At 63.8% G+C, this 57,671-nt stretch carries 47 protein-coding genes (2 of these 47 only partly in view); 20 read left to right on the top strand and 27 right to left on the bottom strand.

What is annotated here, in order from left to right:
* Together BM052_RS08190 and BM052_RS08185 are read right to left on the bottom strand one after the other, a co-directional pair.
* Positions 1 to 150, bottom strand: the start of a protein-coding gene (locus BM052_RS08190) for an amidohydrolase family protein (protein WP_091145377.1). 1,242 nt of this gene lie to the left of the window's left edge; 150 of the gene's 1,392 nt are visible here — the first part of the coding sequence; it begins with the start codon at positions 148 to 150; its stop codon lies off the left edge, out of view.
* A gap of 165 nt (positions 151 to 315) precedes the next feature.
* Positions 316 to 984 (bottom strand): TetR/AcrR family transcriptional regulator, encoded by a 669-nt coding sequence (locus tag BM052_RS08185; protein WP_091145374.1) that lies wholly within the window; start codon positions 982 to 984, stop codon positions 316 to 318.
* Positions 985 to 1,452: 468 nt separating this feature from the next.
* Between BM052_RS08185 and BM052_RS08180 the strand changes: the two genes are divergently transcribed.
* Entirely contained in the window at positions 1,453 to 2,031 is a 579-nt protein-coding gene (locus BM052_RS08180) for a TetR/AcrR family transcriptional regulator (protein ID WP_177198391.1), read from the top strand.
* Between the two features lie 141 nt (positions 2,032 to 2,172).
* On the opposite strand, the gene BM052_RS08175 is transcribed toward BM052_RS08180, so the two are convergent.
* The 6 genes from BM052_RS08175 to BM052_RS08150 all read right to left on the bottom strand — a co-directional run bounded on the left by BM052_RS08175 (position 2,173) and on the right by BM052_RS08150 (position 9,960).
* Entirely contained in the window at positions 2,173 to 3,969 is a 1,797-nt protein-coding gene (locus BM052_RS08175) for a flavin-containing monooxygenase (protein ID WP_091145370.1), read from the bottom strand.
* A 133-nt stretch (positions 3,970 to 4,102) separates the two neighbouring features.
* Positions 4,103 to 4,735: a TetR family transcriptional regulator gene (locus BM052_RS08170; protein WP_177198390.1), complete on the bottom strand. Its 633-nt coding sequence runs from the start codon at positions 4,733 to 4,735 to the stop codon at positions 4,103 to 4,105.
* Between the two features lie 124 nt (positions 4,736 to 4,859).
* Complete coding sequence (locus tag BM052_RS08165) at positions 4,860 to 6,500, bottom strand: FAD-binding protein (protein WP_091145365.1); 1,641 nt, start codon at positions 6,498 to 6,500, stop codon at positions 4,860 to 4,862.
* Positions 6,501 to 6,656: 156 nt separating this feature from the next.
* Positions 6,657 to 8,024, bottom strand: a complete 1,368-nt coding sequence (locus BM052_RS08160; protein ID WP_091145362.1) for an aromatic ring-hydroxylating oxygenase subunit alpha — start codon at positions 8,022 to 8,024, stop codon at positions 6,657 to 6,659.
* A 90-nt stretch (positions 8,025 to 8,114) separates the two neighbouring features.
* On the bottom strand, positions 8,115 to 8,558 hold the full coding sequence (locus BM052_RS08155; RefSeq protein WP_177198389.1) for a CoA transferase family protein: 444 nt from the start codon (positions 8,556 to 8,558) through the stop codon (positions 8,115 to 8,117).
* A gap of 19 nt (positions 8,559 to 8,577) precedes the next feature.
* Positions 8,578 to 9,960 (bottom strand): amidohydrolase family protein, encoded by a 1,383-nt coding sequence (locus tag BM052_RS08150; RefSeq protein ID WP_177198388.1) that lies wholly within the window; start codon positions 9,958 to 9,960, stop codon positions 8,578 to 8,580.
* 383 nt (positions 9,961 to 10,343) lie between these two features.
* Here BM052_RS08150 and BM052_RS08145 point away from each other — a divergent pair, with 383 nt between their 5' ends.
* Both BM052_RS08145 and BM052_RS08140 read left to right on the top strand, forming a co-directional pair.
* Positions 10,344 to 11,102: an SDR family NAD(P)-dependent oxidoreductase gene (locus tag BM052_RS08145; protein WP_177198387.1), complete on the top strand. Its 759-nt coding sequence runs from the start codon at positions 10,344 to 10,346 to the stop codon at positions 11,100 to 11,102.
* A gap of 206 nt (positions 11,103 to 11,308) precedes the next feature.
* Positions 11,309 to 12,535, top strand: a complete 1,227-nt coding sequence (locus tag BM052_RS08140; protein ID WP_091145352.1) for a cytochrome P450 — start codon at positions 11,309 to 11,311, stop codon at positions 12,533 to 12,535.
* 214 nt (positions 12,536 to 12,749) lie between these two features.
* Here the strand turns inward: BM052_RS08140 and BM052_RS08135 are convergent, their stop codons facing one another.
* From BM052_RS08135 to BM052_RS08125, 3 genes are all read right to left on the bottom strand, one after another.
* Positions 12,750 to 13,592: a TauD/TfdA dioxygenase family protein gene (locus BM052_RS08135; protein WP_177198386.1), complete on the bottom strand. Its 843-nt coding sequence runs from the start codon at positions 13,590 to 13,592 to the stop codon at positions 12,750 to 12,752.
* 118 nt (positions 13,593 to 13,710) lie between these two features.
* Positions 13,711 to 14,673: an SDR family NAD(P)-dependent oxidoreductase gene (locus BM052_RS08130; protein ID WP_091145348.1), complete on the bottom strand. Its 963-nt coding sequence runs from the start codon at positions 14,671 to 14,673 to the stop codon at positions 13,711 to 13,713.
* 122 nt (positions 14,674 to 14,795) lie between these two features.
* Positions 14,796 to 15,551, bottom strand: a complete 756-nt coding sequence (locus BM052_RS08125; RefSeq protein WP_177198385.1) for an SDR family NAD(P)-dependent oxidoreductase — start codon at positions 15,549 to 15,551, stop codon at positions 14,796 to 14,798.
* A gap of 200 nt (positions 15,552 to 15,751) precedes the next feature.
* Between BM052_RS08125 and BM052_RS08120 the strand changes: the two genes are divergently transcribed.
* Entirely contained in the window at positions 15,752 to 15,973 is a 222-nt protein-coding gene (locus BM052_RS08120; protein WP_143084780.1) for an SMP-30/gluconolactonase/LRE family protein, read from the top strand.
* A 140-nt stretch (positions 15,974 to 16,113) separates the two neighbouring features.
* On the opposite strand, the gene BM052_RS08115 is transcribed toward BM052_RS08120, so the two are convergent.
* On the bottom strand, positions 16,114 to 16,992 hold the full coding sequence (locus tag BM052_RS08115; protein ID WP_143084779.1) for an SDR family NAD(P)-dependent oxidoreductase: 879 nt from the start codon (positions 16,990 to 16,992) through the stop codon (positions 16,114 to 16,116).
* 828 nt (positions 16,993 to 17,820) lie between these two features.
* Here BM052_RS08115 and BM052_RS08110 point away from each other — a divergent pair.
* Positions 17,821 to 20,379 carry a TonB-dependent receptor gene (locus tag BM052_RS08110; protein ID WP_177198384.1) on the top strand — a complete coding sequence of 853 codons (2,559 nt, stop codon included), beginning with the start codon at positions 17,821 to 17,823 and terminating at the stop codon, positions 20,377 to 20,379.
* A gap of 344 nt (positions 20,380 to 20,723) precedes the next feature.
* On the opposite strand, the gene BM052_RS08105 is transcribed toward BM052_RS08110, so the two are convergent.
* Positions 20,724 to 21,380 (bottom strand): TetR family transcriptional regulator, encoded by a 657-nt coding sequence (locus tag BM052_RS08105; protein ID WP_177198383.1) that lies wholly within the window; start codon positions 21,378 to 21,380, stop codon positions 20,724 to 20,726.
* Between the two features lie 90 nt (positions 21,381 to 21,470).
* Between BM052_RS08105 and BM052_RS08100 the strand changes: the two genes are divergently transcribed.
* Both BM052_RS08100 and BM052_RS08095 read left to right on the top strand, forming a co-directional pair.
* The gene (locus BM052_RS08100; RefSeq protein WP_091145596.1) at positions 21,471 to 22,655 is read left to right on the top strand and encodes a cytochrome P450; all 1,185 of its coding nucleotides are present in this window, start codon (positions 21,471 to 21,473) and stop codon (positions 22,653 to 22,655) included.
* A gap of 77 nt (positions 22,656 to 22,732) precedes the next feature.
* Positions 22,733 to 23,161 carry a DUF2141 domain-containing protein gene (locus BM052_RS08095; protein WP_255406029.1) on the top strand — a complete coding sequence of 143 codons (429 nt, stop codon included), beginning with the start codon at positions 22,733 to 22,735 and terminating at the stop codon, positions 23,159 to 23,161.
* Positions 23,162 to 23,410: 249 nt separating this feature from the next.
* On the opposite strand, the gene BM052_RS08090 is transcribed toward BM052_RS08095, so the two are convergent.
* Both BM052_RS08090 and BM052_RS08085 read right to left on the bottom strand, forming a co-directional pair.
* Positions 23,411 to 24,340 (bottom strand): SDR family NAD(P)-dependent oxidoreductase, encoded by a 930-nt coding sequence (locus tag BM052_RS08090; protein WP_091145333.1) that lies wholly within the window; start codon positions 24,338 to 24,340, stop codon positions 23,411 to 23,413.
* A gap of 408 nt (positions 24,341 to 24,748) precedes the next feature.
* Positions 24,749 to 26,131 carry an amidohydrolase family protein gene (locus BM052_RS08085; RefSeq protein ID WP_177198382.1) on the bottom strand — a complete coding sequence of 461 codons (1,383 nt, stop codon included), beginning with the start codon at positions 26,129 to 26,131 and terminating at the stop codon, positions 24,749 to 24,751.
* 380 nt (positions 26,132 to 26,511) lie between these two features.
* Between BM052_RS08085 and BM052_RS08080 the strand changes: the two genes are divergently transcribed.
* The 3 genes from BM052_RS08080 (at position 26,512) to BM052_RS08070 (ending at position 30,560) form a co-directional block, all read left to right on the top strand.
* Entirely contained in the window at positions 26,512 to 27,894 is a 1,383-nt protein-coding gene (locus BM052_RS08080) for an amidohydrolase family protein (protein ID WP_091145329.1), read from the top strand.
* Positions 27,895 to 28,467: 573 nt separating this feature from the next.
* A complete protein-coding gene (locus BM052_RS08075; RefSeq protein WP_218151531.1) occupies positions 28,468 to 29,817 on the top strand; it encodes an LVIVD repeat-containing protein in 1,350 nt (449 codons plus the stop codon).
* Positions 29,814 to 30,560, top strand: a complete 747-nt coding sequence (locus BM052_RS08070) for a DUF305 domain-containing protein (protein WP_143084777.1) — start codon at positions 29,814 to 29,816, stop codon at positions 30,558 to 30,560. Before BM052_RS08075 ends, BM052_RS08070 begins: the two co-directional genes overlap by 4 nt.
* 230 nt (positions 30,561 to 30,790) lie before the next feature.
* Here the strand turns inward: BM052_RS08070 and BM052_RS08065 are convergent, their stop codons facing one another.
* The 3 genes from BM052_RS08065 to BM052_RS08055 form a co-directional block, all read right to left on the bottom strand.
* Positions 30,791 to 31,555 (bottom strand): SDR family NAD(P)-dependent oxidoreductase, encoded by a 765-nt coding sequence (locus tag BM052_RS08065; protein WP_177198381.1) that lies wholly within the window; start codon positions 31,553 to 31,555, stop codon positions 30,791 to 30,793.
* Between the two features lie 128 nt (positions 31,556 to 31,683).
* The gene (locus BM052_RS08060) at positions 31,684 to 32,565 is read right to left on the bottom strand and encodes an LLM class F420-dependent oxidoreductase (RefSeq protein WP_091145320.1); all 882 of its coding nucleotides are present in this window, start codon (positions 32,563 to 32,565) and stop codon (positions 31,684 to 31,686) included.
* Between the two features lie 174 nt (positions 32,566 to 32,739).
* On the bottom strand, positions 32,740 to 34,236 hold the full coding sequence (locus tag BM052_RS08055) for an amidohydrolase family protein (RefSeq protein WP_091145317.1): 1,497 nt from the start codon (positions 34,234 to 34,236) through the stop codon (positions 32,740 to 32,742).
* A gap of 384 nt (positions 34,237 to 34,620) precedes the next feature.
* Between BM052_RS08055 and BM052_RS08050 the strand changes: the two genes are divergently transcribed.
* On the top strand, positions 34,621 to 36,978 hold the full coding sequence (locus BM052_RS08050) for a TonB-dependent receptor (protein ID WP_255406028.1): 2,358 nt from the start codon (positions 34,621 to 34,623) through the stop codon (positions 36,976 to 36,978).
* A gap of 251 nt (positions 36,979 to 37,229) precedes the next feature.
* Here BM052_RS08050 and BM052_RS08045 read toward each other — a convergent pair whose 3' ends face one another.
* Positions 37,230 to 38,519 carry a lipase family protein gene (locus tag BM052_RS08045; RefSeq protein ID WP_091145313.1) on the bottom strand — a complete coding sequence of 430 codons (1,290 nt, stop codon included), beginning with the start codon at positions 38,517 to 38,519 and terminating at the stop codon, positions 37,230 to 37,232.
* 248 nt (positions 38,520 to 38,767) lie between these two features.
* Here BM052_RS08045 and BM052_RS08040 point away from each other — a divergent pair, with 248 nt between their 5' ends.
* Positions 38,768 to 39,982, top strand: coding sequence for an MFS transporter (locus tag BM052_RS08040; RefSeq protein WP_177198380.1), 1,215 nt, complete (start codon positions 38,768 to 38,770; stop codon positions 39,980 to 39,982).
* A 15-nt stretch (positions 39,983 to 39,997) separates the two neighbouring features.
* Here the strand turns inward: BM052_RS08040 and BM052_RS08035 are convergent, their stop codons facing one another.
* The gene (locus tag BM052_RS08035) at positions 39,998 to 40,714 is read right to left on the bottom strand and encodes an SDR family NAD(P)-dependent oxidoreductase (protein ID WP_177198379.1); all 717 of its coding nucleotides are present in this window, start codon (positions 40,712 to 40,714) and stop codon (positions 39,998 to 40,000) included.
* A 132-nt stretch (positions 40,715 to 40,846) separates the two neighbouring features.
* On the opposite strand from BM052_RS08035, the gene BM052_RS08030 reads away from it, so the two are divergent.
* Genes BM052_RS08030 through BM052_RS08020 form a run of 3 tightly spaced genes read left to right on the top strand, consistent with a single transcriptional unit; the run spans position 40,847 to position 43,333 of the window.
* On the top strand, positions 40,847 to 41,662 hold the full coding sequence (locus tag BM052_RS08030) for a D-glutamate cyclase family protein (RefSeq protein ID WP_091145308.1): 816 nt from the start codon (positions 40,847 to 40,849) through the stop codon (positions 41,660 to 41,662).
* 4 nt (positions 41,663 to 41,666) lie between these two features.
* Positions 41,667 to 42,539 carry a phytanoyl-CoA dioxygenase family protein gene (locus BM052_RS08025; RefSeq protein WP_091145306.1) on the top strand — a complete coding sequence of 291 codons (873 nt, stop codon included), beginning with the start codon at positions 41,667 to 41,669 and terminating at the stop codon, positions 42,537 to 42,539.
* Positions 42,536 to 43,333: an SDR family NAD(P)-dependent oxidoreductase gene (locus BM052_RS08020; protein ID WP_091145305.1), complete on the top strand. Its 798-nt coding sequence runs from the start codon at positions 42,536 to 42,538 to the stop codon at positions 43,331 to 43,333. Before BM052_RS08025 ends, BM052_RS08020 begins: the two co-directional genes overlap by 4 nt.
* 85 nt (positions 43,334 to 43,418) lie before the next feature.
* Here the strand turns inward: BM052_RS08020 and BM052_RS08015 are convergent, their stop codons facing one another.
* Complete coding sequence (locus BM052_RS08015) at positions 43,419 to 44,858, bottom strand: glutamine synthetase family protein (RefSeq protein WP_091145302.1); 1,440 nt, start codon at positions 44,856 to 44,858, stop codon at positions 43,419 to 43,421.
* Entirely contained in the window at positions 44,855 to 46,177 is a 1,323-nt protein-coding gene (locus tag BM052_RS08010; protein ID WP_091145591.1) for an aromatic ring-hydroxylating dioxygenase subunit alpha, read from the bottom strand. The genes BM052_RS08015 and BM052_RS08010 overlap by 4 nt, the downstream gene beginning before the upstream one ends.
* A gap of 246 nt (positions 46,178 to 46,423) precedes the next feature.
* On the opposite strand from BM052_RS08010, the gene BM052_RS08005 reads away from it, so the two are divergent.
* A complete protein-coding gene (locus BM052_RS08005; protein WP_091145300.1) occupies positions 46,424 to 47,011 on the top strand; it encodes an LOG family protein in 588 nt (195 codons plus the stop codon).
* Between the two features lie 32 nt (positions 47,012 to 47,043).
* Here BM052_RS08005 and BM052_RS08000 read toward each other — a convergent pair whose 3' ends face one another.
* From BM052_RS08000 to BM052_RS07985, 4 genes are read right to left on the bottom strand one after another with little or no spacing between them, the layout of a single operon-like run.
* Entirely contained in the window at positions 47,044 to 48,507 is a 1,464-nt protein-coding gene (locus BM052_RS08000; RefSeq protein ID WP_091145298.1) for an aldehyde dehydrogenase family protein, read from the bottom strand.
* A complete protein-coding gene (locus BM052_RS07995) occupies positions 48,504 to 48,920 on the bottom strand; it encodes a DUF3830 family protein (RefSeq protein ID WP_091145296.1) in 417 nt (138 codons plus the stop codon). Before BM052_RS07995 ends, BM052_RS08000 begins: the two co-directional genes overlap by 4 nt.
* A gap of 20 nt (positions 48,921 to 48,940) precedes the next feature.
* Complete coding sequence (metC, locus tag BM052_RS07990; RefSeq protein ID WP_091145294.1) at positions 48,941 to 50,137, bottom strand: cystathionine beta-lyase; 1,197 nt, start codon at positions 50,135 to 50,137, stop codon at positions 48,941 to 48,943.
* Positions 50,138 to 50,152: 15 nt separating this feature from the next.
* Positions 50,153 to 50,938, bottom strand: a complete 786-nt coding sequence (locus tag BM052_RS07985) for an SDR family NAD(P)-dependent oxidoreductase (RefSeq protein ID WP_091145291.1) — start codon at positions 50,936 to 50,938, stop codon at positions 50,153 to 50,155.
* A 228-nt stretch (positions 50,939 to 51,166) separates the two neighbouring features.
* On the opposite strand from BM052_RS07985, the gene BM052_RS07980 reads away from it, so the two are divergent.
* From BM052_RS07980 to BM052_RS07970, 3 genes are read left to right on the top strand one after another with little or no spacing between them, the layout of a single operon-like run.
* Complete coding sequence (locus BM052_RS07980) at positions 51,167 to 52,174, top strand: isopenicillin N synthase family dioxygenase (RefSeq protein ID WP_091145289.1); 1,008 nt, start codon at positions 51,167 to 51,169, stop codon at positions 52,172 to 52,174.
* Positions 52,158 to 54,266, top strand: coding sequence for a hydantoinase/oxoprolinase family protein (locus BM052_RS07975; RefSeq protein ID WP_091145286.1), 2,109 nt, complete (start codon positions 52,158 to 52,160; stop codon positions 54,264 to 54,266). The genes BM052_RS07980 and BM052_RS07975 overlap by 17 nt, the downstream gene beginning before the upstream one ends.
* Entirely contained in the window at positions 54,263 to 55,978 is a 1,716-nt protein-coding gene (locus BM052_RS07970; protein WP_091145283.1) for a hydantoinase B/oxoprolinase family protein, read from the top strand. The genes BM052_RS07975 and BM052_RS07970 overlap by 4 nt, the downstream gene beginning before the upstream one ends.
* A 31-nt stretch (positions 55,979 to 56,009) precedes the next feature.
* Here BM052_RS07970 and BM052_RS07965 read toward each other — a convergent pair whose 3' ends face one another.
* Positions 56,010 to 56,999: a LysR family transcriptional regulator gene (locus BM052_RS07965; protein WP_255406027.1), complete on the bottom strand. Its 990-nt coding sequence runs from the start codon at positions 56,997 to 56,999 to the stop codon at positions 56,010 to 56,012.
* A 206-nt stretch (positions 57,000 to 57,205) separates the two neighbouring features.
* On the opposite strand from BM052_RS07965, the gene BM052_RS07960 reads away from it, so the two are divergent.
* Positions 57,206 to 57,671 carry the 5' portion of an SDR family NAD(P)-dependent oxidoreductase gene (locus BM052_RS07960; RefSeq protein WP_091145281.1) on the top strand. It continues 323 nt past the right edge of the window, so 466 of the gene's 789 nt are visible here — the first part of the coding sequence; its start codon is at positions 57,206 to 57,208; its stop codon lies off the right edge, out of view.

Below are 57,671 nucleotides of genomic sequence, written 5' to 3'. Positions count from 1 at the left end.
CCCAAGATGCGCCATCGAACCGGAAAACAACTCGCGGTCCTCATGCAGGCGCTGCAGATACTTGTGATATTTCTTTTCGAGATAGTCGGGCCAGAGCTGGGGCGGAACCACCGCGTGGCCGTCTGCAGACGTGATGATGACCTTTTCCATGGAAGCCGCTCCTTCTCTCCGGACGCCAAGGCGCGGACTGGCCAGCCGCGGGCACCTATTAAGTCAGCATTCTTATTTTCTTGGATCAGGTTCGTCAACGCATTTCTGAATCCGCCAGGCCCTTGCCCCGCGATCCTGGCCCATGCGCCTTCGGGCCCGTTCGTGTTACTCGGAGACCGGCGCCTGCAGGCCTGCTGTGAGAAAATTCGTCAGGTCGGTCAGAAGCCAGTTCAGGGGCCTGCCCAAAGTCTTCGCCTTTATTGCCGCCTGATACCCGGCGAGGATGTGAACGGTCGTGATCGTCATGATCTGCCAGCGGTGATTGAGCACGTCCACGTTGAGATGCGGCATCAGCTCGAGCATGATGGCGCGCAGCTTGGCGAGCTCTTCCTGCGATCCGCCCTGTCCAGGAGTGCCGCCGGTTTCAATCGCCAGGCGCGACAGGAACCGGAGATAATAATTGTCCTCATCCAGAATGGATGCCAGCGCATCGACAAAGGCGCTGACATAGTCACGCACTTGCGGTTCGCCTTTCTGCGAGGCGATCCGCTCCAGGCGCTCGGCGCGAACCTTCTCGATCAGCGCGGCACGATACTTGGTCACTTCCACGACCAGATTTTCCCGGTCGCGAAAGTGATATTGGACCGCCCCGTTGTTTTTCTGACCGGCGGCAAGGCCAATATCGCGCAGCGACACGTTGCCGATGCCGTTTTCGGCGAAAAGTCGTTCGGCCGTCAACATAATGCTTTCTCGCGTCGATTGACTTCGGGCATGACGCCCGTCCATGGTGTTCGCAGAAACCCTTCCTGTCATGGAATTTTCGTTCTTCTTCATAACTCGGCCGCCATTGTCGGCGCTATTGAAACTAGAGCCGAAGATACTACCCCCTGCCTGCCGGATAACTTGAGCTCTGGCCCGTTTTCACTGGAGCAGCGCGCAACGGCATCGGCATGTGAACGTCGCCGGCCTATGCCCCAGCGCCCACGCGCCCGCAAGCCCGCCCGATTCGATGAAACCTATTTCGCGCCCACCCCTCTGGTGAACCGACGGCATCCAGGCCGATGTCAGGCACTGCCTACGGCGGCTCGCAATCACGACAGCAAGGAGAACAAGAGTTCCGATCGATGAGATCGGGTATAAGTGCTCAACCTACCCCTGCCTTGGCACATTGAGGCGCTCGGGGGCGCGCCGCTCCCATCACGGAAGAACTTACACGCTTTGGGAATCCTGCTAATGGGACAATGATCTAGACCACTCGAATCGGATCTCATCTATTGTGCTGATTTTTCAGATCGTTTGCGCTTGAGTTTGTCAACACGCATAGTCCGCAAGGATGCCAAGGAGCGCCGCGAGCGCCTGATTACTGCGGCTGTCGATTTGTTCGGCAGGGAAGGCTTCGACGTGCCGCTGGAAAAGATCGCCTGCCTGGCGGGAGTCAGCAGGATGACGCTTTACCGCAACTTTCCAAACCGCGAGACGATCATTGCGGCCGTCCAGCAGGTCCACCTCGAACGGGTTCAAGAGCTTGTCGCGCAGTGGGCGGACCGGGACGATGCCTTTCTGCTCGCCATCAATATGATGGCCGAAAAGACGCTCAATTCCGGTGGTTTCGAGAAGCTGCTGGCAAGCAGGAACAGCACGGAAGCCCATACCGAGGTTTTCGTCAGCGGGGTTACGAGCATCCTGTCGGAACCGCTGGAGAGGGCCAAGGCGGCTGGTCTTGTCAGGAAGGATTTCGACATCAGCCTGGTCGGCATGGTCATCCTGATGCTCAGCGGCGGGGCGCTGACAAGAACGAATGGAGATCGGCCGGTGCTCGACATGGCACTGGATCTGCTCACGACAGGTCTTGCCCCCCGATCCAAGCCGGCGCGCGATTAAAAGGTCAGGCGATAAGCGGGGACAGGTTTTTCGCGCGAGACCTGCGCCAGATGTAGCCCTCGATTGCCATCTCGCGCACGAACGCCGCGCGCAGCGTGAAATGTCTCGCCTCGATACCGCTTCACCAAAGCCCGTGCAGCGTCAGGCTTCCTTTTCCGCCATCACGAGGCCGGGGAGGCCATCGGCGCGCCACTGGATAAGGATTTCCTCGAACTCGAGCGCCGAACCGCCGAAAGTACCATTGAGAATGACGCGTTCGTCCGCGCGACCTTCCTGGTTGAAGTAGCTGGGCGTGCAATCGCGCCACATGGCGAGGTTTCGCTGTGACCTCTGCCGGTGGATATTCACCCATTCCTGTTCCGCGTCAGCCGTGACTTCGACGGTATCGGCGCCACGATCCATGGCCTTGCGAATGATCGCTGCGATATGAGTCGCGACGACTTCCTGCGCGAACGGGAAATTGTTTTCCCACGAACCTTGCCGCGTGCCCGACAGCATGAAGTTGGGGAAATCGTGGACATGGATGCCGTGCAGCGTGGAGGCCCCGTGCTCCCACTTGTCTTCCAGCGTCCGGTCACCCCGACCGATCACCGGGATCGGCGTCCCCTTCTCATAGGGCGAAAGCTCGAAACCGGTAGCGAAGACCAGGCAATCGACCTTGTATTCCTGTCCATTGGCGAAAACCGCATCCTCTGAAATGCGCTCCACGCCCTTGCCGTCGGTATCGACCAGCGTGACATTGGGCTGATTGAAGACATCCAGATATTCATCGTGATAGCAGGGCCGCTTGCACAGCCAGTTGTACCATGGCTTCAGGGCCTCGGCGGTATCCCGATCCGTGATGATCGTGTCGATGCGAGCGCGGATGTCTTCCATCATCCGGAAATCGATCAGCTGCATGAGCTCCTCGATCTGCTTTTCCGCCATGTCCGGCCGGACATTCTGCATGATGAGCTTGCCGAACTTGGTCCAGCCGTCCTGAATGAGATCGACCGGAGTCATGCCTCGCACCGCCAGCACGAAGTTGCGCATCCGTTCCTGATGCCAGCCCGGCTTCAGCGAATTGTACCATTCGGGATCGGTAGGGCGATTGTCGCGCACGTCTATCGACGATGGCGTGCGCTGGAACACGAAGAGATGCTTGGCTGTTTTCGCCAGATGCGGGATGCACTGCACCGCGGTGGCGCCGGTGCCGATGATCCCGACGACCTTGTCCTTCAGCTTCTCCATCGGTTCGTAGGGGCTGCCGCCGGTATAGTCATAATCCCAGCGGCTGGTATGAAAACTGTGCTGCTTGAAGGTCTCGATCCCAGGAATGCCGGGCAGTTTCGGCTCGCGATAATGGCCCGATGCAAGGATCACGAAACGCGCGCGGATCTCGTCGCCCCGATCGCTCTTGATGATCCAGCGCGAACTGGCTTCGTCAAGGCGCGCCTCGTTGATCGAAGTATGCAGAAGCGCGCGGGAATAGAGGTCGTACTTGCGGGCAATCGCGCGGCAATGTTCCAGGATTTCCGGCGCGAAGATATATCTCGCGCTCGGCATGGTGCCGACTTCCTCGAGCAGCGGCAGATAGATGTAGGATTCCACGTCGCAGGCCGCGCCGGGATAGCGATTCCAGTACCAGGTGCCGCCGAAGTCTCCGCCCCGTTCGAAGATGCGGATATCGTCAATTCCCTGCTCGATCAGCCGTGCGGCCGCGAGCAAGCCGGCAAAGCCGCCGCCGATGATGGCAACCTCGACATCCTCGCTCCGGGCGTCGCGCTCCTGATATTCGGTATAGGGATCCTGCAGCCGACCTTCGAACTGGCTGCCGCGCATGCGAAAGAACTGCGCCTCGCCTTCCGGGCGCAGATTGAGGCGCTTGTCCCTTTCGTAATCGTATTTCTTCCTGAGCGCCGCTGAGTCAAAATTGAATGGTGTGGTGTTCTCGGCCATTCTTCCCATCTCCCGGATCGAATCTGCGGTGAAAGTGAGTGGTGCTCGACGGTGAACTTCAAGCGGCCCTTCCCGTAGCCGCCTTCATGAACCGCGACGCCATGCGTAGATGAAACCGCATCCGGTTCGCCGGCTACGAGGTCGACATCGCGGATCCGGCCGAATTTTCCGTATCTGCAAAGAGCGTGTGAAACAGGCGGAACTTTTCCCGGATCGCCTCTTCCAGGGACCCGGGGAACCTTTCGTCGCGCCAGTCCTTCACCGCAGCTTGATAGGTTGCGAACACGACCTGGGTGAATAGCCTTGTTGCGGCATCGGGCTCGTCAAGGCCCTGCTTCTTCGCCACGGCATCGGCGACTTCATCGGTGCTGATCGCAATCAATTCTGCTGCTTTCCCGCGCAGCACATGCGAATTCTCGACAATCTTGCCGTAGGCGACCACTGACTTGCGATCCATCCCTTCCGCAGCTTCGACGAGGGATTCGCAGATAGCATCAATACGCGGCAAGCTTTCGGGCTGCTGCATGTAGCTTGCGGTAACTTTCTTGGCCCACAGGCCTTGCCCCTTGAACACGACCTCATCCTTGGTCGCAAAGTAGCGGAAGAACGTTCGCACGGAGGCGCCAACATTTTCGGCTATCGCTTCCGCCGTGGTCGCCTCGTACCCGTCGGCGAGAAACATGCGCAAAGCCGCCTGTCGCAGCAAAGTTTCAGTCCGCTGCTTGTGCGCATCCCGCAGGGACAGTCCTGCGAATTGCTTTTCCACCGGGGATATCTTTACCTCAAACATCGCCACTGGAATGACCATTTGGCATTAGGGTGTCAACCCTTCGGAACCAGTGTTCGCAGCGCCATCCGGCGACGGCGATGCGTGTGGTGACGGTCCTCATTCAACTGCGGGCACCGCCGGCGTGCAGCGCCGCGCGATATCCAAAGATGAAGGATGCACCGATGCTGGCCCCTGCACCGGGGTATTTGTCGCCGGTGACCGAAGCCGTGGAATTACCTGTCGCATAGAGGCCGGGCAGCACCGAGCCATCCTCCTTGATGACCCGCCCCCATTCGTCGGTGACGATGCCACCATAAGTACCGACATCGCCGGGATAGAGAGTGACCGCATAGAAAGGTGCCTCGCTCAGCGAGCCGAGCGTTGGACTGGGCTTGCTGCGCGGATCGCCGAAATAGCGGTCGTAGGCGCGCTCGCCGCGGTGAAAGTCTTCATCGCGCCCCTGGTCGACAAAGCCATTGTACCGCGCGACTTCCGCCTCAAGCCCGTCGGGATCGATCCCCGTTTTCGCCGCCAGTTCGCGCAGCGTGCCAGCCTTCTTCATGTAGCCGCTGGAGAGCCAGTCTGGCGGCATATATCGCGGCGGGGTCATCGCCCAATTGTAGCGGGCACGATGGCGGCGATCCATGATGGCGAAACATGGGACGGCACCGGCCCGATAGATGTTCTGGCCGGTTTCCATGTAGCTGCACGCTTCATCGGTGATGCGCTTGCCGTTCTTGTCGACCACGATAAGATGCGGTTTTGCCAGTTCGTTGGCATGCATGCCCGGCCGCCCGTCCGGCTGACGCGAATACACGCACCAGATCGCCCGGTCGAGACCGTGAACGGCAATGCCCAGGTCCATGGCGCGCAGGATCATTTCACCGGTGTCGCCAGGGTTGGATACGGTCCATTCGGTAGAACTGGGCTGCGGCCCGTATTTCGAGCGCATCCCGGCATTGTGGGCGAAACCGCCGGCGTTGATAAGCACACCCTTGCCAGCCCCGATCCGCTTCTGGACGCCGCCCGCGTCGACGATCACCCCGGTTACGCGGCCGTCCTCGACAACGAAGTCCGTCACCCCATGGTTCAAGCGGATATCGACGCCATGTTTCAGCGCCACTTCGAGCATGCGGCCCTGGATCGCACCGCCATTGCTGGCATAGGCGACGCCAAGGAGGTGCTTCCTGACGATACGATATGCGACCTTCAGGCTGACCGCAAAGCCCTTCAGCGTGCGCGCGAAAAGCGCGAGCTTGTGCCCTTCTGTGCCCTGTACCGGAATGGGAAAGATGTTGCCGCGCAGCTTGTCCTTCCAGGGTCCAAGGCGGTTGCGGTCGAACAGTTCCATGCCCAGCGATCGACCGTCCGCCTTGCCGCCGGGGCGCTCGTCGTAATAGTCGGGCCAGCCCCGGCAATAGATCCACTTGATGCCCTTGGCGCTGAGCCAGTCGACCATTTCGCGCCCGGTTTCGACATAGGCGCGCTTGCGTTCGGGGGTGGAGCCGGGCTGATCGGGAACAAGGCCGGTCAGATAGCGCAAGCCCTCCTCAACCGAATCTTGCACACCGGCCTTAGCCATCAGCGAATTTGCCGGGATCCACAGGATCCCGCCCGACATGGCGGTAGAGCCGCCGGCCATGTCGGTCTTTTCGAGAATGAGCGGCCTGATGCCCATGTCGACGCAGGCCAGCGCCGCGCACATCGAGCCGCCGCCGCTGCCGACGATCACGAAATCGGCAGCTTCATCCCAATCCGCCATACGCTCATCCCCTGCCTGTCATTTTCCGCAATCCGCGAAACAGCCCCCGCTGTTCAGAGCGGCCCGCGTCAAATCTCTGGCAAGCCGCCCGCTCGCGTTATTTGCAATATTATCTATATAATATAATGACTTGTTTCCACTTTTCCGCATCATGCGCTAGTGGGTCATGTATTCGTCTATCATCCGATGCAAGTTGCGGCAGCGCGCTTCCAGATATTTGGTGAAGTGAATCGGCTGCTCACCAAGCGATTGGAGCCCTTCCTGCATCGGCCGCATGTTGGAATAGTCCTGGTCGTAGACCGGGCCCAATACGCCAAGTTCAGGGGCCTCGGCCCACTTCTGGTCTTCGTCCAGCACGCGCAGCTTTGCTTCGGCCGGCATGTCTGCATCCTTGGGTGCAAGCGTAAAGAGCATGACCTCGAAAAAGGTGGTTTCATGGTCGATAGGCCGGAACCGGTACGAAATCTTTGGCTTGAACCCACCCCAAAGATGAAATGCAGGGAAGAAGTCATAGCCAATCCCGTCAAGGATTTCGGCGTCGCAGGTGTCGCGCAGGTCGTAACCCGTCACCCCCTCCAGCATCTTGCGCAAGTTGGCGGCAGAGAAGCTGCGCGCGGTGGCGCCATCGGGCAGGTGCACCTGCTGGCCCTTTTCAAAGGCGCGGTTGCCCGCCGCCAGCATCAGTTCGACACGTTTCAGGTCGTCGATGTTCCGATCGAGGAAGGGCCCCGGCGTCAGGCCCACCGGCGAGAGGAAGCGCGTGACATGGTCCGACAGGATGTCGGTCTGCGTTGAATCATAGCCCGAGAACAGGTTGTATTCCGGATGCGTGCAGATGACGTGATGCCCCTCGATGAAAGCCTCCGCGCAGACCTTCCAGTTGGCGCGGGCAATCTTGGCGACATGGGCCGACTTATAGCAGCGATCGATCATCCAGCGTTCAAAGTGTTCCGGCATCGGGGCCATCTGCTCCAGCAACGGCGCGGCGTCCGGGTCGAAGTTGACGAAGACAAACCCCGCCCAAGTCTCGCAGCGAACCGGTAACAGGGGAATATCGCTGCCCTCCAACTGCGGGAAATCCCAGGCGAAGGGGTTTTCCTCCAGTGTGCCGTCGATCCGCCAGGTCAGGCCGTGGTAGGCGCAGCGGTAGCGGACCTTGCATCCGGCATGATCGACAAGCTTGCGGCCGCGATGGCGGCAAACATTCATGAAAGCCTTGATCGATTTGTCAGCCTGGCGAACGATGATGACCTGGCGGCCCAGCAGATTGTAGAGATGCGTATCGCCCGGCTCGGGGATTTCCCTTGCCCGGCAGGCGAACTGCCAGGTCCGCATCCACATCTTCTCGACTTCGCGTTGGAAAAAGGCCGGACTCGTGTAACGCGATGCCGAGATCGGTGCGGTGCCAAGATCGCGTGTCGCCGGAGCAAAGATTTCCGGCGCTGGCCTGCTGTCCTGTTGCAGCAGATCGCGGTAAGTGACGACAGGCGCTGCCCCGGCCTTGATTTTCGCCTCGATGTTCATGACGGCCTTCTCCTGATCCGATCGGCATCGGTCGCGCCTGGAAACAATGTCGTCGCCATTAGGGGCCTCGCGATTTGAACGTCCCCCGCTCTACCCGGGAATTGCACTCGACATTCTCGGTTGGGAGCAGTTCGCGCGGGGTTCCAGCGCTGTACCGGCCCAGGTCCGATGGCGGATAGGCAAGGCCGGCCAGATGCGGGCTTGCCGCTCGCGAATGGCGCCGACGATGGCCATGATCCCGGCGTGATGTTCAACGCGACGCGCATGCCCCGCAAAACGCTCGTCCGCGATCAACTCCTTGCCGCCCGAGATGCGGCACGGCTTGACGAAATCGGGATACTTGCCCGCCTGGATGGGGATTTCGCCGCCCTTGCAGCAAAACGGCGCCGAAGGGGGCGGGCAGTGTCCGTCGTTACTCGACGATAATCGCATCATCCCCGCCCAGACTGAAGAATCGAGGGCCATCATCGCCGGCCCCGGAACCTGCGAGCCATGCGGCACGACGATCGTGGTGGCGATGCCCTGCACCGCCACCACATCAGACCCCATATTGCTAGGCGTAAACGCGTGCCCTCCAGAGGTCTTCGCGCATCATCCCGTCGATCTCCTCCATGCGCTCGTCGCCCTCCGGCTCGGCGAGATACTGGCCGCGCTTCTGGAAGTGGGCGAGCAGCTCGCCGCTGAGCGGGGGATGATCGCCGAAGATCGCATCCATGGGCAGGCCCACGCGCTGCGCGATGGAATCGAGCTTGGCCTTGTCGAGACCGAGCACGTTGATGGCATTTCCGCCCATGATGCCGATCGCCTCATCCTTCGGAATGCCGCCCAGCGCATCCCGCAGCCATTCGACGGTGTTCGGCCAGGTGCCTTCGCCATGTGGGTAGTCGCGACCGAAGCCAAGGCGCTCGACGCCCATGTCATGGCGCATCGCGACCTCGCACTTGCGGATGAACGAGAGGCCGTTGAAGCAATTCGACCGCCAGTATTCGCTCGGCTTGCGCTTCGCGGGCAGGCTGTCCCGGTTGGCTTCGAACTGCTCGTCGAGGTACTGGAAGGTCCGGCCCATCCAGTCGCCATAGATCTCGCTGAGGACGAGCCGCAGCTTGGGGTAGCGGTCGAACACCCCGCCCATCATCAACTGCCACATCGCCCGGCGCGGCTTCACGCTCGAGAAGATCTTGCCCTGGAAGAATTCCTTGCTGAGCTTTTCGATCGCGGTCGGGACGTCGGCCTGTTCTTCCCGGATCACATTGCCGATCCGGTGGAACATCGCGCCAAGCTCGCCCTGGCGCTCGCCTTGCCCGGCGTGCATCCACAGCAGGATGCCGCGCTCTTCGCAGCGCGCCCAGAACGGGTCCCAATACTTGTCGAACAGCGGCGGCTGGCCGGGATAGGCGGTGAAGCCCGGCAGCGTGGTCGCCTTGAAGCCATGGTCGGCGATCCAGTCGAGCTCTTCGATCAACTCGTCCACGTCGCGCCACGGCGCCGAGCCAAGGATTCCGATCAGGTACAGGCGATCGGGTTCCGAACCGAATTCGTCATAAAGCCAACGATTGTACGCCTTCACCCCGGCCTGGCAGCGATCCATCGTGTGATCGCGATTGGAGGACTGGAAGAACAGGCCGATCGCCCGTGAATCCCCGCTGTGGAGGAATTCGGCGGCAATCCCTTCGCGATCCATCTCGTGGATGCGCTTTTCCAGATTCCAGACACCCTCGCCATAACCATCACGGACGGCGTTGTCGAAATCATAGATATGATAAAGATCGGCATTGTGCAGGCGATTGAAGAAATGTCCGCTGACACCCTTGAAATCGCTATTCTCGGTGTTCAGTGCCGGCAAGCAATCATGATAGCGCTTGTCGAGATATTTCGGCCATGCCTCGGGCGGCATCTGAGCATGCCCATCTAGCGAAACGATTGTCAGCTTTTCCATCTCCGCTCCCTTCGATTCAATTCCGTATCCGCGCTGCCCAGCGCAACATTCCGATGCGTTGGCCCGATGCGTTGACTTGACCGCGAATCCGTAACAGTACATCAGTGTACGCTTATGCGGATGCGCTGTCCATACATGCTTGCGCCTCACCGTGGCTGCACGGTCAGGGTTGGTATCGCATATCCGCACCATTCCCACCGGCGCGAAGGCAAGCCGACATCCGGCCGACGGCTTGGCGACGGTGATGGCGGCATCCGACTGCAAGGCCGGCATCCGACCCCATGCCCCCGGGCACGAGCGGAAACCGGCAATTCAATCGTGTGGGAGTAAAAGCACCAATTTATCATCAATTTATAATAATAATGCTTGCGGAGATGGCCATCATGGGAATCCTGGAAGGAAAAGTAATCGTTCTGGCGGGAGTCGGAGGAATTGGAGACGATCTCGCCCGTTATTATTTCAACGAAGGCGCCAAACTCGTATTTGGAGACATCGAGGGCGAACATGCTGAAAATTTGGGAAAGGAGATAGACCCTGGCGGTTCGCGTGCCGTGGGGACTTACCTGGACGGCAGCCAGGAAGCCTCAATTCAAGCCATGATCGAGTCTGCTCTCTCGCGCCACGGGCGAATTGACGGATTTCACTGCAATTTCGCGTTCGTTCCGGATGGCTTGCGGCCGGAAGGTTTGGATATCCCCATGGAAATGTTCGACAGCAGCGTCCGCGTTAATCTGCGGGGCTATTTCCTCTGTTCTCGTTTGGCGGTGCCCGCGATGATCGAGACCGGTGGAGGCGCCATGCTATATACATCGTCGTCCGCGGCCACCACCGCTTCCGGCACGCGCTTTGCCTATTCCATGTGCAAGGCGGGAGTTCAGGCACTTATGCGCAACGTTGCCTGCCGCTATGGCCCACGAGGCATAAGAGCCAACGCCATCGCGCCTGGCATTATCGCGCACTATAAATTCAGACAGGGTACGGAAAAGTTTATCGAGGCGGCTGTCCAGGACACGCTCATGAAGACGCGTCCCGGCAATCCGAATGACATCGCCGCCACCGGGGCATTCCTGCTATCCGACCAAGCGGGATTCATATCGGGCCAGACCATTGCCGTCGATGGGGGGCAGACGCACCGCCCCTGAAAATAGATCGCGGCGGGGCAAGCGGGCGTGACATGGCAGTGCCATGAACATTGACGTTGCATTTTAGGCGATGTATCTTAAATTATCATGGGGTCGCGACTGGACGGCCAAGCTGCAACGGCGTTTCGTCCAGAAAACGGTGAGCCGAACCGGTGCGGGTTCCATATTGGCCGCGGTCTTCGAACCACGGCAAACAAGGAGGGGTTATGGCCAGCGCTGCGAACACGCCCATCGACAATTCACGCGCTGTCGAACGCGACGATCGCAAGACGGCGCACCTTGTCGGCGGCGCACTGAAGCCGTTCCCCGGCTCTCGGGTTTCGAAAAGCTTCGACTTCTCGCGCGAGATCCTCCGTTCGCCCAACATGCGGCAGGCAGGCGGCAGCGCCGATTCGGTGAAAGTCGACAATCCCGATCACATCTCGTTCTTCTTCCTGGATGGCGAGGTGCACAAGCGCCGGCGGGCATCGGTGGCCGCCTACTTCACGCCCAAGGCGATCCTCACGCGGTACAATCCGCTGATGGAACGCATGATGGATGAGATGATCGCCGATTTTCGCACCAAGGGCAGCGCCACGCTCGACTTGCTCGCGCTTGAACTTGCCGGAGCCGTCACGCTCGAAATCCTTGGACTGACCGCCAGCGATCGCACGATGACCGTCAAGCTGCTCAAGAAGCTGATGGATTCGAGCGACTCGTTCGACAAGCGCCCCCTGCACCGTTTCATCAACGACAAGATCCTGGGCCCTTATCACAAGGCGCGCTTTGCCTACCTGATGAAGAAGCTGTACACCGATTGCATCGTTCCCGCCATCGAAGCCCGCAAGCGCGAGCCGCGAAACGATGTCGTCACCTACATGTTGAAAAATGAATACAGCGTCAAAGCCATGATAATCGAAGTCATGACTTACGCCGGGGCCGGCGTTTCGACCACGCGCGAGTTCATGCAGGTCGCCGCGTGGCAATTGTTCGACCACCCTGAGTTGAAGGAACGGTTCCTCACCGAAGACGAAAACGGCCAGTTCAAGATCATTCAGGAACTGCTCCGCCTCGATCCGGTTGCAGGCTATCTGTACCGCCGCACGAATGAAGAAGTTCAATCAAAAGTCGCGGGGCGACTTCCCAAGGATCAGCTGCTTGCGATCGATATCCGCGCATCCAATCAGGACGCTTCGTCCGTCGGCGAAAATCCCTACGCGATCGATCCCGACCGCGCCGAAAAGCAGAACCAGCTGCCCACATGGACGAGTTTTGGTGACGGTCCGCACCGTTGTCCCGGCGCGCAGGTCGCGGTTCATGAAACACGCATTTTTCTCAACCGCCTGTTCCGCGTGCCGGGCCTCAAGCTCGAAAAGACGCCGGACATCGGGTGGAGCATGGCGACCCAAGGATACGAAATGCGCAACATGATCGTCAGCTGCACCCGCGCCTGACTTTCACCCGGGCAGGCGCAGGCCGCAAGCGGGCTGGTCCGAACCACCTGGCGATGGCCCCACGCCAACCGTCAGCAGTGATCGTGGCTGAGGTTCGCGCATCGGGCGAACTTGCCGAAACTTCCGCGGCAACGCCATAGGTTGCGGTGACCGCCAGCCGTGTTCCACGCAAGGCCCCCTGAAAAGCAAGCTTGGGCGAGCCGTCTCGTCAAGGTCAGCTTTTGTAGACGGGTGTCTCGGCCTTCATCTTGCCCATCGGTGCAATCGCCTTGCGCAAGACGCGGGTCGGCCCGTCCTTTTCGACGTTCTCGCGCGAATGCTGCATGCGGATATTGTCGAAGACCAGCAGGTCATGCTCGCGCCAGTCGTGCACATAGACAATGTCGTCGTCATAAAGGTGGTCGAACAACTGCATCAGCAGCGCTTCGCTCTCATCCCGCTCCATGCCGACAAAATAGTGCGTCATCTGCTGGCTGACGAAAAGCAGCTCCTCCCCGGTGTCAGGGTGGATCAAGGGCACCGGCTTGATACAGGAATATTCCTTGGTCCGTTGCGGCCGGGCCAGATCGGCGCCGCCGCGGTGGTAGACCTGGCCGCTTTCGTGCCAGGCCTGCTTGCCGCGCAACCGTTCGCGCATTTCCTCGGGCAGGCTCTTCCAGGCATGCGCGCTGTCCGTCAGCATGGTGCGGCCGGCACCTGCCTCGACCATCTCGCCGTAGAGCGAGACGATGCGATGCTGTTCGGGGTGCCACATCGCATCGGCGTGATACAACAGCCTGCCATTGGGCGCGAGCGCGTCTTCGTCCCCCCGGTTCGAAACCCGCCGTTCATGCAGTTTCGACGGATCGGTGGGACTTTCATCGCCCACCAGCATACGGCAAATTCGATCCTGCCCGGCAAAGTCGATGTCCAGATCGCGGAAGACGAAGGCCCCCCGTTCGTCGAACGCGCGGCGGAGCCGGGCCCGCCCTTCCTCGGTCCAGTCCCGGCCCATGTCGAAACCGATCACCTCCGCGCCGAAAGGCCCCGGCAGATTGCGAATTTCAAAGTCGTCCACTTGCGCCATCCTCGCCTTGTTGGTTTGTCGCTTCAACGATGTATAACACGGAATCGGAGCGCGAGACCTGCGCCAGATCAAACGCGGCGCGCGCTCCGATCGGCTGGTGCCGCGCCGATCAGGCCTTTGCCGCGGCCTGTGCCCGCAATGCCTTCTGTTCGTGCAATTCGCCAACGAACGGCGCCTTGCCGGTGATACCCACGCCCATGTGCTTGATGTCCGGCATGGCCATGATCGCGCCGATATTCGCGGCGACCTCTTCGACCGAGTGCGCCTCGGCGTGGCCGCCTTCCATGATCGCCCAGCGCAAGGCCGTGTTGCCGCCGCTCGACAGCAGCACGCCATTCAGTTCGCACGAACCGTGCGCGAGATAGACAGCGGCGAAAGATGACAGCTCCGGCGGGTACACCCCCTCCATGCTCTTGAAATTCTCGGCCGGGCGGCCGAACGCCTTCTCCATGATTTCCGGCGATGAAAGCCGGGTCCGCACACGCGGCGAAAAGCCGTTGACCCGGATGTTGTGGAGCGGACCCTCGGCCGCCAGGCACAAGGTCAGCCCGGCGATCGCGCCCTTGGCGCTGCCATATGCGGTCGATGTGGGGCTGAGGCCGACCACGCCCTCGGAAACGGTGTTGACGATCCGCCCGCCGCCGCTCTTCAGGAAATGTTTCCATGCATTCTGGCACACGTTGAGCGTACCGAAGTAGTGCACCTCCATCATCCGCCGGAAATCATCGAGCTCGTAGTCCTCGAACATCTCGGGGAAATGGATTCCGGCATTGTTGATGACGGCGTCCAGCCGGCCAAAGCTGTCGAGCGCCACCTCGACCATCGCCTTCGCGCCGGCGGGATCCGCCACCGATTCACCGCAGGCCACGGCCTCGCCGCCGGCATCGCGGATTTCCTTGACGACCTCGTCGGCGGGGCCGTTCGACCGCCCGGAGCCATCAAGCGCCGTGCCGAGATCGGCAACCACCACTTTAGCCCCGCGGGAAGCCAGCGAAAGCGCGTGTTCACGCCCGACCCCGCGCCCAGCGCCGGTCACCAGGACCGCCTCTCCATCGAACCGCAATTCCGTCATCCCATCGATCCTTTCCAGGCTTCTCTCAGGGTCCTCAAACCATACTGACAGTCAAATGCCAAGATGCATCTTGGCGCGCACATTGTCGAAGTTCACATCGAGCAATGTCCCCCCTCCTGCGCTCAACGCGCCATGAAGCCGCCGTCCACGATGATCGGCTGGCCGGTGATGAACGAAGCCCCGTTGGACGCGAGGAAGGCAACAACGGAACCGATCTCATGAGGATCGCCCCAACGCCCCATCGGCACACGCAAGTTTTCGGTCACATGCTTGATCCCGCCGTCGGGCGTGTCGTGAAGGCTGCGGGTCATATCCGTCTTGAAATAGCCGGGGCAGACCGCATTCACGCGGATATTGTCCTTGGCATGCGCCAGTGCCATCGTCCGTGTCAGGCCGATCACGGCATGCTTCGCGCAAGTATAGCCACTGTCCTCGATCTGGGTGGCAAGGCCGCCCGTCACGCCCGAAATCGACCCCACATTGATGATCGAGCCCCCGCCGCGCACCAGCATTGCCCTGATCGCGTGCTTGCAGGCGTAATACGTGCTCTTGAGGTAGAGGTCGATCGAGCTGTGCCACGCATCGTCTCCGCTACCATGCCACCCCCCGATGCTGGTGACCAGGATGTCCAGGCCACCGTACTGCGCAACGGCAGCATCGATCGCGGCCTTGACCTCATCGTCAACCATGCCGTCGGTCTTGACGAACATCGCCTGGCCGCCGGCGGCTTCCAGGTCCGCAGCCGTCTGCTTGCCGGCGGTGTCGTTGATGTCGGCAATCACGATAGTGGCGCCGTCCTCGGCACAGGCCTGCGCCGAGGCGCGCCCCAATCCGGTCGATCCGCCAAGGACCAGGGCAACTTTTCCCGAAAGCTTCATTCCGCCATCCTCTCTCTTGCTTTGTGGTTGTTCATCGGCCGGACAATCGCGACAGTTCATCGTCACATCAGGCGTGGTCATATCAGGCGTGCGCAAGCCATGCTGGACCGCGCTATTACTAACCCATGTGAAAGGCACATGGCATATTCAGCACCTTCTCGCCATAGGCCGCGATGAGAATTTGGATGGGAGAAGAAGCAATGGCTCAGTTCGAAGTACGCCACATGCTCGACATCAAGGCCGATCTTGGCGAAGCGCCCTTGTGGTCTGTCGAACAAGGGACGCTCTATTGGTTGGATATCTATCGTAGGCTGCTGCTGGGCCCCACGATGACCAGCTTTGGCGGCAAGGACATGTCGACCCTGTTCATCACATCGTGCAGGCTTGAGACGGTGATGGGCCCTCTACGCCGTAGCGGATGACATCCTCATGGCGGCAGGACTTGAACCAACCTGCATTGTTAAGAACTCATACCCCACCTTCGGCGGCTCGCAATGACGAAAGCAAGGAGAACAGGAGTTCCGATCCACTCGATGTTGAATCCCGGCATGTGGCGGCGGCTCTAACCGTGCGCCGCGCCGCCGGTGACATTGAGCACCTGGCCGGTGATGAAACGCGCGGCGTCCGAGGCGAAATACAGCAAGGCATATGCGATGTCGGCAGGTTCACCGATGATGCCAAGCGGCGAGACCTGTTCCATATGGTCGATCAGCGCCTGGCGCCTCGCAGGGTCGACCTCGCCGCGTTCATCTCTATACATCAGGCTGGACATCGGTGTCTCGATCCATCCCGGTGCGACAGCGTTGACCCGGATGCCATAGGGACCAAGTTCGGCCGCGCTCGTCCAGGTCAGCGAATTAACGCCGGCCTTTGTCATGCCGTAGATTGACACCCCCGGAACCGGCGCCGAACCGCCACCGGACGATATATTGACGATCGCCCCGCCGCCACGCTCTCGCATCACCCGCCCGGCGGCGGCGCAGCACCAGAAGGCTCCCATCATATTGACCGCGACCACCTTCGCCGCGCGCTCCGCGTCGGTTGCGAACAGCGGGTGCATATAGCCGATACCGGCACAGTTGATCCAGGCGTCGAGCCGCCCGGCCGCGGCAATCACCCGATCGGCAAGATCATCGACAGCGCCGCGATCGGATATGTCGACCGTCTCGATTGTCGCGGCGGCATCGTTGCACAGGACCGCAGTCCGTTCCATTCCGTCTGTATCGATATCGACGAGCACCAGACTCGCTCCTGCCTCCGCAAAAACGCGGGCCGCTTCGCGCCCCAGCCCGGAACCCGCCCCGGTGATGACCGCGACCCGGCCATCAAGGCGAAACGCGCGCATCGTCCTGTTCATGTCATCGTCCATGCGTGGAGGTCCTTTTGCCATAGGTTGGTGTCCCTGGATTCCTTGATGTTCCAATATCCGTGCACCGCCCAAGCTGGCGCGCTCCCCTGTCACAGACGCGCCTCCGCCGTGATGAGTAGGGGAGCTTTGTCATGACAAGCCGGGACCAAAGTGTTGCCGGACATTGGCGCGGACGCACATGGCAACCGGCCTGGCGATGCGAAAGGATGCCCCAGTCGCGCCTCGCATCTCGGCATGTCGCGCGGCCACGGCGCCATGTGATTTTCACCTGCATTATGCGCCATACGCATAGCCTCCCGAGCTGCCGGATGCATTCACGGCTCCGGAATACCCCCGCCGAAGGCCATCCAGACTCGCAGGAACAAAAGGAAAGGCAGCAAAAAGTTGCCGGAACCCTTAGGCCGTCGCCGCACTACGACTGGGTGGGAAGGGTCATGGGCTCCTCTCATCCGCCTGTGACATGCCTTCTTGTCCCTTGACTGTCACTTTAAACCCTCTTCTAATGCGGGTATCTTAATATTGCCAGTACAATACGGCCAACACAGCAAAACCAACGATTCGGCTCAGGGAGAGAGGCAATCGGCAGGAACAGCTCAGCCAACCGGCTAGGGGACCGATCCCCTTTGCGTGACCGGCCATGCCGCTCGGCGCCTTCAAGGCGCTTCACCGCCAACTAGTGCCATTGGGAGCGCGCCAGCCAGGTTCCGCGATCAACAACATGCGCCGAACTACCCATCCCTGAATACGCATAATTAAATTACCCACTATAATAAATAATGATGAAAATAATAATAATAATATTCCACAGCCTCAAGGCTATGCGGTCTATAACAAGATCGACATTTATCGAGTGGAGATCGGCGGTGAACACTTTGGCACCGCCTCATGGAGGGGAGTTCTATGAACAACATTTACGCCGGCATTTCCATAAGCTGCCTCGCCGTCGGACTGGCAAACCCGGCAATGGCGCAGGACAGCAGGGGAAGTAGCGACATCAGCGACATCATTGTCACCGCACGGCGCGTCGAGGAACGCCTACAAGACGTTCCGATCTCGATCAGCGTGGTGAGCCAAAGTCAGATCGCCGATCGCAACATCACGACCGCTTCGGAATTGTCGCAGTACGTTCCGTCCCTGAGCACCGATCAGCGGTATGGCGGAGACGCGACCACGTTCAATATCCGCGGCTTCTTCCAGGAAAACGTTTCGACCCCGACCGTCGGCGTCTACTTCGCCGATGCCATCGCCCCGCGCGGCAACAGCATCACCAACACGCCATCGGGCGACGGCGTCGGCGCGGGTAACATGTTCGACCTGCAGAACGTGCAGGTGCTCAAGGGGCCGCAGGGCACGCTGTTCGGGCGCAACACCACCGGCGGTGTCATCATGTTCGTGCCGACCAAGCCGACTTGGAGCCTCGAGGGATATGTCGAACTCAGCGCCGGCAACTACGGTCTCGACCGCCAGCAGGCCGTACTCAACGTGCCGCTGTCCGATACCTTTCGCTTTCGCGTCGGCTTCGACCGCCAGCAGCGGGATGGCTGGCAGAAGAACATCTCCGGGATCGGCCCCGATCGTTTCGGCTCGAGCGACTATTTCGCGCTGCGCGCCAGCATAGTCGGGGATCTGACCCCGGACCTCGAGAACTACATCATTGCCAGCTACAGCAAATCCGATCCGGTGCCGGCGATCAACTCCATCCTCGATTGCAACCCCGCCGCCACCAGCCCGACGGGCCTCCCTGGCCTCGTCCAGGCATTCGGTTTCTGCACGGCCTACCAGCAGCGTCGCGCGGCCGGCGGCTTCTATTCCGTGCAGAACCCGCTCGACGCGCCCGTCAAGCAGAGCAGCGAGCAGTGGCAGATCATCAATACCACGACCTGGAAAGCGTCCGACCACCTGACGATCAAGAACATCGCCGCCTATTCGCAGTTCGTATCCAACTTCCGTTCGACTATCTTCGGCGAGAATTACATCGTCGATCCTGCCTCGGTTCCCGCCGGCTCGTCCCCCGCGGTACTCGCGCTGGCAACCAAATATGCTGGCTCCCGTTTCTTCGTTGCCCAAACTTCGTACGGCGCCACGGGCGACTCCGCCTCGCAGTCGACCTTCAGCAACGAACTGCAGTTCCAGGGGAACAGCGGCAACGGCAAGCTTAACTGGCAGGGCGGCCTTTACCTGGAAATGAGCGACCCGATCGACACTTCCGCCTCGCAGGGGCTCTCGGCCATCGCCTGTACGAACTCGTCCTTCAACGAGCAGTGCGCCGACTTCTTCCGCGACTATGTTGCGGCGGTGGTGGGCTTCCCCGTCGCGTTCATTCCATCGGTCGCCAAGAAAGGGAACAACTTCTCCCGCATCAACTATCGTGACTATGGCATCTATGCGCAGGCGACCTACAAATTCACCGATCAGTTGGCGCTCACAGGCGGAATCCGCTATTCGAAAGACACCATGAGCGGCGAGGCCTCGCAGCAGGATCTCGTCGGCTTCCCGGTGAACGGCACTTACGGCACTTCGGCAACCGCGCGCTGTTTCTTCGTTAGCGCCAGCCTTGCGAACGGATGTGTCCAGACCTACAAGTCGTCGTCCGAAAAGCCGACCGGGCTGATCGATCTCGAATACACTCCGACGCGCGATCTGCTGTTCTACGGCAAGTACACCCGCGGCTATCGCCAGGGCGGCATCCAGCCACGCTCGCCCACCCCGTCCTATGGCCCGGAAACGGTGGACGCCTACGAAGCCGGCTCCAAGGTGACGTTCCGCGGGGGAGGCATTTCCGGCACCTTCAACCTTGCCGTGTTCTACAACGTGCTCAAAAACCAGCAACTGCAGGCCTCGTTCAGCGTCGACAACGTCTTCTTCCAGTCGCTGCTGAACGTGGGCAAGTCGCGCGTCTACGGTGTCGAGATGGACTCCGATCTGCGCGCGGGGATTTTCAGCCTGAACGCGGCCGCCGCATACCTGAATACGAAGATCGTGGACGCGCCGTCCTCCGCCGCGCTGGTGCCGCTCATCCAGAGCTACGTCGGGGCCGGACATACGATCGTGATCTCCACCGTCCCGAACCAAGGCGATCCGTTGCCGCTGGCACCGAAATGGCGCGTTACGCTTACGCCGTCGATCGACCTTCCGATTCCGGACAATATAGGCAAGCTGACGCTTTCGGGCACGATGGTCTACACGTCCGAGACATTCGTGACTTCGGCCGACGGATACACGGGTCCCAACTCATCCCTGAATCACAACGAGGCGACCACGCTGTTCAATGCGAACCTCAACTGGAAGGGCGTGGGCGGCACCCCGATCGATCTCAGCACGTTCGTCACCAACCTGACGAACAAAAAGTACATTGCGGCCTACCTCGGCGGCTGGATCAATGCCGCCGGGAGCGAGACCGGTCGTCAGGGCATGCCGCGCATGTACGGCGTGCGCCTGCGCTATCGCTTCGGCGAATGACGCCTTCGCAGCTTCCAGTGCGATGCCATGATCTATCGACAAGTGGGAACCGGTTCTCAGCTTTTAACGATGTGGTAACAAGGAAGTAGAGCGTAAGTGCCGACGGAACGCGGCAACTTCGGATGATGGGCCAGCGCTGGGATTTGCCGGAGCGGTGATGATGGAAGACGCGCCGTCAGGAGGCGTTGGCCCGAATCCTGCGATCAATGGCTGGGCGAGGTAGTTGATTTGACGCCCGGTACACGGATAAGCACGCGGCGCGCTGCCCGTCGCCCCAAGCAAGCAGTTGCGCGCTTCGCCGTCGCTGAGAACCGGGCGATCAGGATCAGATGAAGACTGCGATGTCATGATGGATCCGGGATCTGCCCGACGTTGGCGATCAGATCGCCGAATGCCATGATCGCCTGCAACACATCGGCTGGCTGAAACATCCTGCCGTCGCGGGCACATTGTTCCAGCAGGTGGATGACGATCGCGGTGAACGCGGCGGCGATGGCGCTGGCAGGCGCTGTGTCCTTTCCCGATTGAGCCAGCCGCGCGGCGATGACTTCCCTGCATGCCAGTGCGACGTGTGCCTGGATCGGACCCGTTATCCGCTGCCAGATATCGGGGGACCGCCGGATCAGCTCCGAAGCTAGGCGGAAATGCTCCGAACGTTCCGCGGCAGTGGACATCTCCCGCGCGGCTACCCCGAAGGACAACAACAAAGGCTCATCAAGCGGGCGATCGCGGACGAATCCAGCCCATCGGTCTATTGCCCTGCAGACGACGTTGCTGAGGATGTCGGGCGGCGAGCGAAAATACCGATAGCAACTGCGGCGCGAAACCCCTGCCGCAGCGGCAATGTCGTCGATCGTCACCGCGCCGAATCCCCGCTCCACGAAAAGCGACAGTCCCGCCAGTTCGATCCGGCCAGCCGTGTCGAGGCGCTGCCGAAGCCATGACGCCTTGAGCGCGGTCAGGCGTTTCGCATCGTCTTTTGCTTTTGCTGTCGGATGCACGGAAAATCCTTTCGGGCAGAAGCCTATCAGCTTGCGCGCCCTATTCAAAGATGGCACACTGTGCCACATCAGTACCCTGGGATGATGAGGATGACCGATGTGACCCAGCCCCTTGCGTCGCAGTGCCCAGCCCTTGAAGGGCGTGACGATCGGAAATCGGCCGCCATCGCTGCGAACCAGGCCAAGCCAGCCGAAGGAACCCGCAAGGTCGGCCGATTTGCCGAATTGCGCGATATCTTCCGGTCACCGCAGGCGCTCCAGGGTATGAAGGGCGCGGATTTCTTCGCCGGGAACGGCAATCCCGATCACATGCCGGTGTTCTTCCTGGACGGGGAAGCACACAAGCGCCGCCGTAGTGCGATCGCGCGCTATTTCACGCCCAAAGCCATAACGACCCGCTACCACGACGTGATCGAAAACACGTCGGATTACCTGATGGCCGAGCTTCGCCGGAATGGTTCCGCTGTGTTGGACATCATCGCGTTCCAGATGGCGGTCGACGTCACGGCCGAAGTGGTCGGACTGACCGAAGGCGACAGCCGCGCGCAAGCCAATCGCCTGCGCAAGATGCTGGGAAACAAGCTGCTCGGCAATCCGTTCCCGCCGTTAGCCATGATCGGCAAGCTGTGGCTGGGAATCCAGTTGATGAACTTCGATCGCCGAGATGTCCGCCCGGCGATCGCAGCACGCCGCAAGGCACCGCGCGAAGACGTGATCTCGCACATGATCCGGGAAGGGTACTCCAATCGGTCAATGCTGATCGAATGCATGATCTATGGCACCGCGGGCATGATTACCACGCGCGAACTAATCACCATGGCCTCCTGGCACATGCTCGAAGACGACGCACTGAAGCAGCGCTATCTCGCCGGCTCGGAGGACGAGCAGTTCGCGATCATCGAAGAAATCCTGCGCCTGGAGCCGGTAGCGGGAATGCTCTATCGCAGAATTCCCGAGGAAGGATCGCAAGGCACCTGCTTCAGCCTGGATCTGCGCGAAGCCAATATCGACGAAGAGGTGACCGGCCCCTGTCCACTCGCGCTCGATCCCGACAGGGCGAAACGGATGAAGCAGTCCGGCAACTACATGAGTTTCGGAGACGGTCCGCACCGCTGCCCAGGCGCCCAGCTTGCGCTGCATGAAACGCGCGTATTCCTCGATAAGATGCTGCGGCTGCCAGGCATTCGGCTGGCCAAGAGCCCGCGAGTGGGGTGGGATGAGAGTATCATGGGCTACGAACTGCGCGACGCGATCGTTACCTGCGACCCTGCCTGACGCCGAACCTGCATGTACGCGGCAAGGCGGCAAGGCCTCGTCCGCCGGCATTTGCACAATTGAGGGAGAGCAATGAGATGAGACTTGCGATGCTTGGAGCAGGAATTGCCGGCGCAGTCTCGCTCCTTCCACTTCCGGCGTCGGCTCAAGGCCCGGTCGAAGTCGTCATCACGAATGTTCGCGATTCCACTGGCATGCTCTCGGTCATGCTTTGCCTGGAACCGCAATGGCTGAAGATATGTCCGATCAAGGCCAGCGCTCCGGCGCGCGCAGGGACGACGATCGTCGCCTTTGCGGGGGTGCCGCCTGGCCGCTACGGGGCTATCGCGTTCCACGATCGGAACCGGAACGGAAAAGCCGATCGCAACTTCCTGGGGATACCGACGGAGGATATCGGCTTTTCCAACAATGCACTGAAACGTCTCGCACCGCCACGTTTCGCTGACGCCGCGTTCCAACATGCAGCGGAAGAGCAACGCCTGACATTCGCGATGAAGCGGTTCTAGCTCGCGACCCTTTGCTCGCGCAGCGCCGCGACGCGGATGTGATCGCAGCCGAGGATAAGGCCCCGGCGATCCGTCGCATGGGGCCGGCTTTCGCCGATCACGACGTCCGACTTGGCGACAGCTTGAGGAAGACCTCCCTGCCGGCAGGCTTCTGCCTGCCGAGCATGGAAGGGGCCGGCAGGGAGACGCCCGGGACGCGAACGCCGTCCAACCGGCGCACACGGGAAATCCCCCTGGTACTGGCTTATGTCAGTTCACGATTTCCAATGGCCTGTAAGGCTTGTCATGGCGCTGGAAGCCGTCAAATTCACCGACGAGGTAAATGTCTGGCGATGTCCCCGCCATGACTTCGTCCCAGCGCGCCGCGATCTTCTCGATCGTGATTTCAGCCTCGGAAATCCCCGGCGTCTGCGCCATGTAGATACGGCGGACGTGGCCGGCCATCACGTCGAAGCATTCTCCGTTCACCGGGCAGTCCTCATGCGCCAGGAAAGCAACCGCCGGTGAGACGACTTCGGCCGGCATATGGGCCTTGGTCCCCTGAAAAGTCCTGCAGTCTTCTTCCTGCGAACCGATCACCATGCGGGTAAAGGCACCCGGCGCGATGGAATTCACCTTGATGCCGAGACGCTTGCCTTCGGTCGCCATGGCGCGCGTCAGCGAGTACACGCCGCCCTTGCTGGCTGCATAGGCGGCCTGCAACGCAAAGCCGTACATCGATCCGGAGACGATATTGACGACACGTCCGTAGCCCGCCTTCTTCATGTGCGGCCACGCCGCGCGAGACGCCCAGATCGGCCCCATCAGGTTGACGTCCATCGTGCGCTGAACGTCGGCGCTAGTGATCTCGTCGAAGGCGGCGTTGATGCATATGCCGGCGTTGTTGACCAGAATGTCCACGCCGCCGAAGGCGTCGAGAGCGGTCTGGATGATTGCGTTGGCACCCGCTTCCGTCGCCACCGAATTGGCGTCGGCGACCGCCTTGCCGCCCGAGGCGACGATTTCATCCACCACGCTTTGTGCCGTGGCCGGACCCGGCGCGTGCTTGCTGCCGATATCGTTGACCACAACGTTGGCGCCGCGCGCGGCTAGCAACAGGGCGTGCGCGCGGCCCAGGCTGGGATTGCCGCCTGCGCCGGTGACTATCGCGGTCTTGCCGTCAAAGCGCAGTTCATTCATCGTGCATCTCTCCTGTTTTGTTGCTGGCGCTGCTACACTTTCGCTTACCCGGGTCAGGCGGCGAAGTGGAACAGGAAAAGGGACCGTTCGGCGCGATACGGCCACAGTTGGTCACCGAATGAACGTGACCGTGCGAAAAGTTTGCGCCGGTGATGGGCATTCCCCCTCTTTCATCAAGGCGTTGATGAACAGGCGATACACGCGCGGCGGGACAGCGACGAGTTCGTCAAGCGGGGCTTAGGCGTGAAGGGTTTCCCGTGGGACGATCCGCGTGTCTCGTCCTTGCCGGAATCTGGAAGCAACACACTTTAGTCGAAAGCCCGGCAGCCCGAGAGTCTGGGGCTGCCGGGCTGCACATCATTCGCGCCCGCTTGTCATCGCGGTTCTATCGCAACTCCATGGCGCCGATCAGGCGAAAGCCTTGGCGCGCCAGAGGTCTTCCTTCATTGCGCGATCGATTTCGGGGATGCGCGTTTCGCGCTCGGGTTCGCCGAGATACTGCGCGCGGCTGTTGAAGTGGGCGATCAGGTCTTCGGGCAGAGGCGGATGCTCGCCGAAGATCGCGTCCATGGATGGACCGACACGTTGCGCGATCGCATCGAGCTTTGCCTTGTCGAGCTTCAGGAAGCGAATGGCATTGCCGCCCATGATGCCGATGGCCTCCTCCTTGGGAATGTCGTGCAGCGCGTCGCGCAGCCATGGGATCGTGTTCGGCCAGGTGCCTTCGCCGTGCGGATAGTCGCGGCCGAACGCAAGCCGCTCGACGCCCAGATCATGACGCAGGTCGACTTCGCAGCGGCGGATGAACGAGAGGCCGTTCATGCAGTTCGACTTGTAATAGTCGCTCGGCTTGCGCTTGGCGGGCAGGCTGGCGCGGTTCCGCTCGAATTGCTCGTCGAGGTATTTGAACGTCGGGCCGAGCCAGTCGCCGTAGATCTCGCTGAGCATCAGGCGCAGATTCGGGAAACGGTCGAAGACGCCGCCCATCATCATCTGCCACATCGCGCGGCGCGGCTTGATGCTGGAGAAGATCTTGCCCTTGAAGAATTCCTTGGCGAGCTTGTCGACGGCTTTGCCGACATCACCTTCCTCTTCGCCGAGCTGGTCGCCGATGCGCTGGAAGATTGCGCCCAGTTCCCCCTGCCCTTCGCCCTGGCCCGCATGCATCCACAGCGTGATGTCACGCTCCTGGCAGCGCGCCCAGAACGGGTCCCAATACTTGTCGAACAGCGGCGGCTGCCCGGGATAGGCGGTAAAGCCCGGGACCGAAGTGGCCTTGAAGCCGTTATCGGCCAACCAGTCGAGCTCGACGATCATCTCATCGACGTCGCGCCATGGAGCCGAGCCGATGATGCCGATCAGGAACAGACGGTCGGATTCGGAGCCGAATTCGTCAAGCAGCCAGCGGTTGTAGGCCTTTACGCCCGCCTGGCAGAGTTCCATCGTGGTCGTCCAGTTCGAGGACTGGTAGAACAGCCCCGAAGCGCGCGGATCGCCGCTGTAGACGAATTCGCCGGCGATGCCTTCGCGGTCCATTTCCTGGATGCGAGTCTTGCAATCCCAGACGCCCATCACGCCGCCGTTGCGCAGTGCGTGGTCGTGATCGTAGATGTCATAGAGGTCGGAATTATGCAGGCGCTGCAGGAAGTGTCCGCTGATCTTTGTGTAGCTCGCATTCTCCTTGATTAGCGCAGGCAGATGATCGTGATAGCGCTTGTCGAGAAACTTCGGCCAGGCCTCAGGCGGCATCTGCGCATGGCCATCGACCGAGACGATTGTGAGCTTTTCCATGTCCATCTCCGTTGCAATCCGTTCCTCGGAGGTTTCGTGATCCTCTCCGATGTGGGATCAATCTAGTACAAGTGTACATCGATGTACACTTCTGTTGTGCGATCGTTGGGCCAACAGCGATCGGACATCCCGTCGCGTTCAATCACACGTGCCTTCCACGCCCCCACGCCGCTTTTCGTTCCTTAATAACATCAAAACGCCTCGCGAAAACCCGGGACGCTTCGTGCCATCGCCAAAACGCCATGGACATCCGCGTCACTAAGTGTACATTGGTGTACGGTTATGGCGGCAAGATGGATTCGCCCCCGACGCCCGCATGACTGGCACAACCGCGCCCGAAGTTCACATGCACACACAACTAAGACGAGGATAGAAAGAAGATGGAAAGGCTCACGATCGTTTCGATGGACGGGCACGCTCAAATGCCGCCGGAAGCCTGGCCGAAGTACCTGGACAAGCGCTATCATGATTTCCTGCCTACTTTGAACCAGGAAAACAGTGACTTCATCGGTGTCAGCAGCCACTTCTTCAAGCGGATGCACAATGCCGATCTCTACGACGTCTACGATCACGATGGCGCGGTACGCGATGGCTACGGATTCGGCGTCTGGGATCACAAGATCCGCATGCAGGAAATGGACCGCGAAGGCATCGCCGCCGAGTTCATCCACAGCGGTGATCCGCGTGCGACCGGGCTGTTCTACCAGTCCTCGAATCGCGATCACGCCATGAACCGCTGCAATGCCGGCGTGAAGGCCTACAACCGCTGGCTGCACGACACCTTCGGCTCCGAGCCCGATCGGCTCTATCTGATCGGTATCCTCGGCTCGGCGCCGTGGCGCGATGTCGATGAGCTCATCGAGGAACTCGACTGGATCGCCGATCGCGGCTTCAAGGCAACCACGCTGCCCGGCTTTACCACCTATCCCGGCCAGCCGCCCCTGTTCGACAAGTATTGGGATCCGTTCTGGGCCCGCTGCGAGGAGCGCGGCATACTCCTGTGGATGCATGCCGGCCAGGGCGAACGCCAGGGCGAACTGGGCGCGATGTTTCACCGCATTGGCCAGACCATCCGCGAGGAACAATCCGATGTCCCGAGCGCGATCGAAAAGCTTTCCAAGCAGTTCTTCGAAGGCAAGGTCTTCGCAAGCGTCAAGCCGCGCCGCGCGATGTGGCAATTGATGATGGGTGGTGTGTTCGATCGCTATCCCCGCCTCAAGCTCGTCCTCAGCGAAATCTACGGCGACTGGATGGGGCGCGTGTTCAACTACCTGGACGAGCAGTTCGAGGCGCATCGCGACGCCCTGCCGGCCAAGCGCAAGCCGAGCGAGTATTGGACGACCAACTGCTTCAACGGCCTCTCGTTCATCCGTAAATGCGAGGTTGAGATGCGCCATGACCTCGACGTCAGCCGGCTTGGCTTCGGACGCGACTATCCGCACGGCGAGGGCACCTGGCCCAACACGATCGAGTGGCTGCGCGACGCGCTTGGCAATATCCCCAAGGATGAGGCAATCGGCATCATGGGCCAGAACGCGATCAATGCGCTCGGTCTCGACAAGTCGAAGCTAGACTCGATCGCGGCCCGGATCGGCGTGCCGATGGAGGCGATATTCGGCAAGCATGAGCCGCTCAGCAAAGAACTGATCGCCCACTTCCATACGCGCGGCCAATATCTGGCCGAACCAGAGGGCGAGGAACGCATGCCGGAGATCGACGGCATGCTGCAGGAAGACCTGTGGCGGGCAAAGGTCTGCGCCTGACAGAATAGCGGACAAGACCGGCCTGGCGGCGGCACGCGATCGCCGCCGCCAGGCCGGTAACGTCAAGTCAGCATTACCCGAGCGTGGACTCGATAGTACATCTCGGCATCGATGTTTTCATCTCCCTTCGTCGGCCGCGTTCAGGCGTTTTGGGTGAATTAAAGCGGTTAACAATAACGAAAGTAAGGAGAACAAGGGTTCCGATCAATGAGTTTTCATGCAACTTAAAATTCATATTCATATTAAAAATTTATCACAATTTACGCGTATTGTAGTTTTCACTTTCAGTAGATCAAGTGGATAGTTATAGTCCACAATGTATGGAAACGATCCAGATCGTCATACTGGACCCTTGGGAGAGAGAGCATGCTATATTCGGGCAAGGTTGTCTTGGGAACGGCGGTAGCGGTCGTAGCCGTATCGCGAGTGGCTCTAATCGCGGTCCCGCCGAGTGACGGCGGCCTCGGCGATACCAGCGTAGCCCTCGTCGACAATCGTGCTACTCGAGGTATTTCAGCGCCAACCGTGCAAGCCGCATCAGCTACGTCCTCTTCTGCCTTGGTCGAAGAGGACGTGATCCCGCGCGCGAACTGCGGTCCCGGCTCGCTGCCGGAAACAGGATTGCAGGGTCAGGTGCCGCTGGCCGACAGAAACAGCGGTCGCAGCAAGCTCGGCTACCGCTGCAACCTGGAGTTGGTAGGGCGATATCAGGGCGAAGGCGCATCGTGGGTGAACCCCTTCTACCGCAATTGCGCCTATATGGCGACGACGCTGACCGGTCTGCTGAAACGCTCGCCCGGCGTCCAGGTGGTGGACCTGGCCGACCCGGCGCGGCCGCGGTTCGCCGGGCGTCTGACCACCGCATCGATGCTCAGCCCCTGGGAAAGCTTGAAAGTCAACGAGAGACGGGGGCTGCTCGGCGGGGTGTCCGGCGGGGCAGCGGTCAGCGGCGCATTCTTCGAGGTCTATGACCTTAACAATGCCTGCGCATCGCCTGAACTTCAGAATGGCATCGGCAATCTCAGCATCCCGGCAAACGTCCTTGGCCACGAAGGCGGCTGGTCGCCCGATGGCATGACCTATTGGGCCGCCGGCCTTGCGCTCGGGATCCTGACTGCGATCGACGTATCGAATCCCAAGCTCCCTCACATCGTCTTCGTAGGCAGTACCGGCACCTTCAACCACGGCTTTTCGTTCAGCAAAGATGGAAACAGGCTATACATTGCAAGGTTGAGCCCGGCGGGAGTTAGTATTTTCGATGTCAGCGACATTCAACGGCGGGCGCCGGTGCCAACCATTCGTGAGCTTGGCTCGGTCGCGTGGAACACGACTGGCACTGGCCAGATGACCATTCCCGTGACGTGGAACGAGCACCCCTATCTGATCGTTCCGGACGAGTTTGGCACGGTACGGATCATCGACATTTCAGATGAATCCAATCCGGTTATCGTGCGAAACCTGCAGCTCGAGATCCAATTGCCCGCGAACAGCACGGCAGCAAGCAGCGATACCAAGGGGACCGGCCTGTTCGCGGGATATTACAGCCATTACTGCACCGTGGACCGCCAGGATGATCCGACCGCGATCGCCTGCGGGTATTTCAATTCCGGCATCCGCGTGTTCGGGACCACCGGGCCGAACGATGTTCGCGAGATCGCCTATTACAATCCGCCGGCGCAGACTGGCAAAAATGTACTTCTGCAGGGCTCGGAGCATGCCAACGGCTTGTTCGGCTCGAGCGAGTACACGGCGAAACTTACGGCGGACTGGTGCACTTCGCCGCCACGCTTCGTGGGCAGCGATCAGCTTTGGGCAACCTGCCAGGACAATGGCGTCCAAGTGCTGCGATTCACCAATGGCGTGTACCAGAAGCCATCGAACACCGGTGATCCGGCGACTCAATCCCGGGATTCGGACGATTGAAAAGCTTGGTCATGCCCCCGCTCGCGGCTGATCGCGTTCGACAAAGCCGTTCCGTCACCCTGGGCTTTTCCATCGTCCTGGGCATTTTACTCGGCGTGGCGATTGTTTGGGCCGGGACGATGTGGTGGCGCTCGGATCGGCCCGCTCAAGCCCGGGAGGTCGCCGGAGGAACGGTCGATGTCGGCTTCTTGCAGCACATGGCCCAGCATCATGACCAGGCTGTCGTGATGGCAGGCATCGTGGCGGGGCGCGCATCGCCCCAGATTACCGCGCTGGCCACCCAGATCACGCACAACCAGTTGCTTGAAGTCGGTGAAATGCGCGGCTGGCTCAAGATGTGGCAGCGCCCGCTGTTGCCGCAAACCTCATCAATGGCATGGATGAACACCGGACAGGGGCAATCATGGACCCCGGATCAGGCCTATGCCCGGCTATGCTCCGGGTCCGGTGGAATGCCTGGAATGGCCACTTCGGCGGAACTGAATCGGTTGCGCGCTGCCAGCGGAAAATCGCTGGATATCCTGTTTCTGCAGTTGATGCTTCGTCACCATCTAAGCGCCATATCGATGGCCCGCTTCGCCGACCGCAATGCCGAGACGCCGATGATCGCCAGCGCCGCAACGCTCATGGCGCGAGAGCAGAGCGAGGAAGCCGCAACAATACGAACGCTGCTTCGGCAAGCCGACGCCGAGCCGCTGCCGTTTCCCGAAATCGAGATCGAAGTGACTCGACCGCCTCGGTGATCGCAATCGCGTTCTGTGCCGGCCCGATCGGATCAACCGCCGGAATGGACTTGTAATACCACGTCTCTTGGACGGAGACTCATTTTCCCTTTTCGTCGCCCGCGAGGCGGCGAAGGGGGAGATGAGTTCCCTCAAAAAGAGACTTGGTATAACGGGTTCCCCATGCATCTCGACATGGACGCATGGCAGCCCTTCGTAATCGATCCCGAACGGCTATCCGCGCGCGGCCATCAGACCACGAGTCCCGCGCTGGTGTGCAGCACCTGGCCCGTCATCTGGCGGCTGTCGGGCAGGCACAGGAAGCGGATGACCGCGGCGACATCCTCGGCCTCGGAGACCGTTTGCGTCAGATTGGCGAGCGGGCCGTTCTTGACCATCTCCTCCAGATACTGGTCGACATCGGCGAGCATGGACGTGCGCGTCGCTCCTGGTGCGACGGCATTGACGTTCACGCCGTGCGGGCCCAGGTCCGCCGCCGCCGTGCGGGTGAGTGCGTTGAGGCCCGCCTTGGATGCCGCATAGATGGGCGGCGAGCCGGTCGCCCGGAAGGCGGCGCTGGAACTCACGTTGACGATGCGGCCTCCGCCCCCGCGCGCAACCATATGCCTGCCGACTTCACGGGTGAGGATGAACGGCGCGCGAAGATTTATGCCCAGGACGGCATCCAGCTGCGCGTCGGTGAAATCTGTCGTGCTTTGCGGTTCGGTGAAGCTGATACCCGTGATACCCGCACAGTTGACGAGTATGTCGATGCGGCCGAACGCGGCCAGCACCGAACCGACCAGCCCCGGCAGACTCCCGCCATCGCCAAGATCGGCTTCGAAAGTCCTGGCGTTTGGTCCGATGTCGCCCGCCACGGCCGCGAGCCCCGCCGCATCCCGGTCGACAAGGGCGATGCGCGCGCCGGCCGCGGCCAGCATGAGCGCAGTGGCCCGGCCTATTCCCGATGCGCTTCCCGTCACCAGCGCGACCTGACCCGACAAAGCTGTGTCCATTCCGCGTCCTCTCATTTTGGGCGATCAGGCCGGTGTTGTTTCCGGCCGTCGTTATTCCGGCGAACGCTATCAGCGTGCTTCCGCAAAGCAAGCCGTGTATGTTCTCGGAGGGGCCATCATCCGGCGCGTCAAGGCATTTGGGGCCGGACACTTCGCAGCCGTTCCACCGCGGGCCCGAACACCCCTTCCAGTCGCGCTACAGGATCGTCACCCAGGCCCGACGCCACGACCGTCGACACCCCCACCGCCGCATAGGCCTCCGCCCCGCGCACCATGTCGTCCACCGTCCAGTCCGGAGCGACATTGAGGATGGCGGTGATCTCGATCTCGCGGATATCGCGTCCCACGGCGTCGCAATGTTCGCGCAACACGTCCAACTTGTGCCCTACGCCCTCTGGCGGGACGTAGAAGTTGCACGCATCCCCATATTGCGCGACCAGCCGCAGCGTCTTCTTCTCCCCGCCGCCGCCGATCAGGATCGACGGGTGCGGCGAGGAGACCGGCGGCGGGGAACAGAGCGTTTCGGCAAGCTGGTAATATGCGCCCTCGAACGGACCATCGTCGTCGCTCCACATCTGGAGGCAGATGCGGATGGTCTCCTCCAGCCGCTCGAACCGTTCGGCGATCGGTGGAAACGGCACCCCCAGTCCCACATGCTCACGCTCGTACCACGCGGCCCCGATGCCGAGCTCGGCCCGGCCACCCGACAGCACGTCGAGGGTAGTGACGATCTTCGCGAGGAGACCGGGGTGGCGATAGGTGGCGCCCGTCACCAGCGCGCGCAGGCGCAGTCTCTGCGTGACACCGGCCACGAAGCCGAGCGCGGTATAGACTTCGAGCATCGGATCCTCGGCCGGCGCCACGTTCTCCATCTGGAAATAATGATCCATGAAGGACAATGTCCTGACGCCGGCACTCTCCGCCGCGCGGGCAAGGCGCATAATGCCGGGGCCGATGGCGGACGGGGTGCCCGCCCAGTCGAAACGGGAGACGTGAAGGTCGAGGTGCATGGGGCGGGGCCTCCCTGATCGTGACGGGCTGATTATGGCACAGATGGGGGCCTCTTTCTTGGTTGAGATGTTGAACGCCCTTGCCGCTGCGATGGATCGCACCATCCCCGGCGGCTTGCGCACCTGCCCTTCGCCGATCGGTCCGCCGGCCGCCGACGCCTGTCAGGTCCCCGATCACCCGGTGCGATGGCAATCGCACTCGTAGTAGGCGCTGACCCCCGTCTTCATCTCCGCGATCGCGGCTTCGTCGGGCGGAGAGTTCAGATAGGCATGCCGTGCTTCCCGGGTCAACCTGGCTTCCAGTTCCGCAAGATCGATACCCACGCACCGCCCGGAGCTTGCGACGACACGCCCCTGCACCCAGACCGCGCGTATGTGCCGCGATTGTGCGCGGCCGAGCAGAAGGCGGATGACATCGACATTCGGCGCCACGCAGTCCGCCGTCAGCGCCGCGAAATCGAGAACGAGCAGGTCGGCCGCCGCCCCGATTTCGATCCGCCCGCCCGCGCCGCTTCCAAGAATGGATCGATGCCCGGCATCGAGCGCCCCCCGCAGCACGGCGCGAGGGTCTAGCCCCTCACCCGGCCCCCCGCCCGGCCCCCCGCCCGGCCGGGACTCCCGCGCACCGAAGTGCCATGCCAGCCGCAGTTCGCGCAGCATGTCCTCGTCGTCGTCCAACGCCATGCCGTCGAGGCCGAAGGCGACCGGCACGCCCGCTTCGAGCAATTCCGCGATCCGCGGCACGCCGGAACGCAGCCGGAGATTGGAGGACACGTTGACCGACACCGTGACCCCCCGGCGCGCCAGCAGCGCGATGTCCTCCTCGTCCAGCCACACGGCGTGCGCCACGGTCAGCCGGTCGCTCAGCAGGCCCAGCGAGTCCAGCCAGCGGACCAGGCCCCGCGGATGGTGTTCCCAAGCCCATTCGCGCTGCGGCTCGGTTTCCAGGAGGTGCATGTGGATACGCCGTCCGTCGGCGGCGGAGGCGCGGGAGATCGCGGCAAGGGTTTCCGGCCGGGCCCACTGCGGCGCGACGGGGTGATACTGCAGCGTGAAGTGATCGTGCTCGAACGCCTTGGCCCTTTCGAACAGCGCGAAGTTGGTGGCGCAGTCCCGCATTCCATCCGCCGCCTTGAGAATATCCGGGCGCCGCGCCTCCGGGAGGAACGAGGCCAGGGGCGCAAGGTCTCCGTAGACCAGCGGGTTGCGATCGAAGAACGGCCAGCCGAAAGCCACCCGGACACCGACGTCGCGCGCGGCGCGCGACACGGCTTCCGCTTCGGCGAGGAGGGCCCGGCTGTCCTGCGTGTTGTGGCAATGGTTCACCGCGGCGACGCCGCTGCATGCCAGACGCCCCAGGGCGACCGCCGCGTTCAGCCAGGGATCCACCCTGGGCTGGCGGCGCAAGTCCGGCAGCCACGTCTCCAGCGACTGGTCGGCGGCGCCGAAAGCCAGCGTGCGCAGGCCGCGCCCGTGATCGTGCGCGTTCGCCAGCGCGGGCATGACGAGCGCGCCGGCTTCCTCGCGCGTCAGGCCTTCTTCGGATATGGCGGCGAGCGAGGCGATGCGCCCCTCGGCATCGATCGCGATCTCGGTGGGTCCCAGAACCATGCCTTCGGCATCGACCAGTACGCGCCCGGCCCGAAGCTTTCGCAACACCCTGTCTGTCATCGCGCGCAATCATCCCCGACAAAGCGAGAGGCAAACCGCGTATCCCGCAGCGGACGACCTTAGGCGCCGATCGCCCGCGCGGGCGATGCAAAAAAGCGAGCGCGCCAAGCCGCGCGCGACAACGCCCGCTACGGCGCCCGATACGGTGCCCGATACGGCGGCCCACATTTAGCAACGCACAGGTTCGGTTCTTGCAATGGTATGCGGCGTAAATTTTTGCCTTGATATGACAGCGCCCGAAGGAACCGGGCAAAGGCAAGTCGGAGACCGTGAATGCAGACAGTCCGGCGAATGACAACGGAGGACCACGTGAGGACAGACAAGACGGAACGTGGCGCACGAGAGGGTGCTCGAAACCATCGAGCAGAAAAGGGGTTTGGCGTCATGTCTCTCATCACCAATTTCAACGAGCCCGGACTCTACGGCCGGCGCTTGCGCAGGGCACTGGCCGCCTCGTGCGCCGTGGCCGCGCTGGCCGGCGGTTTCGCGACCGCGCACGCGGCAGACGCGGAGGATCGCGCTCCGGCAACCGGCGACAGCGCGGATGCGAACGTCATCACGGTGACGGCGCTGCGCCGCGAACAGAGCATCAACGAGGTGCCGGTTTCGATCACCAGCTACGACAAGCATCTCATGGACCAGCAGGGCATCCGCGGCATCGACGATCTGTCGCGCCTCACGCCGGCCCTCAACTTCGCCCCCTCGGCCGGCGTCACGGCCAACAACGGCAGCAACATCTCGATTCGCGGCCTGGCGTCGGACGTCGGCTCGGCCACGACCGCGATCTACATCGACGATACCGCGATCCAGATCCGCAACGTCGGCTACTATGGCGGCAACCCCTATCCAAAGGTCTTCGATCTCGACCGGGTGGAAGTGCTCTACGGTCCTCAGGGGACGCTGTTCGGTGCGAGCGCCGAAGGCGGCGCCGTGCGCTTCATCACGCCGGGGCCGGACTACGACGCGCTGCACCTCTACAGCCGTTCGCAGGTTTCGTTCACCGAAGAAGGCTCTCCCAGCTACGAGGCCGGGCTGGCCCTGGGGGCGCCGATCACCGACAACCTCGCCTTCAGGATGAGCGGCTGGTATCAGCACACCGGCGGCTATATCGACCAGGTCACGCAAGGGACCGACGTGGTCAAGGCCAAGGACGTGAACTCGGGCAACTCGGCGGTGCTTCGCGCCGTGCTGGGCTGGAAGGCCACCGACACGCTCACCGTCACGCCCAGCTTCTATTACCAGCGCGTGCACGGCAAGGCTCGCGATGACTACTGGGAAGGCTACGGGCTGGCCAAGGACAACGATTACCACACCGGCGTCTATTCGCTGGAGCCGAGCACCGACACGTTCTACCTGCCCGCGCTCAAGGTGGAATGGAAAGTCGCGTCCAACATCGACCTCATCACCAACACCTCCTACTTCGACCGCAAGCAGGAGCAGACGCTCAACTACGCGACGTACTTCTCTGTCCTGCGTTCCGGCAGTCCGTTCGGGACTTTTTCGAACAAGGACATCACCAACATGGACGATTACCTGACGGTGAAGCAGAAGAACTTCGTCCAGGAAGCGCGGCTCCAGTCCTACGGCAACAAGCTGATCGACTGGACCGTGGGTGCCTATTACGCGAACACCGAGCAGGATTTCAGCAACTACACCAGTTCCGGCCGCATCCCCGGAACGCTCATCAACGGCTACCAGCAGTATGACGGCCGGTACAGCTACGTGAACCTCGTCAACGCCAAGGACAAGCAGATCGCCGGCTATGCCAGCATCGACGCGAAGCCCACCGAAGCGCTGACGCTGACCGCGGCGATCCGCTACAGCCACGTCGACTTCGACTTCACCAACGTCGCCGACGGCACGACCACCCGCAACGTCCGCACCGTCACCACCGCCAGCATGAAGGAAGCCGCCTGGACGCCCAAGTTCGGCATCTCTTACAAGATTTCGCCGAACAACATGGTCTATGCCTCCGCCACCAAGGGGTTCCGCCCCGGCGGCGCGCAAGCGAAGATCCTCAGCGACCTGTGCACCGGAGACCTGAACACCCTGGGCCTGACCGAAAGCCCCACGGCTTACGGATCCGACTCGCTGTGGTCATACGAAGCGGGCACCAAGAACTCGCTGTTCGGCGGCGCGGTCCAGCTCGGCGCCAGCGCCTACCTGATGAAGTGGAAAAACATCCAGCAGTCGGTGCGTCTGCCGACCTGCTCGTTCTCGTTCATCTACAACCTTGGCGACGCGACCGGCAAGGGCGGCGAACTGTCGATCGACGTGCGCCCGGTAGAAGGCCTGAACCTGGGCGGCAACCTCGCCTACGTGCACCTGACCTATGACGACAACGTCTATGGCGGCAATGGCCTGATGCTGAAGGCCGACGGCCAGCACATCGGCGGTCCTTCGTGGACCGGACACTTGTTCGGTTCTTACGAGCGCGAAGTGGGCGACGGCGTGGACGCCTACCTGCGCGGCGATTTCTCCTTCGCCAGCCACACTTACCAGACGGCGGTTTCGGGCGCCTATGGCTACGATTCCGGGTTGACCGAGTTGCCGGGCCGGAACTTCGTCTCGGCCCGCATGGGCGCGCGGTTCAGCGGTGTCGATCTCTCGGTCTTCGTCGACAACCTGCTCAATTCGAACGACGTGCTGGCGCGCAACCATGACTCGATCGGTTCGACGCTCTACTACGACCAGACCTACCGTCCGCGAACCGTCGGGCTGACATTGCAGTACCGGTATTAATATGGCCTCCCCTCCCTTCGTCGTTGCGAGACGGCGAAGGGAGGGACCGTTCGAGTGCCCGTTCGAGTATCTCGTCTCTCCGAAATGGAACGCGATCAAACCCCTGCCCTTCAAGGCAGGGGCTTGATCGCGTTATGCGGGTCCTCTTCCCAAGGTCGTCCATGCCGGACTTGCATCGGTGGAGAGACCACACATCCCGGCGCCCTCCCCTCAGGAGAAGCCGCGATCAACGCATGCCGGCATAAGGCACCTCAATCGGCCCCGTCGCGCTTTTTCTGGATCGGGCCGGGGGGTGCGATCGAGGCGCAGTCGGACGGCTGGGGCTTTCCTTCCAGCAGCGCCTTGGCGAAAGGGATCGAATCGCGCGCGGAAACGTTCACCGCGCTGCCGTGGTCCTCACCCGGATACGTGTGCCACTGAAGATTGGTGCCGGCCGCGCACATTGCGCGCACCGCGTTGTATTGCCCCTGCGTGCCCGCCATGTCGTCGGCCAGGCCGGTGCCGACGAAGATCGGGCCCGGCATGCGGCCGTCCGGGAAATCGAAGTTGGCATCCATGGTGCCGTCGATCGGGCCGAGGTTCTCGACGAAGATCTGCTGCCCGGTCAGGCCTTGCTTGTCGGCCTGGGACAACAGGTCGTGCAGGCACGCCTTGCGCGCGGTGCGCAGCAGGGCGTAGCCGGCCGGCTTCACGAAGTTCGCCGGATCCAGGTCGGGGTGCAGCGCGCGGTCGATGCCGGCGATGCGCAGCATCGCGAAGCCCGGGTTCATGAAGTGCGGGTCGGTCAGCGTGTTCGACTTGGCCACGTAGTCCCGCCCATGCGGGGTGTCGAAGGTCATGACGAGCCCGGTCGCGACGGTGCCCAGGACCTTGAGCCGCGGCGCGTAGTCCTTCGCCAGATATGTCGCGCCCAGCGCGGCGCCCGATCCTTGCGACTGCCCGACGATCACCACCCGGTTCGACAGCCGGCCGCGATAGGCGCCCAGCGCCGCCCCGACCCCGTCCAGTACCGAGCGGCCTTCCGAGCGCCAGATCAGATAAGGATGCACGCCCTTGGTCCCGAGCCCTTCGTAGTCGGTCGCGACCACGGCGAAGCCGGCCTCGAGCCATTTTTGCAGATAGTCCTTGTCACGCGCGGAAGTGCCGGTCCACGAAGGCGCGCAGACATCCGCGAAGCCGGTCGTGCCATGGGCCCAGGCGACGATGGGCCAGCCGCCCTTCGGCGGCTTTCCTTTCGGCAAGAACACCATGCCCGAAACCGCGATGGCGCCCTGCCCGACGCCGCTGGTCGAGCTGTACAGCACGCGCAGCGCCTTGCCCGCGTCGGGCTGGGTGCGATCGGCCGGAAGCCTTTCCTGCCGCAGCATGCGGCCCGGCCCCGGCAGCGGCCCGTTCCAGGCATAGAAGTCGGATACACCGCCGTCGCCATCGATGTCGCCAAGGTCGGCGGACGGGGCCGGGGGCGCGGCGGCCTGGAGAGTGCTGACGGCCACGAACGGCAGGGCGGCCAACAGCGCCACGCGGGAAAAGCGGTTCTTCATGTGCGGATCAATCGCTCCTGTCCACCTTTGGGTCCATCCCGGGGTTCTAGCCCGATTTCCAGCGCGCCGTGCGCGCCGTTCCGGCATCGCCGCATTGCCCCGACGGCAACGCCCCGATGCGCGCTCCTGTCCAGAAAAGTGAACGCCTCGGTGCGGATTGCGAACCCCGCTTGCCGCCCCCTGCCCGCTGCCTATCCTGGGCGACGATCCCGCCAACCAAGCCCACCAACCAAGGAAGTGCCCCGCAGATGACCCAGACGCGGACACAAGCAAGCTCGCAAGGAAGCTGGAGCACCATCGCCCTCGTCTATGCGATCGGGCTGAACAGCATGGCGCTGGTCGGCATCCTCTCGCCGCTGGCGCTGCGAATCACGCAGGCGATGCAGGCGCCCGCCGCCGCGATCGGGCTGACGATCGCGCTGTTCTCGCTGCCGGCGGCGATCGTCGCCACCGTGGGCGGCGGGATCGTCGACCGTCTCGGGCCCCGCCTGGTCCTGCTGTTGACCTGCCCGGTCTTCGTGCTGGCCGACCTGGTCCTGTGGCTTGCCCGCGACATCTGGGTGTTCAACCTTGGCGTGCTGCTCGCGGGGATTGGCTATCTCGGCATTCTCAACGGCGGTGCGGCGATGCTGATCGGCGCGCTTGACGGCTCCAGGCGGACGCGGGCGCTGACGCTGTGGTCGACATATGCACCGACCGGCTTCGCCCTGGGCCTGCTGATGGCCGCGCCGTTCACCGCGAGCACGTCCTGGCGCTGGGCGCTCGCCCTGCACGGCGCACTGATGGCGCTGTGCGCGGCGGCCTCGATAGCGCTGCCGCATGTCCCGGTGCTGCGCAGCCATGGCCGTACCACGCGTGCGAAGCTGGCCGCGCTGTTCGCGGGATTGCGCCATCCGCCGATCCTGATGCTCGGCTTCGCGATGGCGATGCCGGCGATGATCTCCTACGGCACCAGCCTTGCCGCGCCGACGTATCTCGCCAGAGTTCACGGCGTCTCGCTCGCCGCTTCGGCCAGCATCGTCGCGGTGGCCAAGATCGTCGCCGTGCTGCTGGGCGGCACGCTGACCGGGGCGCTGCTCGCCCGCGACTTTCCGCCAAGGCGCCTGCTGGCGATCGTCGTCTGCATCGGCATCGTCGCCCAACTCGTGCTGTTCGCGCCGACGAGCCCGATGATCCTCGCCGTCGCCGGCCTGATGGCCTGGCTGTTCACCTACGGCGCCGCGACGGGCGTGTGCATGGCGACGATGCCGGCCCTCTCCACCCGCACGCTGGGCGGCGGCAGCGTGGCCGGGTTGGTGAACCAGTTCGTCTCGATAGCCTCGTTCCTGACGCCGACGGTCTATTTCGCCCTGACCCACTGGATCGCCTACGTCGCCATCGCCGTGGCCGGCCTGCTGATCTGCCTGGCGGCGCTGCCGAGGCTGTCCGCCGGCGAAGCCGCCACGCGCCCGGTCGCGGCCTGAGCCGGACGGCGATATTCAGACGGCGGTGTCGCCGCCGTCCACCGGCAGCATGGCGCCTGTCAGGTAGCTTGCCGCCGGGGAAGCCAGGAACCGGACCAGCGCCGCCGCCTCTTCGGCCCTGCCGTGCCGCCGCAGCGGTATCCGCCCGTCCACCTGCTCGCGTTCGGCGGCGGCATGCTCGCGGCCGGCCCAATAAGCCCGGGTCAGCGGTGTATCGAGCCAGCCAGCCAATACCGCGTTCACCCTGATGCCGTCAGGCCCCAACTCGGCGGCAAGGCTGCGCACCAGGCCGGCGACGCCTGCCTTGGTGGCCTGATAGGCGTGCGTGAACGGCTGCCCCCGCATGGTCGCGGTAGAGGAAACCACGGTCACGCTGGCATTGTCCGAGACGCGCAGCCAGGGCAGCGACGCCTGCACCGCCAGGAACGGCAGGCGCAAGTTGATCGCCGCCGCCCGGTCCCACATCGCCGGGGTCCACTCGGCGATCGGCGCGCTCTCCATCGCGCTCGCGGCGACAACCAGCGCGTCGAGCCGGCCCAGCCGCGCCGCCGCTTCGCCGGCGGCCAGCCCACCGGCGTCGGTGGCGGCGAGATCGAGCGCGACGAAGTGCTCCACCGCGAATCGCGGCGCCTCCGCGTCCGCCAGCACCACGCCGTCGCCCTGGCGCGCAAAGGCCTCCGCGATCTCGCCGCCAAGGCCGCTCGCCCCGCCAATAACCAATATGCCCGCCATGCGTGCCCGTCCTCGCTGTCCTGAAGCGACAGCGAAGCACGCGCGGGGCCGCCGCGCCCATGGCCGGATCGGCAACGGGGGAGGCCGCAAAAAGCAACTCTCGGCAACGCCCCCGGCGGCTAATATCGGAACATGAGCCAGGCCCTGTTTCCCCAAGCGCATGCGCCCGATTTCGATTCCGCCGATCCCTCGGCCGTGCGCCGCGCCATCCGGGAGGGGCGCTTCACCGGATTCACCAACCTCGTCGCGCGCGAATACGTGCAAGGCAATCTCGTCGCCGTACCCGCTGCCCATGCCGACGCCTTCGAACTCTATTGCCGGTCCAACCCGCAGGCGCTGCCCATCCTGGGGCGGAGCGAACCCGGCGCGCGGTCCATCCCCGAGCTTGCGGCCGACCTCGACATCGCGCGCGACACCGGCGGCTACATGGTGTTCCGCGACGGCGATCTGGTGGACACCCCGCGCGACGCCTCCCCGGTCTGGCACGACGATCTCGTGGCGTTCGTGCTGGGCTGCTCGTTCTCGTTCGAAACGATCCTGCAACGCAACGCCGTGCGGCTGCGCCACCTGGACGAAGGCGATGTCTCCGCCATGTACGAAACCACGCGCGAGACCGTGCCGGTCGGCCCGTTCGGCGGCAGGCTGATCGTATCGATGCGCGCGCTCACGCCCGCCGACGCCATCCGCGCGACGCTGCTGTCGGCCCGCTATCCACAGTTCCACGGCGCGCCGGTATCGCTGGGCTTGCCGGGCGACCTGGGCATCGCGGATCTTGCGCACAGCTACGGCGGGCACGGCCTGACGCGGCTCCGGCCGGGAGAGCTGCCCGTCTTCTGGGCCTGCGGCGCCACCGGCCAGAACGCCGTGCGCAGCGCGCGGCTGCCGCTATGCATCACCCATTACAAGGCGCACATGGTTGTGACCGACCTGCCGCTCCCCAAGGACTGAAGCCATGCAGAGCACTGATGCGAACCTCGACGAGATCGTTTCCCACTACCATGAGCACGGATACGCGGTGGTGCCCGGCCTGCTGGCCGGACCGGTGCTCGACACCTTGCGCGATCTCACCGACCAGGTCGCCGCGAAGGCCGCGCTGGTGGCGGGCGACGACACCTGGTTCGACTTCGACACCGACCTCCACGGCAATCGCACCATCCAGCGCGTCAAGAAGCCGAACCGCATCGATCCCTACTATGCCGAGCAGGCGGGCAACGACCGTATCCTGGCGATCCTGACCCGGATCATCGGCGGCCTCGTTCGCCTGTCGCACGCCAAGATCAACATGAAGTCGGCCCATGGCGGCGCCGCGCTGGAATGGCACCAGGACTGGGCCTTCGCCCCGCATACCCACATGGGGACCTGCGTCGCCTCGATCATGCTGGACGGTGCCTCGGCGGCGAACGGCGCGATGCAGGTGATCCCCGGCAGCCACAAAGGTCCGCTGCTCGATCACCACGACGAGGAAGGCTTCTTCTGCGGCGCTGTCGACACCGCGCAGTTCGACATGTCGAAGGCGGTTCTGCTCGAGGGTCCTCCCGGCACGGTGAGCTTTCATCATCCAATGACGCTCCACGGATCGAGCGTGAACCGCTCGGGCGATCCGCGCCGCATCCTCTTCTACGAATATGCCGCGAGCGACGCCTTCCCGCTGTTCTACAAGGTGGACTGGGACGAATACGAATCGCGCCTGGTCAGCGGCCCTTCCACCACCGAAGTGCGCTTCGAGGACAACTACGTGCGCTTGCCCTTCCCCTCGCGCGCCGGCAGCTCGATCTACAGGGTCCAGGCCGGTTCGAAGCGCAAGTTCTTCGCGGACGCGCAGTGACCTTGGGCGCGGGCAAGCGGCCGGTCGCGTTCGTCACCGGCGCCAGCGCGGGCACGGGACGGGAAATCGCGCTCGCGCTCGGCATCGGGGGATACGACGTCGCCCTGGTGGCGCGGCGCACCGCCGAGATGGAGGACGTGGCCCAGGCGATCCACGCCGGTGGCGGGGACGCGCTCGTGCTGACCGCCGACGTGCGCGACGCGGCGGTGCTGGATCGGGCGATCGACGCATTCCTCGCATGGTCTGGAGGCAGAATCGACGTGGTGGTGAACGCAGCGGGCTATACCGGGCCGCTCTCGCCACCGATCGGCGAATTCGGCGTGGATGAATTCGACAGCACCGTCGCCACCAACCTGCGGGCGCCCTTCATCGTGCTGTCGCGGCTGCTGCCGCTGATGCGCCAGGCCGGTGCGGGCCGCGTCGTCAACATCGGCGGCAACCACGGCATGCGCGGGCGCGCCGGCCGTTCCTGCTATTCCGCCTCGAAATGGGGCCTGCGCGGCCTTACCCGCAGCGCGGCGCTGGAAGCGGGCCCGGACGGCGTGACGGTGAACTACGTCGCGCCGGGACCGATCGCCGTCCCGCGCATGAAGGCCAACTGGCGCGCCATGGCCGAGCAGAAAGGCCTGTCCGAAGAGGAAGCGCTGCGCGCATATGTGGCGGACATGGGCATTCCGCTCAATCGTCCGAGCGAAATGCAGGACATCGTGGCGATGGTTCTCTATCTGATCGGGGAAGGCGGCCGCAATGTGACCGGCCAGGAACTCGTCGTCGATGGCGGCGCCACGCTTTGATGCCAGTCGTGTCGAGGGCGGCCCTTCCCCCTCCCCTTCAAGGCCCCCTCCCCTTCAGGGGACTTCGGGGCAGGGACTCGAAGGGTCACAACAAGTCGAAGTATTCCCGGTGCTCCCAGTCGGTCACCGACTGGTTGTAGCGCATGACCTCCGCGCGCTTGACCAGCAGGAAGTGGTCGACAAACGCGTCGCCGAACGCGCCGCGCAGCAAGGCGCTTTCATCGAGGCGGTCGAGCGCGCTTTCCAGCGTGCGCGGCAGCATTTCCACCTGGGCGGCATAAGGCGAATCCACCGAAGGCGGCGGCTCCTTGCCCGCCTCGATCCCGGCAAGGCCGGTGGCCATCTGCGAGGCGAGGTAAAGGTAGGGGTTGGCAGAGGGTTCGCCCACGCGGTTCTCGATCCGGCGCAGCTTGGCCGGTCCCTTCGCCAGCACCCGCAGCATCGCGCCCCGGTTGTCCTCGGCCCACGCCACGCGGTCCGGCGCGAGGGAGTTGGCGCGGTAGCGCTTGTAGCCGTTGACGGTGGGCGTGGAGAACGGCGTCGCCGCCGCCGCGCCCGCCAGAAGCCCGGCGAGGACCTGCCGCCCGACTTGCGAGAGCCCCGGCTCCCCATCGTGCGGGGCGAAGGCGTTGGCGCCGGTCCTGGCGTCGCGCAGCGACTGGTGCAGGTGCCACCCGCTCGCCATGGCTTCGGGAAGTTGCGGCCGACACATGAAGCTCACGTGGTAGCCATGGCGGCGGGCGATCTGCTTCGCGGCGCTGCGGAACAGCACCATGTCGTCCGCGGGACCGATGCCGCTGCCGGTCTTGAAGACGAACTCGCATTGGCTGGGGCCGAATTCGACTTCCAGCGAATGCAGCGGCAGGCCGAGCGCAACGCAGTTCGCGCGCAGGATCTCGACGATCGGCTCGACCTGGTCGTAGCGCTGCTCGGTCAGGTAGGCGTAGCCCTGATGGAGCAGCGAGACCCGGGGCGGCCGGCCGGGCTGGCCGGCATCCTGCGGCATCAGCGCGCAGTCCTCCAGGCGGGTCAGGTAGAATTCCACTTCCAGCCCGCTGACATATTCGAAACCGCGCGCGGCCAGCCGTCCGGCCGCCTCGCGCGCCAGCCGGCGCGTCGAGAGAACGACCGGACGGCCATCGTCATGGTAGAGGTCACAGAGCATCCACCCGGTTCCGGGCGCCCAGGGCAGCACGCGGAACGTCCCGGGATCGGGCACCATCACCACGTCGCCGCCGCCCTGCAAGTCCGGGTCGCCAATTCCCGCCCCGGCCGCGAAGACCGGCACCACCGTGCGATGCGAGGTATCCTTCAGCAACAGCGTGGAAGTGATCGCACAGCCATCCTCGAACGCGCCCGCCAGCGAGCCGGCGAGCAGCGTCTTGCCGCGCGTGATGCCGTGCATGTCGGCGAAGACGAGGCGGATCGTGGAGACGCCGTCCGCCTCGACGCGCTTCAGCACTTCGATGGCGAGCCGGCGCTGTTCCTCGTTCCAGAGGCCGTGGCCCTCGACGAAGCCGCTCATTCGGCGACCGCGACGGCGGGGCCCCAGGGCGCGGCGGCGCGGCGGCGCGCATCGACCTCGCGCCAGTAGGCATCGACATCCACGCCGGCCGGAGCAACGCCGTCCACGGTTCCGGGATCGGCCACCGCCCGCGCCTCTTCCGCGGTGATGTCGAGCAGCGGCCGTTCACCCTGTTCCACCTTGCGGATCTGCTTGAGGAGCATGGCGCGATAGGCGACGATGCCCTTGTCGGTGGTGCCCAGATGCTCGCGCGTGCGGTCCTGGATGCGGCCCATCGATTCGACCGCCCACTGGTCATGGACGTTGATATCCCCGCCCATGCCCGTGTACGTGCGGCTTCCCTGCTCGGCCACGTCGTAGCCGTAATCGTTGTGCCGGCCGAGCCGGGGCTTGTAATCGGGCAGTTCGTAGAGCGTCAGCCGCTGGCGGCGCATCTCCTCCTTCTCCACCGGTTCGGCGAAGCTGGTGAAGGCGGCGTACCAATAGCAGCTGTAATCGTCGATCGGGACGTGCCACTGGGTAATCGTCATCGTCTCCGACAGGGGAATCAGGAAGGCCTGCGGAAAGAACAGGTTGGTGATCCGCACATGCGTCCTGCCGTCCGGCAGCGGGCGCAGCGCGGTCAGGCGAAAGCCGATGTCGGTCGGGGTGATCGTGATGTCCGGGTTCTCGAACTCGCGCAGGACCTGGATCATCGTCACATCGCTGTCAGCCGAGCGAGCGCGGAACTGCTTTCCATAGGCGTCCCCCTCCTCGTCCTCGAAGAAACGATGCAGGAAACTGGCATGCGCCGGGTCGATCCCCACTTCCAGCGCCTGCAGCCAGTTGCAGTCGAGATAGCCCTTGAAGGCGAAGACGTGGCTGTCCGGCGCCGCGAAGCAATCCAGCCCGGGAAAGGCCGGCGGCTCGCCTTCGCCGAGATAGCCGAAAATCATGCCCGCGCGCTGGACGACCGGGTAGGCGCGCTGCTTCACGCGCGTGCACAGCCGCGATCCGGCGGGCTCCCCCGGCGTCTGGATGCAGTTGCCGTCAACGTCGAACAACCAGCCGTGGAACAGGCAGCGCAGGCCGCCGTCATCGAGCCGGCCGAACGCAAGGTCGGCGCCGCGATGGGGACAGTCCCGGTCAAGAAGTCCAAGCTGGCCCTGGCTGTCGCGGAACAGCACCATGTCCTGGCCCAGAACCTTCACCGGCTTGGCGGGGCGCGGCCCGTCCAGTTCCTCCAGCAGGGCGATCGGCTGCCAGTAGCGACGCAGCAGCGCACCCAGCGGCCGGTCAGGGCCGCTGCGGGTGACGAGGTCGTTCTGTTCGGGTGTCATGGCATTGGTCTTCCGTCGATCGAGGCTCGTCCGGCGCCGACCGCTGTCGGCCGCTGTATCCTTCATGCCTCAACCCGCGCGGCTCGCGTGTTGCCGACTGACGCCCACGCCGTTGCCGAAACGGCGACTCCCCCGCGCTTGCCGCCGGCGATTTCGGAACATAGACCCTGCCCCAATCCTTCCTGCGCCAGTCCGCCCTAAGCCGGTCCTCCCTAAGCCGGTCCTTCCTATGAGCGAGTTCCTTCGATGAGCCAGTCCAAGCGCGAAATCCGCCACGTCGCCGTCTTCTGCGGGTCGAACGCAGGCCTTGGCGAAACTTACGAACAGGCCGCCGCGGCGCTCGGCGCGGCGCTGGCACGGCGCGGGATCGGCATCGTCTATGGCGGCACGCACAAGGGCCTGATGGGCATTCTCGCCGATGCCGCGCTGGCGGGGGGCGGCCACGTCCACGGCGTCATCAACCAGCGCCTGTTCGACAAGGGCCACCTGCACATGGGCCTGACGCTGCACGAGGTCGTCGAATCGATGCGCCTGCGCAAGGAACGCATGCTTGCCATCGCCGACGCCTGCATCGCCCTGCCTGGCGGCATCGGCACGCTGGAGGAATTCATGGAAGCCTGGACGCTCAACCAGCTGGGCGAAATCGACAAGCCGGTCGGCCTCTACAACGTCGGCGGCTTCCACGAACCGTTCATGGGCTTCATCGACAAGATGATCGAGCAGAAGTTCCTGCCGCGCGAACACCGCAACGGCATCGTCGTGCAAGCCGATCCCGACGAACTGATCGACGCCTTGGCGGCGTTCGAGAAGCCGGTGGTGCCGAAGTGGCTGTAGGCGGCTGATCGGCGGCTCCCGCCGAATGGCCATCAGACCGCCGTGTCGATCCAGATCGACTTGAGCTGGAAATGCTCTTCCACATGCTGGCGACCGTATTCCCGCCCCTGGCCGCTCGCCTTCACGCCGCCGGAGGGGACCGCGGGATCGATGCGGTTGTAGCAGTTCACCCAGACCGAACCCGCCTTTAGCCCGCGCGACAGGCGGTGCGCCCTGCCCACGCTCCCGGTCCATACGCCGGCGCCAAGGCCAAACTCGGTGGCATTGGCGCGGGCAATCACTTCCTCTTCGGCGTCGAAGGGCAGGGTTGCCAGAATTGGTCCGAAGATTTCCTCCCGCACCGCGCGCATGTCGTCGCGTGCGTCGATGAGCACGGTAGGCGGGAAGAAGAACCCCTCGCCATGACATTCGCCGGTAAGCCGCGCACCGCCGGAGATCGCCCGCGCTCCGGTGGACAGCGCATCGTCCATGTGCCCGCGGACCCGCGCCAGTTGCCGGGCGGAAACCAGCGGACCCAGGTCGGTTTCGGGATCGAGACCATTGCCGATCCGCAACCTCGCCGCGATACGCGCCACTTCCTCGGCGAACTCCCGATGGATCGCGCGCTCGACGAACAGCCGCGTCCCCGCGCTACAGACCTGACCGGAGTTCGCGAAGGCGGCACCGACCGCCGCGCGCGCCGCTGCTTCCAGATCGGCATCCGCAAAGACGATGTTCGGCGACTTGCCCCCCAGTTCGAGCGACAGCCGCTTGAGATTGCCCGCCGACGCCCGGACAATGGCGCGGCCGGTTTCGACCGAACCGGTGAAGGCGATCTTGTCCAGCCCGGGATGCGCGGCCAGCGCCGCGCCGGCTTCCGTCCCGAACCCGGTGACGACGTTGAACACGCCGGGCGGCACGCCCGCTTCCAGCGCCAGTTCGGCCAGCCGCAAGGGCGCGAGGCTCGCGTCCTCGGCCGGCTTGAGCACGAGCGTGCAGCCGCTTGCCAGCACCGGCCCCAGCTTGAGCACGGAGGCCCAGAGCGGTCCGTTCCACGGGATGATCGCGCCGCACACGCCCACCGGTTCCTTGACGGTGCACGCAAAGAGCGCGGGATCGGACGGGGCGTTGGTGGTGCCCTCGATCGATCGCGCGATCCCGGCGAAATAGCGCAGCAGATCGACCAGCAGCACGACCGAGCCACGCGTGTGGCGGATGGGCGAGCCCATCTCCATCGTGTCGAGGCGGGCGAATTCCTCCGCGTCGCGTTCGAGCAGGGCGGCAAGGCGCAGGAGCAGCATCTGCCGGTCGGCGGGCGAGAAGCGCGGCCACGCCCCCTGCTCGAAGGCGCGGCGCGCGGCCGCTACGGCATGGTCCACGTCCCCGGCCGTGCCGCGCGCGATGCGGGCGAGCACCGTGCCATCGGCCGGGTTGACGGTCTCGAACGTCTCGCCCCCGGATGCCTCGACCCGGCGGCCGTCGATCAGGAGATGTTCCAGGCCCGGTCCCACGCTCACGCCCTCGGCCGGAAACTGACGGGCTGCGCGCCTTCCCACAGCGTCTTGCGGCCGAGTTCCTGCAAGTTCTCCATCCCCTCGACGATGCTGAGGAAATGGATGCCGGCAAGCGGCCCCAGCTTGCTGGCAAAGGCAACGCCGCCATAGGCCAGCAATATCTCGCACTCGCTGTAGCCGCCGGGATAGAAAATGAACTGACCCGGCGCGGGGTAGCGCGTGGGGTTCTCCCAAGGCAGGTCGTAGCGCGCGTCGCCCAGCGGAATCCACACGCCTTCGCCGCTCCAGCGGACATGGACCAGCTTCTGGTCGTAAGGCAGCATGGCCTTGAAGCGCGCCGCGGTGACGGGCGCGCGCTCTTCCTCCAGCCTGGCGACGAAGGCGAAGGGGCCGGCGGTGATGTCGATAAGGGTCATGGAATTTGTCCGTCCGTCGTTCAGCCCGCCGCGCGAAGGCGGGCGAAGGCGCGATCGAGATCGGCGATCAAGTCCTCGATCGCCTCCAGCCCGACGTGGATGCGCACGGCCGGCCCGGGGGCGGACCATTCGGTCGCCGAGCGCAGGGTATTGGGATAAGTCGGCACCACCAGGCTCTCGTATCCGCCCCACGAATAGCCCAGCTTGAACAGGTCCATGTGGTCCATGAACGCCGCGAACTGCGCCTCCGAGCACGCTTCGAGCACGAAGCCGAACAGGCCCGAGGCGCCATCGTAGTCACGCTCCCAGATCGTATGGCCCGGGTCCCCGGGTAGCGCGGGATGCATCACGCGATGCACCTCCGGCCGCTCCCGCAGCCACTTGGCGATGGCAAGGCCCGAGGCGTGGTGCTGCTTCATGCGCAGCGGCAGCGTTCGCAGGCCGCGCATGGCCAGGTAGATGTCATCCGGACCGCCGCAATAGCCGGATGCCGACGCTGTCTTCTTGACCGGGATGAAGGCGTCCTCGCTCGTCACCGCGATCCCGAGCATAAGGTCGGAATGGCCGGAGATGTACTTGGTCGCGGCGTTGATCGAGACGTCCACCCCGTGTTCCAGCGGGCGGAAGTTGATCGGCGAACCCCAGGTATTGTCGAAGATCGTGGCTATCCCGCGCGCGCGGCATTCCTTCGTGATGGCGGGCACGTCGGTCATCTCGAAGGTCAGCGAGCCGGGGCTCTCCATGTAGACGACCCGGGTGTTCTCCCGGAACAGCCCGGCGATGCCGGCGCCGATGTTCGGGCGATAGTACGTCACCTCGACACCGAACTTTCGCAGGAAGCTCTCGCAGAAATCGCGTGCCGGGCCATAGAGGCTGTCCACGATCAGGAGATGGTCTCCGGCCGAGAGAAAGGCGGTGAGCGAAGCGCAGATCGCGCCCAGGCCGCAGCTCGTCGTCACCGCGCGGTAGCCGCCTTCCAGCAGCGTCACCGCATCCTCGAAGGCGCGCGTCGTCGCGGTGCCCTCGCGTCCGTAGGTGAAGCCCTCGAAGGCGCCGGAGGCACGGTCGCGGCGCGTCTCCAGAAGCGCCGCGACCGAATCGAACAGCACGGTCGAGCAGTGATAGACGGGCGGATTGACGACGCCGAAATTGGCTTCCGGATTGCGCCCGGCATGAAGCGCCTGCGTATCGCGCCGGAAGCCCCTGATATCGGTCATGCTGCTGCTTTCTCCCTAGACGACGGTGCCGGCATCAACGAGAATGTCCTGCCCGGTAATCATGCGCCCGGCGGGGCCCGCCAGGTGAAACAGCGCCGCCGCGATGTCGTCCTCCGTCACCAGTCGACCCAGCGCGGCGGTGGCCAGGAAGCGTCTGAGCGGCGCGTCCTCCGGCTCGCCGTTGCGCGACGCGGTTTCGCGGAACATGCGATGGATGCGCTCTCCCTCCACACCGCCCGGCGAGATCATGTTAACGCAGATACCGTGCGGCGCCGCATCGAGCGCGGCCGACTTGACGAGACCGCGCAGCGCCCATTTCGAGGCGGCGTAGAGCGAGAAGCCCGCGACGCCCTTGTGCCCATAGGTCCCGCCGATGGCGACGACCCGGCCCTGGCCGCGCTCGATCATGCCGGGCATCACCGCCGCCATGGCATTGACCACCCCGAGCACGTTGACGTCGAAGCAGCCGCGATAATCATCCGGCGTCGCTTCCCAGACGGGTCGGCGCGGCGCCCCCACCCCGGCCGCACATACCAGCAGGTCTATCGCCGCCACCCCTGCCAGGGCCGTGCGCAAGCCGCCGGCATCGGCGACGTCGGCGGCGATGGCGCTCGCGGCGATACCTTGCGCCGACAGTCCGTCGGCCGCCTGCCGTCCGGAGGCGGCGTCACGCCCGACCAGCACCACGCGCGCACCCCGGCGTCCCAGCGCGCGTGCGAGACCGAGGCCCAGCCCGCGCGTTCCCCCCGTGACAAGCGCGACCTTGTCCGAGAGGTCGATGGCAGGAGCAGGTACATTCATCGGTTCGCGTCGTCCGGGAGAATTTCGGTCGGGAGAATTTCGGTCTCGATATGCAGTGGTAGCGCAAAGCCTCGCCAGGGGAAGGTGACCATTAGGCCACGGACCCGCGCCGAAAAAGCACCGCAAGGGCCGCCTGCGTTGTCCTAAACGAGTCACGCGCATAGCATCGCGCCGCGCTGTTCCGGACAGGAGCCCCGCCGAGCGAGGCGCCTCCAGGGAGTTTCGAAAATGAGCCGTAGCGAAAGAAGCGAGGACGACATCGCCGCAGCAGCGGCCGTGTCGCTGGAAGAAATTCCAATCATCGACTTCGCGCCGTTCCTGGCCGGGGACAAGATGGCCCGCAAGGCGGTGGCCGACGAAATCGCGTTCGCCTGCGAGAACATCGGATTCTTCTACCTGACCGGCCACGGCGTGCCGGAGCAGGTGGTGGACGCCATCTTCGCCGCGGCCGCGGACTTCTTCGCACGCCCCATGCACGAGCGGGCGGAGGCCTTTGCCACCCCCGAGTGGTATCGCGGCTACATTCCGATGCCCGATCACCAGCCGCTTTCGCGCAATACCCGCATGTTCGAGCAATACCGCCTGCAGCACGAATGGCCGGCCGATCCGGAAGACATGGAGCACGCCCGGATCTTCGACCAGGTGAACCGCTGGCCGGCCGGCATGGACCATTTCCACCTGGCGGGCGAAGCCTATCTCGAAGCCATGCTGGGGCTCGGACGGGAACTGCTGCGCGCTTTCGCGCTCGGGCTCGGGCTCGAGGACACGCGCTTCGATGGCTGGTTCAGGCACCCTCCCTCGCAACTGAGCGTCAACTACTACCCGGTTCTGCCCGACACCGCCGATACCGAGGTATCGAACATGATCTCCCACACCGATGAAGGGCCGTTCACGATCCTGGCGCAGCGCGAGATCGGCGGCCTGGAAGTCAAGCGCCGCGACGGCGCGTGGATCCAGGCTCCTCCCCTGCGCGGCGCCTTCACCATCAACGTCGGCGACATGATGATGTGGTGGTCCAACGGGCGCTATCTTTCGAACTATCACCGCGTGCGCAACCGCACCGACGTGGAGCGCTTCTCGGTGCCCTACTTCGCCAATCCCGACCGCAACGTGACGGTGGCGCCCCTGCCCGAGTTGTCCGGCGACACCCCCCGCTATGCGCCGGTCCGCGTCGCCGACCACCTCGCCCGCTTTTACAGTCAGCTCTCCAAGAACCCCCATGAAGTGTACACCTGAACGTTCCCCTTCCAGCGCCGCAAAGATCGGAGCCGACATCGGCGGCACTTTCACGGACGTCGTCCTCGAAGCCGAAGGCCGGCGTCATTCCACCAAGCTGCTGACCACTTACGAGGCGCCGGAGCGCGCGCTTCTGGACGGCGTTCGCCTGCTGCTCGGCGAGACCGGGATCGCGCCCGCGCAAGTCTCGCTGGTCGTCCACGGGACCACGCTTGCCACCAACGCGCTGATCGAGCGACGCGGCGTCAAGCTGGCGATGCTCACCACCGAGGGCTTCCGCGACGCCCTCGCGCTGGGGACCGAGAGCCGGTTCGACCAGTACGACATCGGCATGGAAAAGCCCGAGCCGCTGGTGCCCCGCCGCCTGCGGCTCGGCATACCCGAGCGCATGGACGCCCTCGGCAACGTGCTGCTGGACCTGGACGAGCAGCACGTGCGCGAGGCCGCGGCACGGTTACGCGAGGAAGGCGTGGAAAGCGTCGCGGTCGCCTTCCTGCATAGCTACGTCAATCCCGCGCACGAGATGCGCGTCGCCGAGATCCTGCGCGAGGAGATACCGGGCGTTTCGATATCGCTCTCCTGCGAGGTCTCGCCGGAAATGCGCGAGTACGAGCGTTTCTCCACCACAACCGCGAATGCTTACGTGCAGCCGCTGGTCGATGCCTACCTGCGCCGCCTGGAGATACGGCTGAAGGAGATGGGCTTTGCCTGCCCGCTCTACCTCATGCTTTCCTCCGGCGGGCTGACCACGGTGGAAACCGCCGCGCGCTTCCCGGTCAGGCTGGTCGAGAGCGGCCCCGCCGGCGGCGCCATCTTCGCCGCTTCGGTGGCCTCCGAATGCGGCGAAGACCGTGTCCTCGCCCTTGACGTAGGCGGCACGACGGCCAAGATCTGCCTCATCAACGACGGCGTCCCGCAGACCTCGCAGGTGTTCGAGGTCGGCCGCGTGCATCGCTTCCGCAAGGGCAGCGGCCTGCCCTTGCGCATCCCCGTCGTCGAGATGGTGGAAATCGGTGCCGGCGGCGGCTCGATCGCGGCGGTGGACAGCGCCGGGCGCCTGGCCGTGGGCCCGCACAGCGCCGGTTCGGAACCGGGGCCCGCCGCCTACGGACGCGGCGGCGAGCGCCCGACCGTGACCGACGCCGACATCGCGCTCGGCCGGATCGACCCCTCGCGCTTCGCCGGCGGCAAGGTCGCGCTGAAGCCGGACAACTCCCGGGCCGCGCTTGCCGGGCTCGGCCTGTGGGGCGGCGACGCGGAAACCCTCGCGGTGGGCGTCAGCGAGATCGTGGACGAAACCATGGCGAGCGCCGCGCGCGTCCACGCCGTCGAACAGGGCATGACGCTGGACGAGCGCACGCTGATCGCCTTCGGCGGCGCCGCGCCGCTCCATGCCGTCAGTTTCGCGGAAAAGCTGGGGATCGGCCGGGTAATCGTGCCTTCGGGCGCCGGCGTCGGGTCGGCCGTCGGCTTCCTGCGCGCGCCGGTGTCCTACGAAGTCGCGCGCAGCATGGCGATGCGCCTGGACCAGGCCGATTTCGTCCGCCTCAACGCCCTGCTCGACGAGATGGCCCGGGAGGCCCGCGAGCTGGTCAAGGCGGGCGCACCCGATGCGCCGCGGATCGAACGGCGCGTCTGCCTCGCCCGCTACCAGGGCCAGGGATACGAGATCCCTTTCGAGATCCCGGCCGGCACTTTGAACGGGGACGATGCCGCCGCGCTGCGGGCCGGCTTCGAGCAGGCGTACCGCGGCCAGTACGGCGGCATGGTGCTCGACCTGCCGATCGAGATGCTGACCTGGCGCGTCACCGTCAGCGCCGCCGGTTTTCACGCGGATGCCGCGCGGTCGGCTCCGCCGGCGCGTGAGGCGGTGCCCGTCGGCAGCCGCCGGGTGATCGATCCGGCCAGTGGCGAGGCGTGCGATTTCGCCCTCTACGCCCGCGAGGAAATGCAGCCGGGCGCGCGCTTCAGCGGCCCGGCCCTCGTCGCCGAGCGCGAAACGACCACGGTGGTTTCGCCCCGTTTCGACGGGTACATGGATCAACGCGGCTACCTGGTGCTGACCCGCCGCGAACAGGGAGATCGCCGATGAGCACGGCGCTTGGCGAACTGCGCATGCAGGTGATCTGGACGCGCATGATCTCGATCGTCGAGGAGCAGGCGCAGACGCTGATGCGCACGGCCTTCTCCACCACCGTGCGCGATGCGGGAGACCTTTCCGCGGCGCTCTTCGACCTGCAAGGGCGGCTCGTCGCCGAGGCCGTCACCGGCACGCCCGGCCACGTGAATTCGATGGCCGAGGGCGTTCGCCACTTTCTCGCCAGGTTTCCGGTCGAGACCATGAAGCCGGGCGACCACTTCATCACCAACGATCCCTGGCTCACGGCGGGCCATCTGCATGACGTCACCGTGGTCTCGCCCGCCTTCCACCAGGGGCGCGTGGTCGGCCTGTTCGGCGTGTGCTGCCATCAGGTCGATATCGGCGGGCTCGGCCAGGGGCCGGACGGGCGCTCGATCTACGAGGAAGGCCTGCAGATCCCGCTGATGAAGCTCGCCGATGCCGGGCGCGTCAATCAGGATCTCCTCGACATCCTGTGCCAGAACGTGCGCACGCCCGTGCAGGTGAAAGGGGACGTGCTCTCCTACATCACCAGCAACGAGGCCGCCGCCCGCCGCCTGAGTTCGATGCTCGCCGAATTCGTCATGGCGGACCTGACCGAAGTCGCGGACTACATCATCGCGCGCTCGCTCAGCGCAACCAGGGCGGAGATCGCCAAGCTGCCCGACGGCAAGTGGACCAGCACGCTGGTCATCGACGGCTACGACAAGCCGGTGACGCTCGTGGGAACGCTCACCATCGATGGCGACAGCCTGACCATGGACTACGAAGGGACCGACCCCTGCCTGCCACGCGGGATCAACGTCGTGCTCAATTATTGCCGCGCCTATACCGTGTTCGGCCTGCGCTGCGTGATCTCGCCCGACGTGCCGAACAACTTCGGCGCGCTGGAACCGTTCCGGGTTACCGCGCCCGAAGGTTCGATCCTCAACGTCCAGCGCCCCTGGCCGGTCGCCGCGCGTCACGTGATCGGGCAGATGCTGCCCGACGTGGTGTTCGGCTGCCTTTCCCAGGCGATCCCGGACCGGGTGCCCGCCGAGGGATCGTCCTGCCTCTGGTCGGTCCAGCTGCGCGGCCGGCTGCCGGCCCAGGGCAACGGCCGCGAGGGCGATCCGTTCGACGCGATCTTTTTCAATTCGGGCGGATCGGGCGCCAGGCCGGGACAGGACGGCTTGTCCGGCACGGCCTTTCCCAGCGGCGTGCGCGCGATGCCGGTGGAAGTGACGGAAAGCGCTGCGCCGATCGTGATCTGGCGCAAGCAGCTGCGCACCGACAGCGGCGGCCCCGGCGAACGGCGCGGCGGCCTTGGCCAGACCGTGGAGGTCGCCATGCGCGACGGCAGCAGTTTCGAGGTCCTTGCCATGTTCGAGCGCGTCGAGCGCCCGGCGAAGGGCCGCGACGGCGGCCGGGACGGTGCGGCAGGCTTGGTGCGCACCTCGGGCGGCAAGCCGATGCGCGCCAAGGGCCTCCAGACGATCCCCGCCGGGGAACGCCTCGTCCTGGAAATTCCCGGCGGCGCCGGCCTCGGCGATCCGGCCGCCCGCGATCCGGCGAAAATTCGCCAGGACATCGACGAAGGAATGATCTCGCCCGAGGCGGCGCGGCGGGACTATCGCCTGGATGTCGGCCACCTGGATATCGATGGTGAGGAGCCGGAAATCCGGATCGAGGCCCGCTCGTCCTGAGCCGATCGAAGGGCGCTGGCCCCGGCGTCCTTCAGGATGATCGGGTATCCAGCCCCGTTTCGTCCTCCATCTCCTCGTCGTCCGACCACTCGACACCGTCGGGCAGCGTCGGCAGCGAGCGGCAATCGTTCAGATCGCGCGCCATCTGCTCGGCGAACTTGGCGGCGACCAGCGGCAGAGGACGCCCCTTGAGCTGACCCAGGACCAGCGGGCCGTAAGTCCGATCGATGTCGCTGATCCGCCGCACGGCGAAGCGCGGATCCTGCCGCCAGGTGTCCGCGCCGATATCGATCTGAAAGGTAATGAGCTCTCCCCCGGCCACCAGTTCGGCCAGGAAATCGAAGCTGTTCGCCTCGACCGCGACGTTGAGCTTGGCCGAACTCGACAGCAGCCGGCTTTCCACGATCTCGCGGCCGCCGAACGCCATGTCGGGCATGGCGACGTCGTACTGCGCGCATTGCCGCAGCCGCAGCACGTCGTGCTTCGCCAGCGGGTGATCCGCCGCCATCACCGCCACCAGCCCCTGCCCGATCGACATGATCGAGTGGAGTTCGGACGATCGCAGGGGACGGAAGATCAGGACGAGGTCCATCTCGTAGTCGATCAGCGCCCGCACGGCGGTGCTGTGATCGGTGACCGTCACCTTGAACTTGACGTTGGGATGCTTCTCGCGAAAGCTGGAGACGTGCCGCAGCACGAAGCTGCGCGCCACCGCCTGGCTGCAGGCGATCCGCACTTCGCCGCGCTGGAGCCCTTCGAGCTCCTCGATCTGCGAATAGACGCGCCGCAGCTCGGAACTCTGCATGCGGATCCATCCGATCAGCACTTCGCCGGCGGCCGTCAACCGCACGCCCGACGTGTGCCGCTCAAAAATCAGGGCGTTGAGATCGTGCTCGACGTCCTGAATCCGCCGCAGCAGGGCGGACGGCGTAACGTTCAGGCGTTCGGCCGCCTGGCGGACCGAGCCCATCCGCGCAACCTCGTCTATGTACTGCCAGATTCTCTGGTTGCGTAGCGCCATCCGCGACTCCGTTCGATTTTCGGCTACACCCTGCCCGTGGTTTAGCACCACTTGGACAACGGCACATCCCTTATGCAACGAACAGTACGGGGGATCGCGGCTTGGCTAGAATCGCTTTCCCTAAAGGGCACGTAATTCGCCGATCGTCAACAAAATTAATGAATATTTTTCCAAATTTTTCGAATTTAAATAATCCGGTGACATGAATGGATCTGAATTTTACTGATAAAGTCGTCGTCGTTACAGGTGCCGGCAAAGGGATGGGTCCGGAAATATCGATATCCTTCGCCCGGGAAGGCGCAAAACTCGTCCTTCTAGGCCGGGATTTGGATGCGTTGAGCACCCTCAAGTCGGATATAGACAAGATCACGTCCGCACTGGTGCTGCACTGCGATGTGACCGTCCCGCAGGACTGCGAAGATGCCGTCGCCGTGGCCGAGGCGGAGCTGGGGCGCGTGGACGTGCTTGTGAACGTTGCCGGCGGCACCGGCCCGGTGGGCGACACCGCGTGGGAAACGACGCCCGAAGGCTTCAACGAGATCGTGAAGCTCAACATGGGCGGCTGCTTCCTGATGATGAAGGCCGTCCTCCCCGGCATGATCGCACGCCGCTATGGCAAGATCGTCAATGTCGGCGGCACTTTCGGCATGCGCGGACGCGCCGGCCGCATGG

Source organism: Novosphingobium sp. CF614 (assembly GCF_900113255.1).
GTDB lineage: Bacteria > Pseudomonadota > Alphaproteobacteria > Sphingomonadales > Sphingomonadaceae > Novosphingobium.
Note: the sequence above shows the minus strand (reverse complement) of the source record. Positions and strands in the feature narration are given on the sequence as shown.

What these genes read in the sequence shown, in the direction of transcription:
- BM052_RS08185 (WP_091145374.1), bottom strand. Translation starts at nt 984, where the DNA reads ATGAAGAAGAACGAAAATTCCATGACAGGAAGGGTTTCTGCGAACACC.
- BM052_RS08175 (WP_091145370.1), bottom strand. Translation starts at nt 3,969, where the DNA reads ATGGCCGAGAACACCACACCATTCAATTTTGACTCAGCGGCGCTCAGG.
- BM052_RS08165 (WP_091145365.1), bottom strand. Translation starts at nt 6,500, where the DNA reads ATGGCGGATTGGGATGAAGCTGCCGATTTCGTGATCGTCGGCAGCGGC.
- BM052_RS08160 (WP_091145362.1), bottom strand. Translation starts at nt 8,024, where the DNA reads ATGAACATCGAGGCGAAAATCAAGGCCGGGGCAGCGCCTGTCGTCACT.
- BM052_RS08150 (WP_177198388.1), bottom strand. Translation starts at nt 9,960, where the DNA reads ATGGAAAAGCTGACAATCGTTTCGCTAGATGGGCATGCTCAGATGCCG.
- BM052_RS08145 (WP_177198387.1), top strand. Translation starts at nt 10,344, where the DNA reads ATGGGAATCCTGGAAGGAAAAGTAATCGTTCTGGCGGGAGTCGGAGGA.
- BM052_RS08140 (WP_091145352.1), top strand. Translation starts at nt 11,309, where the DNA reads ATGGCCAGCGCTGCGAACACGCCCATCGACAATTCACGCGCTGTCGAA.
- BM052_RS08130 (WP_091145348.1), bottom strand. Translation starts at nt 14,673, where the DNA reads ATGACGGAATTGCGGTTCGATGGAGAGGCGGTCCTGGTGACCGGCGCT.
- BM052_RS08125 (WP_177198385.1), bottom strand. Translation starts at nt 15,551, where the DNA reads ATGAAGCTTTCGGGAAAAGTTGCCCTGGTCCTTGGCGGATCGACCGGA.
- BM052_RS08120 (WP_143084780.1), top strand. Translation starts at nt 15,752, where the DNA reads ATGGCTCAGTTCGAAGTACGCCACATGCTCGACATCAAGGCCGATCTT.
- BM052_RS08110 (WP_177198384.1), top strand. Translation starts at nt 17,821, where the DNA reads ATGAACAACATTTACGCCGGCATTTCCATAAGCTGCCTCGCCGTCGGA.
- BM052_RS08100 (WP_091145596.1), top strand. Translation starts at nt 21,471, where the DNA reads ATGACCGATGTGACCCAGCCCCTTGCGTCGCAGTGCCCAGCCCTTGAA.
- BM052_RS08095 (WP_255406029.1), top strand. Translation starts at nt 22,733, where the DNA reads ATGAGACTTGCGATGCTTGGAGCAGGAATTGCCGGCGCAGTCTCGCTC.
- BM052_RS08090 (WP_091145333.1), bottom strand. Translation starts at nt 24,340, where the DNA reads ATGAATGAACTGCGCTTTGACGGCAAGACCGCGATAGTCACCGGCGCA.
- BM052_RS08085 (WP_177198382.1), bottom strand. Translation starts at nt 26,131, where the DNA reads ATGGAAAAGCTCACAATCGTCTCGGTCGATGGCCATGCGCAGATGCCG.
- BM052_RS08080 (WP_091145329.1), top strand. Translation starts at nt 26,512, where the DNA reads ATGGAAAGGCTCACGATCGTTTCGATGGACGGGCACGCTCAAATGCCG.
- BM052_RS08065 (WP_177198381.1), bottom strand. Translation starts at nt 31,555, where the DNA reads ATGGACACAGCTTTGTCGGGTCAGGTCGCGCTGGTGACGGGAAGCGCA.
- BM052_RS08060 (WP_091145320.1), bottom strand. Translation starts at nt 32,565, where the DNA reads ATGCACCTCGACCTTCACGTCTCCCGTTTCGACTGGGCGGGCACCCCG.
- BM052_RS08055 (WP_091145317.1), bottom strand. Translation starts at nt 34,236, where the DNA reads ATGACAGACAGGGTGTTGCGAAAGCTTCGGGCCGGGCGCGTACTGGTC.
- BM052_RS08050 (WP_255406028.1), top strand. Translation starts at nt 34,621, where the DNA reads ATGTCTCTCATCACCAATTTCAACGAGCCCGGACTCTACGGCCGGCGC.
- BM052_RS08045 (WP_091145313.1), bottom strand. Translation starts at nt 38,519, where the DNA reads ATGAAGAACCGCTTTTCCCGCGTGGCGCTGTTGGCCGCCCTGCCGTTC.
- BM052_RS08040 (WP_177198380.1), top strand. Translation starts at nt 38,768, where the DNA reads ATGACCCAGACGCGGACACAAGCAAGCTCGCAAGGAAGCTGGAGCACC.
- BM052_RS08035 (WP_177198379.1), bottom strand. Translation starts at nt 40,714, where the DNA reads ATGGCGGGCATATTGGTTATTGGCGGGGCGAGCGGCCTTGGCGGCGAG.
- BM052_RS08030 (WP_091145308.1), top strand. Translation starts at nt 40,847, where the DNA reads ATGAGCCAGGCCCTGTTTCCCCAAGCGCATGCGCCCGATTTCGATTCC.
- BM052_RS08025 (WP_091145306.1), top strand. Translation starts at nt 41,667, where the DNA reads ATGCAGAGCACTGATGCGAACCTCGACGAGATCGTTTCCCACTACCAT.
- BM052_RS08015 (WP_091145302.1), bottom strand. Translation starts at nt 44,858, where the DNA reads ATGAGCGGCTTCGTCGAGGGCCACGGCCTCTGGAACGAGGAACAGCGC.
- BM052_RS08010 (WP_091145591.1), bottom strand. Translation starts at nt 46,177, where the DNA reads ATGACACCCGAACAGAACGACCTCGTCACCCGCAGCGGCCCTGACCGG.
- BM052_RS08005 (WP_091145300.1), top strand. Translation starts at nt 46,424, where the DNA reads ATGAGCCAGTCCAAGCGCGAAATCCGCCACGTCGCCGTCTTCTGCGGG.
- BM052_RS07995 (WP_091145296.1), bottom strand. Translation starts at nt 48,920, where the DNA reads ATGACCCTTATCGACATCACCGCCGGCCCCTTCGCCTTCGTCGCCAGG.
- metC (WP_091145294.1), bottom strand. Translation starts at nt 50,137, where the DNA reads ATGACCGATATCAGGGGCTTCCGGCGCGATACGCAGGCGCTTCATGCC.
- BM052_RS07985 (WP_091145291.1), bottom strand. Translation starts at nt 50,938, where the DNA reads ATGAATGTACCTGCTCCTGCCATCGACCTCTCGGACAAGGTCGCGCTT.
- BM052_RS07980 (WP_091145289.1), top strand. Translation starts at nt 51,167, where the DNA reads ATGAGCCGTAGCGAAAGAAGCGAGGACGACATCGCCGCAGCAGCGGCC.
- BM052_RS07975 (WP_091145286.1), top strand. Translation starts at nt 52,158, where the DNA reads ATGAAGTGTACACCTGAACGTTCCCCTTCCAGCGCCGCAAAGATCGGA.
- BM052_RS07970 (WP_091145283.1), top strand. Translation starts at nt 54,263, where the DNA reads ATGAGCACGGCGCTTGGCGAACTGCGCATGCAGGTGATCTGGACGCGC.
- BM052_RS07965 (WP_255406027.1), bottom strand. Translation starts at nt 56,999, where the DNA reads ATGGCGCTACGCAACCAGAGAATCTGGCAGTACATAGACGAGGTTGCG.